Here is a 55,536-nt window from a genome sequence, read left to right on the forward strand (position 1 = left end):
ACCCGCTCCACCGCTGCCACCAGACGCCCCTCACGCACGAACGCGTCCGCGGCGGCCAGATCGGGCGCCAGGAACCGGTCCGGACCGGGGCCCTGCACCCCCGCCGCGCGTGCGGCCGTGATGGCGGCCTGCGAGGCGGGCGCCGGGGCCAGGCCCTCGCGGAGTTCGATGGCGCGGGTGGCGGCGTACAGCTCGATGGCGATCACCCGCGTGAGGTTGCCGACGGCGGTGCGCAGCTTGCGGGCGGCCGACCAGCCCATGGAGACGTGGTCCTCCTGCATGGCGGAGGAGGGGATCGAGTCCGCGGACGCCGGTACCGCCAGCCGCTTCATCTCGCTGACCAGCGCGGCCTGCGTGTACTGGGCGATCATCAGGCCCGAGTCGACACCCGCGTCGTCGGCCAGGAACGGCGGCAGGCCGTGGCTGCGGTTCTTGTCGAGCAGCCGGTCGGTGCGCCGCTCGGCGATCGAGGCGAGGTCGGCGGCGGCGATGGCGAGGAAGTCCAGGACGTACGCCACCGGGGCGCCGTGGAAGTTGCCGTTGGACTCGACGCGCCCGTCGGGCAGGACGACCGGGTTGTCCACGGCCGACGCCAGCTCGCGCTCGGCGACCAGCCTGGCGTGCGCCAAGGTGTCCCGTCCGGCGCCGGCGACCTGCGGGGCGCAGCGCACCGAGTAGGCGTCCTGGACGCGCGGCGCGTCGTCCTGGTGGTGCCCGGTGAGCTCCGAACCCTTCAGTACGGCCAGCATGTTGGCGGCGGAGGCGCCCTGCCCGGGGTGCGGGCGGATGGCGTGCAGCTCGGGGGCGAGCACCTTGTCCGTCCCGAGCAGCGCCTCGAGGGACAGGGCTGCCGTGATGTCGGCGGACTTGTAGAGGGCGTCCAGGTCGGCGAGGGCCATGACCAGCATGCCGAGCATGCCGTCGGTGCCGTTGAGAAGGGCGAGGCCCTCCTTCTCGCGCAGTTCGACGGGGGCGATCCCGTGCTCCGCAAGGAGCTCACCGGCAGGGCGCACGGCCCCGTCCGGTCCTTCCGCCTCCCCCTCGCCCATGAGCGTGAGGGCACAGTGGGACAGCGGCGCGAGGTCACCGGAGCAGCCGAGGGAGCCGTACTCGTGGACGACCGGGGTGATCCCGGCGTTGAGCACGTCGGCCATGGTCTGCGCGACCTCGGGCCGCACGCCCGTGTGCCCCGAGCAGACGGTCTTGAGCCGCAGGAACATCAGGGCCCGTACGACTTCCCGCTCCACCCGCGGCCCGAGGCCGGCGGCGTGCGAGCGGACGATGTTGCGCTGCAGCTGAGCGCGGAGTTCCGGGCTGATGTGCCGGGTCGCCAGGGCGCCGAAGCCGGTGCTGACGCCGTAGACGGGCTCGGGCTTGGCCGCCAGCGCATCCACGATCTCCCGGGCGGCGGCCAGGGCCGCCACCGCCTCCGCGGAGAGCTCGACCCGGGCACCGCCGCGCGCCACGGCAAGAACGTCGGACGCGGTCACCCCGGACGTCCCCACCACCACAGTGTGCATATCCATATTCAGGAGCGTACGCAGTGAAGACGAAGATGTCACTACTGGGTCGGCGGTACGCCCCTTACAGGAGGGTGCGCTTCGCCATGCCGGTCGGTACGTCTCGGCGCCGGTCCGGCATCTCAGCCCGTCATGGGGGTCCCCCCGCTCGAGCGAAGCCGAGAGCGGGGGAGTTTGCGGACGAGGCCGTTCAGGCCGACACGGGGGCCTGGGGGCGGAGCCCCCGGCACGTCACCCCGGCCGCCCCCGGAACCGCCGCCGCTCCGCGGCAACCTGCGGCGACGGCTCGTCGGCCAACCGCACCACCGGGTCGTCGGGCCCCGCCCGCCCAGCCACCACCGGGCTCGCCGCGCGGAGCGCCTTCGCCCGGTACTGGGCCGCGTCCGCCAGCCGGAACAGCCGCCGGGCCGACCGCACGGGCCCGATGGGATCCCCGGTGGAAGCGACCCCGCAGGCGACCCCGTCGCCGAGCTCCAACTCGGCGGCGCGGCGGCAGAGTTCGTCGGCCGCCTTGACGGCCTCCTCGGCGGACGGGCCGACGGAGAGCAGACAGAACTCGTCGCCGCCGAGGCGGGCGGCGAGCGTGCCGGGGAGCATCGCGCCGCACAGGGACAGGACGGAACCGAAGCGTTCCAGGAGGCGGTCGCCGACGGCGTGTCCCTGGGTGTCGTTGACGCGCTTGAGGCCGTTGAGGTCGCAGACCACGAGGCTGACCACCGTGCCGTCCGCGCGGTGCCGCTCGACGGCCTCGTCCAGCTTCGCATCGACGGCACGGCGGTTGGCGAGACCGGTGAGGGCGTCGGTGTAGGCGAGCCGCCTCACCTCCTCCAGCCGCTCCGCCTGGGCGATCCCGGCGGCGACGACGGCGGCCAGGACGGTCGCGAAGTCGGCGTCCTCCCGGTCGAAGACGGGCGCACCGGCGGGACGGGCCACGTAGAGCTCGCCCCACGCCCGCCCGTGCAGCACGATCGGGGCGACGACACAGCACCCGCGGCCCCGGCGGCGCAGCGCGGCGACCCGCTGGTGGAGGTACCCGGGGCGGCCGCCCGCCGCAGGCCCCTGCGCCGTCTCGACCCAGGCGTCGGGCTCGCCGCCGCCGGCCCACCGCTCGTGCAGGAACTCGGTGATCTCGGGGAACTGGTGCACGGGGTACGACTCGTCCTCCGGGAACTCCTCCTCGCCCTCGGCCCGCTCCCCCACGTTCGCGAGGACCCGCAGCCGGCCCAGCTCCCGCTCCCACACCGACAGGGCGGCGAAGCTCCCGCCGAGCGCACGGCACCCCCCGGCCGCCGCCGCCCGCCACGCCTCGCGCGAGCCGTGGGCCGCGGCCATGCCCTGCGCCAGCGAGACGACTGCTGCGAGACGTTTGTCCTCACCCATTACTCCAGGTTAGGGAGGTTTTGAGGGTTTCGGGACATTGGTGCGGCGGTGGGGTGACCTGCCGGGGCTCCGCCCCCAGGCCCCCGTATCGGCCTGAACGGCCTCGTCCTCAAACGCCGGACGGGCTCAAAGACAAGCCACTACTCCCCCGGCCACTCCGGCTTCCGCTTCTCGTTGAACGCCGCCACTCCTTCGGCCCGGTCCCCCGAGAACGCCACCGACCGCCATGCCGCGTCCTCGACCTCCAGACCGGCCCGCAGGTCGAGCCCGTGCCCCAGGCGCAGTGCGCGCTTGGCGGCCCGCAGGCCGACCGGGGAGTTCGCCGCGATGCGTGCGGCCAGCTCCAGCGCCGCCTCGCGGTCGCGTCCCTCCTCCACCAGCTCGTCCACGAGCCCCAACTCCCGTGCCTCCGCGGCCTGCAGACGCCGTGCGGTGAAGATGAGCTCGGCCGCCCGCGCCGCCCCCACCCGCCGCGGCAGCAGCTGCGTGCCGCCACCACCCGGGATGACTCCGACGGACACCTCCGGCAGCCCCACCACCGCCGTACGGTCGGCCACGATCAGGTCGCACGACAGTGCCAGCTCGAAGCCCCCGCCCAGGGCGAACCCGTGCACCGCTGCGATCGTCGGCACCGGCAGCTCCAGGACCCCGGTGTAGGCGGCCCGCGCGACGGGCCGCTGCCGGAGCAGCTCGGCGTCGGTGAAGGAGTTGCGCTCCTTGAGGTCGGCCCCGACACAGAACGCCCGCTCGTGCGTGGACGTCACCACGACCACGCGTACGTCACGGTCCGCGGCGAGTGCCGTGCAGGCCGCGGCGATCGACCGCGCCATCTCGCTCGACACCGCGTTCATGGCCTTGGGCCGGTCGAGGACGAGTTCCGCGACATGCCGGACGTCCCCGACACCCTCGTCGTCGTGTCGCCGCACCACGACGAACTCCCCGAACCGCTCCTCGCCCATGACACCCTCCGGTTAACGCGGGTTAACAACCGTCGGCCCGATCATTGCAGGGTTTCGTTCCGTTGTCCCCGTTCGGGTGACATCCCGCCCAACTCCCGCCACACCGCCCACGGGAGCGCATACGGTGCGTCCGCCACGGCGCACAGGGGAGCGCGGGCGCAAAGGGGGAGGGGACACGATGACGGTGACGGCGGAAACACCGATGAGGCGCGGACGCCATCGCAGGCCCCGCCCCCGCAAACTGCTGTTCGCCGTCAGCGGCCTGGCCCTGGCCGCGGGCGCGCTGAGCCTCGTACGGGTGGCACCGGATTCGGGAAGCGCGGGTCTCGGAACCACGGAGGCGGACCCCCGTCAGGACCCGGCCACCGACACCGACCAGTCGACCACCACCGTCGCCGCCGCGGAGACCGCACCCCGGGTGAGCCCATCGGCGACGTACGCAATGGGCGGGGCGAGCACGACACCGACTGCGCCTTCCACCCTCGTACAGCCCGAAAAGGCAGCCCCGTCACCGAGTGTGGCGCCCACTACGGGCACCACAACCATCCCGGTCACACCGAACACCCCGGCACCTACGACCCCTCACCAGCCGCCTGCGACACAGACTGCCGCCCCACGCCCGACACCCGACCGGACCACACCCCCGCCCGCCCCACAGCCGGGCGAGACGCACGAGCCGGGCCTGTGCGTACCGGTCATCGGCCTGTGCACGGACCCGCTGGACGCGCCCTGAAGGGGCGCGGGAACTGCGCGACCAGCCACGACCAAGCCGCAGACGAAAAACAGCCCCCGCGGCGAAGCCGCACATCAGGCTCACCCGGCGGGTTGCTCACCCCCGCCGGGTGAGCAACCAAGGCTCCACCACACCAAGCCCTCGCACCGGCCGCTGCCACATCGGCTGCAGCGCGAACCGGTACACCGGCGGCTCCTCGCCCTCCTTCTCCGCCGCGGCAGCCGCTTCGGCCGCCTCGGCCTCGGAGGCCGGTGCCTCCCCGGTGCGGATCAGCTCCTGGGCGAAGTCGGCGTCGACCAGCACGGCGTCCCGCGGGGCTATCGACGTCAGCCGGGAGGCGAGATTCACCGTCGTACCGAAGACATCGCCCATACGAGTGGTCACCGTGCCGAAGGCGATGCCGACGCGCAGCTCGGGCATCGTCTCGTCGTTCGCCATGGTCTCTATGAGACGCAGCGCGATCTCGGCGGCGATCCCGGCGTCGTCGGCCGCGTAGAGCACCTCGTCGCCCAGCGTCTTGACCAGTCGGCCACCGTGCGCGGCGACCAGGTCGGCCGCGGTGGTCTCGAAGGCCTCGACGAGTTCGCCGAGTTCCTCCTCCTCCATACGGCGGGTGAGGCGGGTGAAGCCCACCAGGTCCGCGAAGCCGACGGCCAGGCGCCGGTCGACCATCTCCTCGTCGTCGGCGGCCTGCACCACCCGCCCGGCGGAGGCGGCGAGCTGGCGCCGCCAGACGTAGACGAGGAACTCCTCCAGCTCGGGCAGGAGCAGTTCGACGATCGGGTACGTCACCTCGGTGCGCGTCATCCCCGGCTCCGGGGGCTCGGTGAGGCCCTCCAGGAAGGAGTCGATCTGCCACTCGGCGAGCCGGGCGGTGGTCTGCCCGGTGGAGCGGGCCACCTGCACCGCCATCGCCTCGCTCAGCAGCCCGGCCTCGACGAGGCCGGACAGGCGGCGCAGCGCGAGTACGTCGGCCTCGGTGAGCGCCTTGGCCTGCCCGATGTCGGCGAAGCCCATGGCCCGCCAGAAGCGGGTGGCCAGCTCCACCGAGACGCCTGCGCTGCGGGCCGCCTGAAAGGGGGTGTAGCGCCGCTCCGCGCCGAGGATCAGGTGCTCGAGACGCAGGGCGAGCGGGTCCTCGCCGGGATCGGCGGCGTGGGGGTCCACCCGGCCGTCCGCGCCCGTGCCGGAGCCCGTGTCGTCGACGGTCACGCCTGCTGCCCTTCCGATCTGCCACGGTCAGGTATCGACCGGCCTCAACTGTACGGCAGGTGTGCGGTAGCTCACTCCGTTCGGGGACCGGGAGGGGCGGTCACCCCTGAGCCGGCCGCAAGTGAACGACGTCTCCCGCACCCACTGGTTCCTGCACCCCGTCCGCCGTGGCGATCACCAGCCTTCCGTCGCCGTCCACCGCCACCGCCTCCCCGGTGATCGAACGGTCACCCGGCAGCTCCGCACGCACCGTCCTGCCCAGCGTCGCGCAGCCCGCCGCGTACGTCTCCTGCAAGCCGCTGACCGACGGATCGCCGCCCGCGTCGCGCCAGCGCCCGTACCACTCCTCCAGGGACCGCAGCATGGCCCTGAGCAGGGGGTCGCGGTCGGTGCTCACCGCTCCGGCGAGGAGCAGCGAGCCCGCCTGCGGCACCGGCAGCTCGTCCTCCCGCAGCGTGACGTTGATGCCGACCCCGATGACGACCCCGTCGTCCCCGGCCCGCTCGGCGAGGATGCCGCCGGCCTTGCGTTCCTCGCCGCCGATGGAAACAAGCAGGTCGTTGGGCCACTTGAGTGCCGTGTCGACGCCCGCGGAGCGGGACAGGCCGGTCGCCACGGCGACCCCGGTGAGCAGCGGCAGCCAGCCCCAGCGGGCGACCGGCACCTCGGCCGGTTTCAGCAGCACGGAGAAGAAGAGGCCCGAGCGGGCCGGTGCCGTCCACCGGCGGTCCAGGCGGCCCCGCCCGGAGGTCTGCTCCTCGGCGACCAGGACGTACCCCTCGCCCGCCTTGCCCGCGCCCGCCAGGGCCACCAGGTCGGAGTTGGTGGAGCCGGTGCTGCGCACCACCTCCACCTCGCGCCACAGCCCGCCCTCCTGCACGAGCCCGCGCCGCAGCGCGGTGGCGTTGAGCGGAGGCCGGTCCAGGTCGGACCAGCGGCTGTCGTCTGAAGCATCTCGCGGCGTCATGCAAGCCACCCTAGGTGTGTGAAACGCCGCACTGCTGATTCGTAGCGCCACCACTACTCTACGGATGAGTAACCGTCCCCCCTTTTGAGCAGGCAGGGAGCCGCGATCCCGATGTCCGAGCCGGAAGAGATCGATATCCACACCACCGCGGGCAAGCTCGCGGATCTCCAGCGTCGTATCGAGGAAGCGACGCACGCCGGCTCCGCACGCGCCGTCGAAAAACAGCACGCCAAGGGCAAGCTGACGGCCCGTGAGCGGATTGAGCTCCTCCTCGACGAGGGTTCCTTCGTCGAGCTGGACGAGTTCGCCCGGCACCGCTCGACGAACTTCGGCCTGGAGAACAACCGCCCGTACGGGGACGGCGTGGTGACCGGTTACGGCACCGTCGACGGCCGCCCGGTCGCGGTCTTCTCGCAGGACTTCACCGTGTTCGGCGGCGCCCTCGGCGAGGTCTACGGCCAGAAGATCGTCAAGGTCATGGACTTCGCGCTGAAGACCGGCTGTCCGGTCATCGGCATCAACGACTCCGGCGGCGCCCGCATCCAGGAGGGAGTCGCCTCCCTCGGCGCGTACGGCGAGATCTTCCGCCGCAACACGCACGCCAGCGGTGTCATCCCGCAGATCAGCCTGGTCGTCGGCCCCTGCGCGGGCGGCGCGGTCTACTCCCCCGCGATCACCGACTTCACGGTCATGGTCGACCAGACCTCGCACATGTTCATCACCGGGCCTGACGTCATCAAGACGGTCACCGGCGAGGACGTCGGCTTCGAGGAACTGGGCGGCGCCCGGACCCACAACTCCACCTCCGGCGTGGCCCACCACATGGCCGGCGACGAGAAGGACGCCATCGAGTACGTCAAGCAGCTGCTGTCGTACCTGCCGTCCAACAACCTCTCCGAGGCCCCGGTCTTCCCGGAGGAGGCGGACCTGGCGGTCACCGCCGAGGACCTCGAGCTGGACGCGATCGTGCCGGACAGCGCGAACCAGCCGTACGACATGCACACGGTGATCGAACACGTCCTGGACGACGCCGAGTTCTTCGAGACGCAGCCGCTGTTCGCGCCGAACATCCTCACCGGGTTCGGGCGGGTGGAGGGCCACCCGGTCGGCATCGTCGCCAACCAGCCGATGCAGTTCGCGGGTTGCCTCGACATCGACGCGAGCGAGAAGGCGGCGCGCTTCGTGCGCACCTGCGACGCCTTCAACATCCCGGTCATCACCTTCGTCGACGTGCCGGGCTTCCTCCCGGGCGTCGACCAGGAGCACACCGGCATCATCCGCCGCGGCGCCAAGCTGATCTACGCCTACGCCGAGGCGACCGTCCCGCTGATCACGGTCATCACCCGAAAGGCCTTCGGCGGCGCCTACGACGTCATGGGCTCCAAGCACCTCGGCGCGGACCTCAACCTCGCCTGGCCGACCGCCCAGATCGCCGTCATGGGCGCCCAGGGCGCGGTCAACATCCTGCACCGCCGCACCATCGCGGAGGCGGAGGCAGCCGGAGACGTGGAGGCGACCCGCGCCCGTCTGATCCAGGAGTACGAGGACGCCCTCCTCAACCCCTACATCGCGGCCGAGCGCGGCTACATCGACTCGGTGATCATGCCGTCCGACACCCGCCGGCACGTCGTACGCGGCCTGCGTCAGCTGCGCACCAAGCGGGAATCCCTGCCCCCGAAGAAGCACGGCAACATCCCCCTCTAGGAGCCGCCATGACGATCAAGGTCGTACGGGGCAACCCGACCCCGGAGGAGCTGGCCGCCGCCCTGGCGGTGGTCCGAGCCCGCGCCGCGGCGGAGGCATCGGTCCCGCCGGGCGCGACACGGGACAGGGACTCCTGGTCGGACCCGGCCCGGATCGCCTCCCACCGCCTGCCCCAGCCGGGCCCGGCGGCCTGGAGCCGTACTTACTGGCCGGCGTAACGGCTTTTTGCTTTTGGCTTTCAGGGGCGCGGGGAACTGCGCGTTCTCAGGGGCGCGGGGAACTGCGCATCTTTTGAGGGGCGCGGGGAACTGCGCGACCAGCCCCCACCGGCCCGCAGCCGGCAACAAGCCGACTGCGGGCCAAAAACTTGAGTACGCGTACTCAGGCACCGCCCCCCGCCCCAGCCCCACGCTGGTGGCATGCTGTGGTCCGACCCTGAGAACGAGCCCCCCAAAGAACTCCGCGACATGCAGGAGATGCTGCGGCGGCTCGGCCTCCTCATGGCGTTGGCCATGATCCTCGCGATGGTCGTGATCGGCCTGAGGTGACCCCACGGCCGCATCGATGTGCGGCTCCGCCGCGTGGCACCGCGCGGCTACGCTGACCGCATGACAGACGCGCCCCGCCGCCTCATCCTGGCCTCCCAGTCCCCCGCCCGGCTGAACCTCCTGCGCCAGGCAGGCCTCACACCGGAGGTGATCGTCAGCGGCGTGGACGAGGACGCCGTGACCGCCCCCACCCCCTCCGAGCTCGCCCTCGCCCTCGCGGAGGCCAAGGCTTCCGTCGTCGCCGCCCGGCCGGAGGCACACGGCGCCCTGGTGATCGGCTGCGACTCCGTGCTGGAGCTGGACGACCAGGCCCTGGGCAAGCCCGCGGACGCCGAGGAGGCCACGGCCCGCTGGAAGTCGATGCGCGGCCGGACGGGCATCCTGCAGACGGGGCACTGCGTCTGGGACACGACGAACAAGCGGTACGCGTCCGGCACCGCCTCCACCGTCGTCCGCTTCGGCGACCCCTCCGACGAGGAGATCGCCGCCTACGTCGCCTCCGGCGAACCCCTCCATGTCGCGGGGGCGTTCACGCTCGACGGCCGCAGCGCGCCGTTCATCGAGGGCATCGACGGCGACCACGGCAATGTGATCGGCATCAGCCTGCCCCTCGTCCGCCGGCTCCTCGCCCAGCTGGGCGTCGGCATCACGGAGCTGTGGGCGCCGGCGGAGAGCTGACGGGGGACTCCCCCTCGCCCTTGCTGCCACCGTCGCTCTCGGGGCCGGGGGCGGGGGGCGGGACCGCGTCGGTGGGTTCGGCCGGGCTGTCGTACGTCATCAGGAGCAGCACGATGAGGGCGAGCACGACCACCATGAACAGGAACGCGGTCCAGCCCACCAGCCCCCACACGAAGGCCCCCAGCAGCCCGTGCACGACCGCGGCGCTGATCAGCAGGATGCGCCCGAAGCCGGCCGGCGGGCGGTTGCGGATCGCCACGAGGAGCGCGACCAGGCCGCACAGGGCGAAGTAGAGACCGAAGACGACGCCGCCGACCTTCGAGGAAGCCGACATCACGTCGGGGTCGAGGCCGGCCAGTGACATGTCCTGCCGGTCGACGACGACCCCCAGGAACCAGTTCAGCGCCGCGATGCCGAACCCCTCCACGAAGAGCACGACCGCCACGACCCACGCCACCGGTCTGCGCACCACCGGGCCCCACCCACTTTCGACTGCCGCCCGAGGGGGTCGGCCGAGGCTGCTGCTACCTCGAGTACGTACGAGACATCGCGAACGCTACTAACGGGTAAACCTCGGGACAAGGGTTCTGCGGGCGGCAAAGATTCGTTGGGCCATTCGTAGGGACTCCACAAAGAAACGGAGTGGCCCGCAGCACGCTCTCACAGAGACCTTGACCACATGGGAGAGCTAGGGTTTCCGGGAGGAGTCCTGCGTACCGAGGTGCGACAAGGGATTTCGCGGGTCGAGCAAGCCTCGCATCACGCTCCGTGTGGGCAAGCTCACCACTGGGGACGGGTCGTAGTGCCGTGTAGCCAGTCCCTAAACTCGGCTTGTTTCAAGGAGGGAGCCTCAATCGTGCGCAAGGTGCTCATCGCCAACCGTGGCGAAATCGCTGTCCGCGTGGCCCGGGCCTGTCGGGACGCCGGGATCGCGAGCGTGGCCGTCTACGCGGACCCGGACCGCGACGCTCTGCATGTCCGCGCCGCGGACGAGGCGTTCGCCCTGGGCGGTGACACCCCGGCGACCAGTTACCTGGTGATCGACAAGATCCTGAACGCGGCGCGCGAGTCCGGCGCGGACGCCGTCCACCCCGGATACGGCTTCCTCTCCGAGAACGCCGACTTCGCGCAGGCCGTCCTGGACGCCGGGCTGATCTGGATCGGCCCGCCCCCGCAGGCCATCCGCGACCTCGGCGACAAGGTCGCCGCCCGGCACATCGCCCAGCGCGCCGGCGCCCCCCTGGTGGCCGGCACCCCCGACCCGGTCTCGGGTGCGGAGGAGGTCGTCGCCTTCGCCGAGGAGCACGGTCTGCCGATCGCCATCAAGGCCGCCTTCGGTGGTGGCGGGCGCGGTCTGAAGGTCGCCCGCACCCTCGAAGAGGTGCCCGAGCTCTACGATTCCGCGGTGCGCGAGGCCGTGGCCGCCTTCGGCCGCGGCGAGTGCTTCGTGGAGCGCTACCTGGACAAGCCGCGGCACGTGGAGACCCAGTGCCTGGCCGACCAGCACGGCAACGTGGTCGTCGTCTCCACCCGTGACTGCTCGCTGCAGCGCCGCCACCAGAAGCTGGTCGAGGAGGCCCCGGCGCCGTTCCTCTCCGACGAGCAGGTCGCCGAGCTGTACTCGTCCTCCAAGGCCATCCTCAAGGAGGCCGGCTACGTCGGCGCCGGCACCGTGGAGTTCCTCGTCGGCAACGACGGCACGATCTCGTTCCTCGAGGTCAACACCCGCCTCCAGGTCGAGCACCCGGTCACCGAGGAGGTCGCCGGCATCGACCTGGTCCGCGAGATGTTCCGCATCGCCGACGGCGAGGAACTCGGCTACGGCGACCCCGAGCTGCGCGGCCACTCCTTCGAGTTCCGCATCAACGGCGAGGACCCGGGCCGCAACTTCCTCCCGGCCCCCGGTACCGTCACCACCTTCGCCCCGCCGTCCGGCCCGGGCGTGCGCCTGGACGCGGGTGTCGAGTCCGGCAGCGTCATCGGCCCGGCCTGGGACTCCCTGCTCGCCAAGCTGATCGTCACGGGCGCCACCCGTGAGCAGGCCCTGCAGCGCGCGGCCCGCGCCCTGGAGGAGTTCCAGGTCGAGGGCATGGCGACGGCGATCCCCTTCCACCGTGCGGTGGTCAAGGACCCGGCGTTCGCCCCCGAACTCACCGGATCCGCCGAGCCGTTCACGGTCCACACCCGCTGGATCGAGACCGAGTTCGTCAACGAGATCCCCGCGTTCGCCGCCCCGGCCGAGGCCGAGGCCGAGGAGGACACGGACCGCGAGACGATCGTCGTCGAGGTCGGCGGCAAGCGGCTGGAGGTCTCCCTGCCGTCCTCGCTGGGCATGTCCCTGGCCCGCACCGGCCTCGCGGCCGGCGCCAAGCCGAAGCGCCGCGCCGCCAAGAAGTCCGGCCCGGTCGCCTCCGGCGACACCCTCGCCTCGCCGATGCAGGGCACGATCGTCAAGGTCGCCGTCGAGGAGGGCCAGGAGGTCAAGGAGGGCGACCTGGTCGTCGTCCTGGAGGCGATGAAGATGGAACAGCCGCTGAACGCACACAAGTCCGGCACCATCAAGGGCCTGTCCGCCGACGTCGGCGCGTCCGTCAGCTCCGGCGCCCCGATCTGCGAGATCAAGGACTGACCGGGCTCAGGCACTGACACAGCACGGTCGTCCGGTACGACATCCCGAGGCGCCCGGCGGACTGAAGCAGTCAGTCCGCCGGGCGCCTCGTCTTCGCCCGTTGCGATGGCATGCTGGAGGCGGGCCGGGGCTCGCGCGAGAGCAGGTGGGAGGCATCGTGGGCACGACGTCGGCGGGGACCGCGGCGAACGGCGGCACAGAGGTGACGCCGACGCCCCCGCGCGTCATGCGTGCCGACGCCCGCCGCAACTACGAGCGGCTGCTCACCGAGGCCCGCGCCGCCTTCGCCGCGCACGGCACGGACGCGTCCCTGGAGGACGTGGCCCGGCGCGCGGGCGTCGGCATCGGCACGCTGTACCGTCACTTCCCCAACCGTCACGCCCTGTTGAGCGCCGTCTTCGAGGAAGCGGTGAGCGACCTCCTGGACCGCTCCCACGAACTCCTGCACGCCTCCGAGCCGTGCACGGCCCTGGTGACCTGGCTGCGCGAGATCATCACCCATGCCGGCGAGTACCGCGGCCTGGCCCTGGCCCTCATGTCCGTGAGCTCCGACACCACCTCGGCCCTGGCCAGCTGCAGCACCCCGATGCACGAGGCGGGCGCCGCCCTGCTGAGGCGCGCGCAGCAAGCAGGCAAGGTCCGCGAGGACGTCACCATCACCGACCTCCTCCAGCTCACCAACGCCATCGCACTGGCGGCAGAAGAGTCCCCGGGAGACCCGAACTTGGCAGACCGCTTGCTGACCCTCACCCTGCGGGGGCTGAAAGCCACCGGTTGAGGTTTTCAGGGGCGCGGGGCTGTATCAATATGCGGCTCCGCCGCGTGGGCGCGACAAGCCACGTCCGACCCGCAGCCGCCCGGTGACACCAACCCCTACGGCGAATAGGCGAACAACCTAACGCCGCCGCAGATCCGCCACCCGAGCCCGCTCCCGCTCCCCCCCGGAGGGATCAAGCATCGCCGCCGTCCGGAGGCCGGAGGCCGGCTGCCCGCGCCGCGGCCCCGGCAGGGCCACGTCCCGGCGCGCCTGCCGTGGGGGGACGGAATCACCGCCCGAATTCCCCGAGGTCCCGGCCACAGCGATCTGCACGCCCTGGTCGGCGAGCGCCTGCAACTCCGTGCCGGCGCGATCGTCATGCACCGGCGGCTCATCGGTCACCAGCCGGGTGATCACATCCGTGGGCACGGTCTGGAACATCGTGTCCGTACCGAGCTTGGTGTGATCGGCGAGCACGACGACCTCCGCGGCCGCCTGCACCAGCGCCCGGTCCACGGACGCCGACAGCATGTTGGACGTGGACAGCCCGCGCTCGGCGGTGAGCCCGCTCCCGGACAGGAACGCACGGGACACCCTGAGCCCCTGCAGTGACTGCTCGGCGCCGCTGCCCACGAGGGCGTAGTTGGAGCCGCGCAGGGTGCCGCCGGTCATCACGACCTCCACGCGGTTGGCATGGGCCAACGCCTGGGCGACCAGCAGCGAGTTGGTGACGACCGTCAGCCCGGGGATCCGGGCGAGCCGGCGGGCCAGCTCCTGGGTGGTGGTACCCGCCCCGACCACGATGGCCTCGCCCTCTTCCACGAAGTTGGCGGCGAGGTCGGCGATGGCCGTCTTCTCGGCGGTCGCGAGATGTGACTTCTGCGGAAAGCCGGACTCCCGCGTGAACCCGCCCGGCAGTACCGCACCGCCGTGCCGGCGGTCGAGGAGTCCTTCTGCCTCCAGTGCGCGCACGTCCCGCCGTACGGTCACTTCGGAGGTCTGGACGACGCGGGCGAGCTCACGGAGCGACACGGCCCCGTTCGCTCGCACCATTTCGAGGATCAATTGGCGACGTTCTGCAGCGAACACGAAACTGACAGTAACCCCAACGACCGTCTGGTTTCAGCTGTTTGCGCCGAATAGCAGAAGTTGTTCGCACAGGAGGGCGGGAAGTGGTATAGGGCCTACCCGCCCCGCCTATGCCGTACGCATGCTCGACAACTCCCTGTGACCAGCGAGGAGTCGGTTTCGGCCGTCAGACCTCGCCGCCGGTCTTGCGGGTGTGGAGCTGCCGGGCGACCTCCGCGATCGACCCCGAAAGGGAGGGATACACGGTGAACGCGTTCGCGATCTGTTCGACCGTCAGATTGTTGTCGACGGCGATCGAGATCGGATGGATCAGTTCCGAGGCGCGCGGGGACACGACCACACCGCCGACCACGATGCCCGTGCCCGGACGGCAGAAAAGCTTCACGAAGCCGTCGCGGATGCCCTGCATCTTGGCGCGCGGGTTGCGCAGGAGCGGGAGTTTGACCACCCGGGCGTCGATCTTGCCCGCGTCGACGTCGGCCTGTGTGTAACCGACGGTCGCGATCTCCGGGTCGGTGAAGACGTTGGACGAGACGGTCTTCAGGTTCAGCGGGGCCACCGCGTCGCCGAGGAAGTGGTACATGGCGATACGGCCCTGCATGGCGGCCACGGAGGCGAGGGCGAAGACGCCCGTCACGTCTCCGGCGGCGTACACACCGGGAGCGGTCGTGCGGGAGACCTTGTCGGTCCAGATGTGCCCGGACTCGCGCAGCTTGACGCCGGCCTCCTCCAGGCCCATGCCCTCGCTGTTGGGGATGGCGCCGACCGCCATCAGGCAGTGGCTGCCGGTGATGACACGGCCGTCGGAGAGGGTGACCTCGACGCGGTCGCCGACCCGCTTGGCGGCGGCCGCGCGGGAACGGGCCATGACGTTCATGCCGCGGCGCCGGAAGACGTCCTCGAGGACGGCGGCGGCGTCCGGGTCCTCACCCGGCAGCACCCGGTCCCGGGAGGAGACCAGGGTGACCTTGGAGCCGAGGGCCTGGTAGGCACCGGCGAACTCGGCGCCGGTGACACCGGAGCCGACCACGATGAGCTCCTCGGGAAGCTCGTTCAGGTCGTACACCTGCGTCCAGTTGAGGATGCGCTCGCCGTCGGGCTGGGCGTCGGGCACCTCGCGCGGGTGGCCGCCGGTCGCGATGAGCACGGCGTCGGCGGTGAGGGTCTCCTCGGTGCCGTCGGCGGCGGAGACGATCACCTTGCGGGAGCCGTCGAGGGCCTGCATGCCCTCCAGGCGTCCGCGGCCGCGCATGACCCGGGCGCCGGCACGGGTGACGGAGGCGGTGATGTCGTGGGACTGAGCGAGGGCGAGCCGCTTCACCCGGCGGTTGACCTTGCCGAGGTCCACGCCGACCACCCGGGCCGCCTGCTCCAGCGGCGGGGTGTCGTCGGCGACGATGATGCCGAGTTCCTCGTACGACGAATCGAAGGTGGTCATCACCTCGGCCGTAGCGATAAGGGTCTTCGACGGCACGCAGTCGGTCAGCACCGACGCCCCGCCCAGACCGTCGCAGTCGACGACGGTCACCTCCGCGCCGAGCTGGGCGGCCACCAGGGCCGCCTCGTATCCGCCGGGTCCGCCACCGATGATCACGATCCGAGTCACGTACCCCATTGTCCCGCACCGTTCAAGGTGCTACTGCCCGGGGGGCGGGGCAATGGGTTGGCAAGGGGCCGCTGATACGTCAGGGGCCCGTGGGTCGGCTGCCGTACTCTCGACCCATGTCGCTCTACGCCGCGTACGCCGGCAACCTCGACGCGCGGCTGATGACCCGCCGCGCCCCGCACTCGCCGATGCGCGCCACGGGCTGGCTGAACGGCTGGCGGCTGACGTTCGGGGGCGAGCACATGGGCTGGGAGGGCGCCCTGGCGACGATCGTCGAGGACCCGCTCTCGCAGGTCTTCGTCGCGTTGTACGACATCGCGCCGCTGGACGAGGAGTCCATGGACCGCTGGGAGGGCGTCGGCCTCAATGTCTACCGCAGGATGCGGGTGCGGGTGCACACGCTGGACGGCGAGGAGCCGGCGTGGACGTACGTCCTCAACGGGTACGAGGGCGGTCTGCCCTCGGCACGGTACCTGGGCGAGATCGCCGATGCCGCCGAGTCCGCGGGGGCGCCGCACGATTACGTGATGGAGCTGCGGAAGCGTCCCTGCTGAGGGGGTCGGCTCCTAGACTTGGAGCATCGACGCACCAACGGGAGATCGCATGGCCCCCGCCACGTATGACGTCTACTACACGGTGCAGGCCGCCGAAGCCCGCGACCGGCTCGACGACCGGCAGCGCATCGCGTTCGACAAGGGCATCGCCCTGCTGGCCCGCGACCCGTTCCTTTCGGTGTCGCGCCCCATAAGCTCCACCGGAGACGACCGCACCATCCGGCTCACGCAGAACGTCCTCGTCGAATACACGGTCAGCCGTGGCCGACTGCTGATCTTCATCGTCGAGGTCTTCAACGACAAGGACGTTCTCATCACGGACGAGTAGTCGCCCGGCCACTGCACAGCTTGACCACAGCGGCCGCAAAGGTCCCGTTGTGTCACGGCCTTCGTTGGAAACGACAAGACAACGATCGCCATCCCGTGAGCTCTGCCATCTACGCGCGTAGGCGTGGAGCGGCTACTCTCGATGCGTGAACGCATCTCTTCTTCCGGACGACATCCAGGGCGACCCGCACGCCGCCGCCGACGCCGCCGCCGCGCGCCTGCGCGAACTGACGGGCGCCGAGACCCACGACGTCGCCCTCGTGATGGGCTCCGGCTGGGCACCGGCCGTGGACGCCCTCGGCGCACCCGAGGCCGAGCTCCTCGTCACCGACCTGCCCGGTTTCCCGCCGCCGGCGGTGGAGGGGCACGGCGGCAAGATCCGCTCGTACAGGATCGGTGAGAAGCGGGCCCTGGTCTTCCTGGGCCGTACGCACTACTACGAGGGCCGCGGGGTCGCCGCCGTCGCGCACGGCGTCCGTACCGCCGTCGCCGCCGGCTGCAAGACGATCGTGCTGACCAACGGCTGCGGAGGCCTCCGCGAGGGCATGCGCCCCGGCCAGCCCGTCCTGATCAGCGACCACATCAACCTGACGGCGACGTCGCCGATCGTCGGCGCGAACTTCGTCGACCTGACCGACCTGTACTCGCCGCGGCTGCGCGCCCTGTGCAAGGAGATCGACCCGAGCCTGGAGGAGGGCGTCTACGCCCAGTTCCCCGGCCCGCACTACGAGACGCCGGCCGAGATCCGGATGGCACGGGTGATCGGGGCGGACCTGGTGGGCATGTCGACGGTGCTGGAGGCCATCGCGGCGCGTGAGGCGGGTGCGGAGGTGCTGGGTATCTCTCTCGTCACCAACCTCGCCGCCGGTATGACCGGCGAGCCGTTGAACCACGAGGAGGTTCTGCAGGCGGGCCGCGACTCGGCGACGCGGATGGGCTCGCTGCTGGCACAGGTGCTTGGCCGGCTCTGAACGCCTCAGGGGGTGCCGCGGAACGTCGTAGTGCGACTGCGGACCCGCGCCCCCTGGGAAGGCTGCAGTCACCCACGGCGGACACGCGCCGCGTACGGCGAGAAGGGGACGTGGCGGGGGTGTCCGCCCGCAGCGGCGGGCGTCCGCCGCCGGGCGCAGCCCCGCCAGACGTCACCGGCCCGACCGAGGACGGACACCCCCGGCGCGGCCCCGACCCACAATCGAACCGCAGGCGCCACGCGCACCCCCACCGAACCCGCGGATGCGCCGCAGGCATCCCACACGAGAGGCTGGACCGACCGTGCACGACGACCTCATCGCCCGCGCCCACGCGTGGCTCGCCGAGGACCCCGACCCGGAGACCCGCGACGAGCTCGCCAAGCTCATCGAGGCCGGTGACGTCACAGAACTCACCGACCGCTTCAGCGGCACCCTCCAGTTCGGCACCGCCGGCCTGCGCGGTGAGCTCGGCGCGGGCCCCATGCGCATGAACCGTTCGGTCGTCATCCGGGCCGCCGCCGGACTCGCCGCGTACCTCAACGCCAAGGGGGAGCGCGGCGGGCTGGTCGTCATCGGCTACGACGCCCGGCACAAGTCCGCGGACTTCGCGCGCGACACGGCGGCCGTGATGACGGGCGCGGGCTTCCGGGCCGCGGTGCTCCCCCGCCCGCTGCCCACGCCCGTGCTCGCCTTCGCGATAAGGAACCTCGGCGCGGTCGCGGGCGTGGAGGTCACCGCCAGCCACAATCCGCCCCGGGACAACGGCTACAAGGTCTATCTGGGGGACGGTTCGCAGATCGTGCCGCCGGCCGACGCGGAGATCGCCGCCGAGATCGACGCGATCGTCTCCCTGGACGACGTGCCGCGTCCGGAAGCCGGCTGGGAGATTCTCGACGACAGCGTCCTGAACTCCTATCTGGCACGTACGGAGGCGGTGCTCGCCGCCGGTTCCGCGCGCACCGCCCGCACCGTCTACACGGCGATGCACGGCGTCGGCAAGGACGTCCTGCTCGCCGCGTTCGCCCGGGCCGGTTTCCCCGAGCCCGTCCTGGTCGCCGAACAGGCCGAGCCGGACCCGGACTTCCCGACCGTCGCCTTCCCCAACCCGGAAGAACCGGGCGCCATGGACCTCGCCTTCGCGCAGGCCCGCACGACCGACCCCGACCTGATCATCGCCAACGACCCCGACGCCGACCGCTGCGCCGTGGCCGTCAAGGACGGCGGCGACTGGCGGATGCTGCGCGGCGACGAGGTGGGCGCGCTGCTCGCCGCCCACCTGGTCAGGCGCGGCGCCCGGGGCACCTTCGCCGAGTCGATCGTCTCCTCCTCCCTGCTCGGCCGCATCGCCGAGAAGGCGGGTCTGCCGTACGAGGAGACCCTCACCGGCTTCAAGTGGATCGCCCGCGTCGAGGGGCTGCGCTACGGCTACGAGGAGGCCCTCGGCTACTGCGTGGACCCGGACGGGGTGCGCGACAAGGACGGCATCACCGCCGCGCTGCTGATCACCGAGCTGGCCTCCGAGCTCAAGGAGGAGGGGCGGACCCTGCCCGACCTCCTCGACGACCTCGCCGTGGAGCACGGGCTGCACGCCACCGACCAGCTCTCGGTCCGGGTGGAGGACCTGTCGGTCATCGCACGCGCCATGCAACGGCTGCGGGAGCAGCCGCCGACCGAGCTCGCGGGCCTCGCCATCACCAGGGCCGAGGACCTCACCCGGGGCACCGAGAAGCTGCCGCCCACCGACGGGCTGCGCTACACGCTCGAAGGCGCCCGCGTCATCGTCCGCCCGAGCGGCACGGAGCCCAAGCTGAAGTGCTACCTGGAGGTCGTCGTCCCGGCCCCCACCCACGCCGACCTCCCGGCGGCCCACGCCACCGCGAACGACCTCCTCGCGGCCATCAAGCGGGACCTGTCGGCGGCGGCCGGCATCTGAGCGGCACCGCTCGAACCGGCGTCACCTCGGAGGGGCGCCCCCGGCGATCGGCCCGGGGGCGCCCCTCCGAGGGCTTCACGCAAGACCGTCGCCCCGGGCGGCCACGCCCCGGGCGACGGCGGGCCGCAATCACACCGCCGCGCCGGCCCTGAAGCCACGGCCACGTCCACGACCACATGCCGCCCGCGCCCGGCGGCCGAGAGGCCGCAGTACCGTGACGTGCCGTCCTCGCGGCGCCGCGTCCCCCGCCCGCGCCGTACCGGCGCCCCCGGCCACCCGGCCGCCCCACCCGGCCCCAGCTCAGCCAGTAGCCGCCAGGATCACCAGCAGCACCGCCCCGGCCAGCGCGGGCCCCGCGATCTCGTATGCCCAGCGCACCGTCACCTCGCCCTGCGCCGTCCCCGTCCGCTCATGGGTTTCGAGCAGTTCGCGCAGCTCGTCCATGATCTTGTCGCTCTCGGCGCGGACGGGCCCCTCCGGGACGGCGGTGCCGCCCGGGAGTCCGCCGGGTCCGAAGACACCGCCCCCACGGCCCCGCCGGCCCCGGCCGCTCGCGTCCGCCGTGGCCCTGGCCTCCTGTCGCGCCGCCCTCTTCCGGGCGCGCAGCGAGACGGGGACGGCCCACAGCTGGTACTTGCTCCCGGACTTCACGACGACCTCGTTGGAGTAACCGGACCGCAGCAGTGCGACCTCGCTCCACGGCACCACGACGATGCGGAAGGGGTTGCGGATGCGCAGCCGCTCCGCGTTGGCCTGGACGGCGGGGCGCAGCGTGAAGGCCAGGATCAGCGGCACCACGAAGATCAGCGCGGCGAGCGCCAGCCACGGGGTGCGGCCGTGCCCGGAGACGATCGCGTCGATGCCCAGCCAGCCCGCGATGGCGAGCAGCAGGACGCCGCCGGCGAGACCACCGGACGACCGGTAGACCCGGTCCTTGTACTGGGAGGCCGGGGGCTGCGGTGCTGGTGACTCGTGGTCCGGGGTCGTCATACCGCCGATTCTGCCCGACGGCCACGACGATGCTCGTACGTGGTGCGTGCGCAGTTGATGAGCAGCCTGGGGTGTACAGCCGCTACGCGCGTAGATATGCTCGTCTGGTGACCATGCCCACCACTGCACCCAACGCAGCCCACGCACTCGAAGACGTCACCGCGTCCGACAGCACGCTGCGCCGCTTCCTTCACGGGCTGCCCGGCGTCGACGCGGTCGGTCTGGAGGCGCGCGCCGCCTCTCTCGGTACCCGTTCCATCAAGACGACCGCGAAGGCGTACGCCATCGACCTCGCCATCTCGATGGTCGACCTGACGACGCTGGAAGGCGCGGACACCCCGGGCAAGGTCCGGGCGCTCGGCGCCAAGGCCGTCCACCCCGACCCCACGGACCGTACGACCCCCGCGACCGCGGCCGTCTGCGTCTATCCCGACATGGTGCCCGCCGCGAAGGAGGCCGTCGCCGGCTCCTCCGTGAAGGTCGCCTCGGTCGCCACGGCCTTCCCGGCGGGCCGCGCCCCGATCGCCGTGAAGCTGGCCGACGTCCGCGAGGCCGTCGCCGCGGGCGCCGACGAGATCGACATGGTCATCGACCGCGGGGCGTTCCTCGCGGGCAACTACATGAAGGTGTACGACGAGATCGTCGCCGTACGGGAGGCCTGCGGCGCCTCGGCCCGCCTCAAGGTCATCTTCGAGACGGGCGAGCTGTCGACGTACGACAACATCCGCCGCGCGAGCTGGCTCGGCATGCTGGCGGGCGCGGACTTCATCAAGACGTCCACGGGCAAGGTCGCGGTCAACGCCACCCCCGCCAACACCCTGCTGATGCTGGAGGCCGTGCGCGACTTCCGCGCGCAGACCGGGGTACAGGTGGGCGTGAAGCCCGCCGGCGGCATCCGCACCTCCAAGGACGCCATCAAGTTCCTCGTGCTGGTCAACGAGACCGCGGGCGAGGACTGGCTGGACAACCACTGGTTCCGCTTCGGCGCCTCCTCGCTCCTGAACGACCTGCTGATGCAGCGTCAGAAGCTGGCCACCGGCCGCTACTCCGGCCCCGACTACGTGACGGTGGACTGATCACCATGGCATCCGCATTCGAATACGCCCCGGCACCCGAGTCCCGCTCGATCGTCGACATCGCGCCGTCCTACGGCCTGTTCATCGACGGCGAGTTCACGGACGCGGCCGACGGCAAGGTCTTCAAGACGGTCTCCCCGAGCACCGAGGAGGTGCTGTCGGAGGTCGCCCAGGCCGGTTCCGAGGACGTCGACCGCGCGGTGAAGGCCGCCCGCAGGGCGTTCGAGAAGTGGTCGGCGCTGCCCGGCTCGGAGCGCGCCAAGTACCTGTTCCGCATCGCGCGGATCATCCAGGAGCGCAGCCGTGAGCTCGCCGTCCTGGAGACCCTCGACAACGGCAAGCCGATCAAGGAGACCCGCGACGCCGACCTCCCCCTGGTCGCCGCGCACTTCTTCTACTACGCGGGCTGGGCCGACAAGCTGGAGCACGCCGGCTTCGGAGCGAACCCGAAGCCGCTGGGCGTCGCCGGCCAGGTCATCCCCTGGAACTTCCCCCTCCTGATGCTGGCGTGGAAGATCGCCCCGGCCCTCGCGACCGGAAACACGGTCGTGCTGAAGCCCGCCGAGACGACCCCCCTCTCCGCCCTCTTCTTCGCGGACATCTGCCGCCAGGCCGGTCTCCCCAAGGGCGTCGTCAACATCCTTCCCGGCTACGGCGACACAGGCGCCGCGCTCGTCGCGCACCCGGACGTCAACAAGGTGGCGTTCACGGGCTCGACGGCGGTCGGCAAGGAGATCGCCCGCACGGTGGCCGGCTCCCGCAAGAAGCTCACCCTCGAACTGGGCGGCAAGGGCGCCAACATCGTCTTCGACGACGCCCCCATCGACCAGGCCGTCGAGGGCATCGTCAACGGCATCTTCTTCAACCAGGGCCAGGTCTGCTGCGCGGGCAGCCGGCTCCTCGTCCAGGAGTCGATCCAGGACGAGCTGCTGGAGGCACTGAAGCGCCGTCTGTCGACGCTCCGTCTCGGTGACCCCCTGGACAAGAACACGGACATCGGGGCGATCAACTCCGAGGAACAGCTCTCCCGCATCACCACCCTCGTCGAGCAGGGCGAGGCGGAGGGCGCCGAGCGCTGGTCCCCGGCCTGCGAAATCCCGTCCTCCGGCTACTGGTTCGCCCCGACGCTCTTCACCAACGTCACCCAGGCGCACCGGATCGCCCGCGACGAGATCTTCGGCCCGGTGCTGTCCGTCCTCACCTTCCGCACCCCGGACGAGGCGGTCGCCAAGGCCAACAACACCCCGTACGGCCTGTCGGCGGGCATCTGGACGGAGAAGGGTTCGCGGATCCTCGCCGTCGCGAACAAGCTCCGTGCGGGCGTCGTCTGGTCCAACACGTTCAACAAGTTCGACCCGACCTCGCCGTTCGGCGGCTACAAGGAGTCGGGCTTCGGCCGCGAGGGCGGCCGCCACGGCCTGGAGGCGTACCTCGATGTCTGAGAAGACCGAGAAGACCGAGCGGTTCGACCGTCTGTCGGTCTTCAAGACCTACAAGCTGTACGTCGGCGGGAAGTTCCCGCGTTCCGAGAGCGGCCGGGTGTACGAGGTGACGGACACAAAGGGCAACTGGCTGGCGAACGTGCCCCTTTCGTCCCGCAAGGACGCCCGTGACGCGGTGGTCGCCGCCCGCAAGGCGTTCGGCGGCTGGTCGGGCGCGACGGCGTACAACCGCGGTCAGATCCTCTACCGCATCGCCGAGATGCTGGAGGGCCGCCGCGAGCAGTTCGTGCGCGAGGTGGCCGACTCGGAAGGCCTCTCGAAGTCCAAGGCGGCCGTGGTCGTGGACGCCGCGATCGACCGCTGGGTCTGGTACGCGGGCTGGACCGACAAGATCGCCCAGGTCGTGGGCGGCGGAAACCCGGTCGCGGGCCCGTACTTCAACCTGTCCTCGCCCGAGCCGACGGGCGTGGTCGCGGTCCTGGCCCCCCAGGAGTCGTCGTTCCTCGGCCTGGTCTCGGTGATCGCCCCGGTGATCGCCACGGGCAACACGGCGGTCGTGGTGGCCTCCGAGAAGTCCCCGCTCCCCGCCCTGTCCCTGGGCGAGGTCCTGGCCACCTCCGACCTGCCCGGCGGGGTCGTCAACGTCCTCTCCGGCCGTACGGCGGAGATCGCGGCACCGCTGGCCGCGCACCAGGACGTCAACGCGATCGACCTCGCCGGCGCCGACGACGGCCTGGCGAAGGAGCTGGAGATCGCGGCGGCGGACAACCTGAAGCGGGTTCTCCGTCCACAGCCTGTGGACGAAGTCGACTGGTCCGCGACCCCCGGCATCGACCGCATGACCGCGTTCCTGGAGACGAAGACGGTCTGGCACCCGACGGGGTCGCTGGGCGCGTCGGGCTCGGCGTACTGAGCCCTCTTCAACTGAGCCGCGCCTCCCCTCCGTCCGCGGGAGGCGCGGCTCTTCCGTTGAGGCAAGCCATGCAGCCATATAGTCACATGAATTGCACACTAGATTACTCTTATGCAACCATGTGCGCATGGTAGAGATCGCCATCAGCGCAGCCCGCTCCCAGCTCGGCGACCTGGTCCGCCGCGCCGCCCACGGCCGCGAGACCATCGCCCTCACCGACCACGGGCACGTGGCCGCTCTGCTCGTATCGCCACAGGTGATAGAGGACTTCGAAGACGCACTGGCAGTGGCGGACTACCAGCGGCGCAAGGCAGAGGGAACTCTCGGACCCGGTATCCCGATGGCTGAGGTTCGTCGGCGGCTGGGGCTCGAACAGCAGTGAAGTACGAGATCGTCTTCGAGCCGCACGCCCTCGACTCGGCAGCCCGGTTCCTGAAGGAAGATCCGAGCGGCCTGGCTCTGGTCCTCGACACCATCGACAAACTGGCCGACGACCCCCGGCCGGCGGCGTCAACTCCGTACGGGTCACCCGACATCCGACGCCTCCGCGTCGGCGACTACCGGATCCTGTACGTCATCGACAACGAGGTGATCCACATCATGGTCACCCATCTCGGCCGAACCACCTGAACACAAGCACACCGAAACCGGAGAGCCGCGTCTTCCCTGCCGTCAGGGAAGACGCGGCTCTCTCATACGCGGGGCCGGGCTCAGACCAGGCGAGGACCGCCCAGCAGCATGGCGGCCGTCGTCAGCGCAGCCGGAACCGTACCGACCGGGCTCGTCTCGGCGAGGTAGCTCAGCCCGGAGAGCGGGCCGGCGATGTGGTTGTCCGTCGGGTCGACCGTGTTGCGGGTGAGCGCGTTGCGCTTGAGGCCCTGCACGGAGCCGGTGACGGACCGCACCTGGCCGGTCGGCCCCTGCAGGCTCTTCTGCGGGTCGAGCTTGCTGAGCGCGTTGGCCGCGGTCGCCGGCGACAACGGCACCTTCACGGCGGCGGTGGAGTCGGCGGACGCCGTCGCCGCGCTCGCACCCAGGGCCGCCGAGACGGTCGCGAGGGCGATGAGGGCGCGCTGGGCGGTGGGCTTGGAGGGGGAAGCGTGTCGTGCCATTGCAGTAGTCACCTTGGATTCGCTGAGTAATCAGGTCGACACGAAGGGTAGTTGAGATGTGATGCGCACACCAAAGCCGACCCGCGGGGTCGGCAGGGCGTACGGAATACGTCAAACTGGTGTCCCGTGAGCATTCATCTCCCCTCCTCCGCCCGCGTCGTGCTGCTCTGCGGCCCCTCGGGCTCCGGCAAGTCCCTTGTCGCCGCCCGCTCCGGCCTCCCCGTGCTGCGCCTCGACGACTTCTACAAGGAGGGCGAGGACCCGACGCTGCCGCTGGTGGCGGGAAGCTCCGACATCGACTGGGACCACCCCGACTCCTGGGACACGGACACCGCCGTCGCCGCGATCGCGGAGCTGTGCCGCACCGGCCGTACGAAGGTTCCCGTCTACGACATATCCCTCTCGGCCCGCACCGGTGAGGAGACCGTCGACATAGGACGGACACCGCTGTTCATCGCGGAGGGCATCTTCGCGGCCGAGATCGTCGAGCGCTGCCGGGAGTTGGGGCTGCTGGCCGACGCCCTGTGTCTGAACCGCGGCGCGGTCCGCACCTTCCGCCGCCGCTTCCTGCGCGATCTCAAGGAGGGCCGCAAGTCGGTGCCGTTCCTGCTGCGCCGCGGCTGGCGCCTGATGCGTCAGGAACGCTCGATCATCGCCCGCCAGACCTCCCTCGGCGCCCACGCCTGCGACCGGGACGAGGCCCTGGGCCGGCTGGCCGCGGCCGCGGTGGGCCGGCGCCCCGCGGCGACCCACACGCGCTGACCGCACCCGTACACGCAAAAAAAGCGGGACTGGACGGACCCCCCGGCCCTCCAGTCCCGCTCTCCCCCGTTCCCCCCGTGGTGCCTCCCCCATGCACCCCCGTTGTCCCCCGTGGGTCCCCCGGTTACTGCTCCCCCGTACTTCCCCCGTACTTGCTTCCCCCCGACCCTCAGGCGACGAGCTCCCCGAAGGCGTCCTCCTCGTCACGGCCGAAGCTGAGGACCTCGTCCTCGCGCAGCCGGCGGAGCGACCGCCAGATGCTGGACTTCACCGTGCCGACACTGATGTCGAGGATCTCCGCGATCTCCGGGTCCGTGCGGCCCTCGTAGTAGCGCAGGACCAGCATGGTGCGCTGGAGTTCGGGGAGGCGGGCGAGCGCCTGCCACAGGACCGCGCGCAACTCCGTGCCGCGCATCGCGTCCGTGTCGCCGGGCGTCTCCGGCAGCTCCTCGGTCGGGTACTCGTTCAGCTTGCGGCGGCGCCACGCGCTGATGTGCAGGTTCGTCATGGTGCGGCGGAGGTAGCCCCCGACCGCGGCCTTGTCGCTGATCCGGTCCCAGGCCTTGTACGTCGAGAACAGCGCGCTCTGCAGCAGGTCCTCGGCCTCGAAGCGGTCACCGGTCAGGTGGTACGCGGTGGCGTACAGGGAGGCGCGGCGCTCCTGGACGTAGGCGGTGAACTCCGCCTCCGACAGCGACCGACGCTCCCCCGTGTCCTCCCTGTACGCGCTTCCCCCGTGCGTTTCCCCCGTGCAGGTGTCAACCACCGTCATGTACGCGGTGTGCTGACGCCCGGCGCCGCGAGCGCACCCCCGCCCGCTCACGGCACCGGACTTCTCGGAACCCCGGCCCCCGTTCACGTCGTGCAGGCGCGTGACCACTGCGCTGTTGCTCGTGCTGTGCAGCATGTTCATCTCGCGCCCCCCGTCGTGGACTTCCGGTGTTCGGCTTGCTCAGGCGGTGGATCTCCGCGGTGTCCCGGCGGTGCTTCCTTGCCTGTGCCGAAAAGCTTGCCCCCGCACCTTCATGGCCGTGTCCGCCGACTGTCACAGACCTGTCACAGGGGTCGGCCGCAGGGAAGACACAGCGCGGTCACAGAGCAGAGCGGTACGGGCACACAGGCGTACGGGTCCGCAGCAGAGTCGAAACCCCGACCCACCATGGGCCAGAATGAGCGCGTGCCTACCCTGTTGCTGATCGAGGATGACGACGCCATCCGTACGGCCCTGGAGCTGTCTCTTACGCGCCAGGGACACCGGGTTGCCACCGCTGCCACCGGTGAGGACGGTCTGAAGCTCCTGCGGGAGCAGCGGCCGGACCTGGTCGTGCTGGATGTGATGCTGCCCGGCATCGACGGGTTCGAGGTGTGCCGGCGCATCCGGCGCACGGACCAGTTGCCGATCATTCTGCTGACCGCGCGCAGCGACGACATCGACGTGGTCGTGGGCCTGGAGTCCGGCGCGGACGACTATGTGGTCAAGCCGATCCAGGGACGGGTGCTCGACGCCCGGATCCGGGCCGTGCTGCGGCGCGGGGACCGCGAGTCGACCGACGCGGCGAGCTTCGGCAGCCTGGTCATCGACCGCGCGGCGATGACGGTGACCAAGAACGGCGAGGACCTGCAGCTCACGCCGACCGAGCTCAGGCTGCTCCTGGAGCTGAGCCGGCGGCCCGGGCAGGCGCTGTCCCGGCAGCAGTTGCTGCGGCTGGTGTGGGAGCACGACTACCTCGGTGACTCCCGGCTGGTGGACGCGTGCGTCCAGCGGCTGCGTGCCAAGGTCGAGGACGTCCCGTCGTCCCCGACGCTGATCCGTACCGTGCGTGGCGTGGGCTACCGGCTGGACACGCCTCAGTGACCGAAGCGCAAGGGGGGGTTCGCGGCTGGGCCGCGACTCGCAGGGGACATCTTTCACGGCTGCGCTTCACCAGTCTGCGGTTGCGCCTGGTGGTCGTCTTCGGGCTCGTGGCGCTCACCGCCGCCGTGTCCGCGTCCGGGATCGCGTACTGGCTCAACCGCGAGGCCGTGCTCACCCGCACCCAGGACGCGGTGCTCGGCGACTTCCGGCAGGCGATGCAGACCCGGGCGGGCACCCTGAGCGCGCACCCCACACAGGACGAACTGCAGCGCACCGCGGGCCAGATGGCCAACAGCAGCCAGCGCTTCAACGTGCTGCTCGTCGCGCAGGACGCCGACGGCAGGACCGTCTACGGCAGTTCGAGCGGCCTGGACGGCTTCTCGCTGCAGGACGTGCCCCGGTCGCTGCGCGCCGCCGTGACCAAGAAGCAGCAGGTCGACTCCGGCAACAAGTACCCCTACCACCTGTACTGGCAGCGCGTCGTCAACCACGGCACGCCGTACCTGGTGGCGGGCACGAGGGTGATCAACGGCGGGGCGACCGGCTACATGCTCAAGTCGCTGGAGCCGGAGGCCAAGGACCTCAACTCCCTCGCCTGGTCGCTGGGGATCGCCACCGGCCTCGCACTGGTGGGCTCGGCGCTGCTCGCGCAGGCCGCCGCCTCGACCGTGCTCAAGCCGGTGCAGCGGCTCGGGGTGGCCGCGCGCAGGCTCGGCGAGGGCAAGCTGGACACCCGGCTCAGGGTGTCGGGGACCGACGAACTCGCCGATCTGTCACGCACGTTCAACGACGCGGCCGAGGCGCTGGAGAAGCGGGTCGAGGACATGGCCGCGCGGGACGAGGCGTCCCGGCGCTTCGTCGCCGACATGAGTCATGAACTCCGTACGCCGCTCACCGCGATCACCGCCGTGACGGAGATCCTGGAGGAGGAGCTGGAGGCGGACTCCGGGTCGATGGACCCGATGATCGAACCCGCCGTACGGCTGGTCGTCAGCGAGACCCGGCGGCTCAACGACCTGGTCGAGAACCTGATGGAGGTCACCCGCTTCGACGCCGGCACCGCACGGCTGGTCCTTGACGACGTCGACCTCGCCGACCAGATCACCGCCTGCATCGACGCCCGGGCCTGGCTGGACGCGGTCGAGCTGGACGCCGAGCGCGGCATCCACGCCCGCGTCGACCCCCGCCGCCTGGACGTGATCCTCGCCAACCTGATCGGCAACGCGCTCAAGCACGGCGGGTCGCCGGTGCGGGTGTCGGTGCGGCCGGAGGACGCAGGCGGGGAGGGTGACCAGATCGTCATCGCGGTGCGCGACCACGGGCCGGGCATCCCCGAGGACGTCCTGCCGCACGTCTTCGACCGCTTCTACAAGGCGAGCGCCTCCCGCCCGCGCTCCGAAGGCAGCGGCCTGGGCCTGTCCATCGCCCTGGAGAACGCGCACATCCACGGCGGCGAGATCACCGCCGCCAACTCCCCCGACGGCGGTGCGGTGTTCACACTGCGGCTGCCGCGGGACGCGTCCGCGCTGACGGAGGAGTCCGAGAAGGACACGGGGAAGAACGGGAACGCCTCATGACCGTACGACGTCTCCTGGCGCTCCCCCTCCTCGCCGCGGTGCTCGGCGGCTGCGGCATCCGGCCCACCGAGGTGCCCACGGACTTCGGGGCGGCGCCCTCCCAGGTGCAGTGCTCGCCGGCCGAGCCGGAGGTCTCGCCCCAGGCCTCGCGCGGGCTGCCCGTGCAGGTGTTCCTGCTGTGCGGGTCCTCGCTGGTCGCCGTGGACCGGACGGTACGGGTCCCGGACGGCTCCCCGGACTCGCAGCGTCGGGTGCTGGTGGCGCAGGGTCTGCTCGACCAGCTCGCGGCCACGCCCTCGGCCGCCGAGAAGGAGGCCGGGTACACCACGGACGTACGCGGTGGCATGACCGTGAGCGGCCCCCGCCCCGGCGACCCCGACGACACGCTCCGGCTCAGCACCCCGCCCGGCGATCTCACGTCCTTCGCGCTGGCCCAGCTCGTCTGCACCTTCTCCGACTCGACGGCGGCCGGGGGCGACGGCTCGGTCATCCTCGGCGGCCCCGGCAAGGAGCCGCTGCGCCGCTACGAGTGCACGGACGAGGTCCGCTCCCGCCCGGGCACCGAGCACCCGCCGTCCAGCCCGGTCACGGGCGGCTGACGTACGCGCATGGACCCGCGGGGGCGCCGCGGAGGTGAACGGGCCGTGAAACGGCCGTGTGGCGGAAGCCTCATCCAGGTACCTCCGGACAAGCCGGAACCGATCCTGCCGCACGCGGCGTCTAGGGGATCGTGCAGCGTCAAGGCTCCATCGGCGGCAACGCCGCGATCCGCATCCGTGTGACAGGGAGCGTCCTCCTTGTCGCACACCTCGCGTTCGTCGCCTGGCTCGCGCTGCGCCCACTGGACGTGCCCTGGGTGATGCCCCCCAACCTGCATCCGTTCGCCGGGATACGCGCCGACCTGGCCCTGGGCCGGCCGGAGGCGGTCCGCCGCATCGGCGAGGGCGTCGGCCTCCTCGCACCGCTCGGCGTACTGCTCCCGATGGCGCACGGCAGGCCGTGGGCCGTCCCGTTCGCCTCGTTCGTCCGTACGGTCGCCGCGGGCGCGCTGGTCTCCGCGGGCATCCTGCTGCTGCAGACCGGCGTGCCCGGCCGGGTCCCGGACGTCGACTCACTGCTGCTGAACACCGTGGGTGTGGCCCTCGCCCATCTCGCCGTCGTCCCCGCGGCCCGCTCCTGGCTCCGCCGCAGGTCCGAGCGGAACGAAGGGACGGCCGTCCGCCAGGAGGAAGCGGTTCAGGGTCGAACCCCGACGTTTCCCAGGGTCGGGATCGCACCGTAGAGCGACGCTTTGCCCCCTTCGTCTCCGTAGCGTTGAAGGCAGATGAGGAAGCCGCCAAGAGGCCGCCTCGACCGACGCTCACGAAGGAGCCGCACATGTCCGCCCTCGTCCGCCCCACCCACGGCCGCATGATCGGCGGCGTGTGCGCCGGTCTGGCGCGGCGCTTCGGCACCTCCGCGACCACCATGCGCGTGATCTTCCTGCTGTCCTGCCTGCTGCCGGGCCCGCAGTTCCTGCTCTACATAGCGCTGTGGATCCTGCTGCCCTCGGAGGAGAAGGCGGCCCGCACCGCCTGGTGAGCCCCTTTTCGCGGGTACGCCGATGGGGCGCACCCCCGTGCCCGGGGGTGCGCCCCGTCGGCGCGTTCGGGAGGCGGGTCAGCCGAGCGGCAGGCCGTTCACGGGCAGCCCGTGCGTGGGCAGGCTCGACTGCACCGGCATACCACCGAGCAGCCCGGCCACCGGCGCCGATCCGTCGGTGAGCGCACCGGCCGACGGCCGCACGGAGGACAGACCGCGTTCGAGGGCGGGCTTGCCCTGGGCCACCGCCGCCTGGGCACCCGGCAGCGCCTGGGAGACGTTCTGCGCCGGGAGCGCGCCGGTGACGGAGCCCAGCATGCCGGTGGCGTCCGGGACCGCCGGGGCCGCGTTCGCGGCGCCCGCGCCCGTGGCGGCGAAGGCGGCACCGAGAGCGGCGACACCGAGGGTCTTGGCAGCAGACTGCTTCATGAAATAAATCCTCGAAATGGGGTTGCGGAAATGTGAGCGGTGTCTCGACCGTAAACACGGGCACCCGTCCGCCGCAAACATCGAAATGCGAACGGGTTGTGAATACCCGTCCGCATTCCACACACCCCAATATCCCCGGCTACTCCTCCGAGGGCACAGAACCGCTGGTGGAAGCGGTTTGCTGGAACAGCCATTCGGACTTCAGCTCGGCATATCCAGGCTTGATCACGTCATTGATCATCGCCAGTCGTTCATCGAAAGGAATGAACGCTGATTTCATCGCATTGACGGAGAACCACTGCATGTCGTCGAGCGAATAACCGAAGGCGTCGACAAGGTGCTCGAATTCCCGACTCATACTCGTGCCGGACATGAGTCGATTGTCCGTATTCACGGTCGCACGGAAGTGCAGTCGGCGCAGCAGTCCGATCGGGTGTTCGGCATACGACTCCGCCGCCCCGGTCTGAAGGTTGGAGCTGGGGCACAGTTCGAGCGGGATGCGCTTGTCCCGTACGTACGAGGCGAGCCGTCCGAGCTTCACCGAGCCGTCGGCCTGCACCTGGATGTCGTCGATGATGCGCACACCGTGTCCGAGCCGGTCGGCGCCGCACCACTGCAGGGCCTGCCAGATGGACGGCAGCCCGAAGGCCTCGCCGGCGTGGATGGTGAAGTGGTTGTTCTCGCGCTTCAGATACTCGAAGGCGTCGAGGTGCCGGGTGGGCGGGTAACCGGCCTCGGCGCCGGCGATGTCGAAGCCCACCACCCCCAGGTCCCGGTACCGGTTCGCGAGTTCGGCGATCTCCAGGGCGCGGGCGGCGTGCCGCATGGCGGTGAGCAGGGCACCCACGCGGATCCGGTGACCGCTCTGCCGCGCGAGCCGCTCCCCTTCCCGGAAGCCCTCGTTGACGGCCTCGACGACCTCCTCGAGGGTCAGCCCGCCCTCCAGGTGCTGCTCGGGGGCGTACCGCACCTCGGCGTACACCACCCCGTCCTCGGCGAGGTCCTCGGCGCACTCGCGCGCGACCCGGACGAGCGCGTCCCGGGTCTGCATCACGCCGACGGTGTGGGAGAAGGTCTCCAAGTACCGCTCCAGCGAACCGGAGTCGGCGGCCTCCCGGAACCAGACGCCCAGCTTGCCGGGGTCGGTCTCGGGGAGGCGGTCATAGCCCGTGTCGCGGGCGAGTTCGACGATCGTCCCCGGGCGGAGGCCGCCGTCGAGGTGGTCGTGCAGCAGAACCTTCGGCGCCCGGCGGATCTGCTCCGGCGTCGGGGTGTTCGAGATGGTCTGGCTCGTCATTTCCGCACTCTACCTCCTACGCGCGTAGATCGCGGGTTGTACAACTCCGTCGATACGTAACGGTGACCGCATGGACGGGGCACGTACACCTGCGCTTCTGACACTGTTCTGTCATGGCACACCAAGCGACGCCGGTTCGACGGGCCCGGCTGGGGAGGGCGCTCGGCCCGGAACCGACGGCGGTGAGCGGAGTGGTTCTGCTGCTCCCCGGCGGCGACGAGGAGTCGGCCCGCAGACCGTCCCCCATGCTGGCGACCGCCTCCGTGCGCGCACTGGGCCGCCGCCTGGCCCGCGCCGGGCGGGAGGAGGGCCTCGCCACCCATGTCGTCCACTACCGCTACCGCGGCTGGAACGGCAGCGAGGCCCATCTGGCGGGGGACGCCTCCTGGGCCGCGGACGAAGCGGTACGGCGCTACGGCGACGTCCCCGTCTGCCTCGTCGGCTTCGGCATGGGCGGCCGGGCCGCACTGCGCGCGGGCGGGCACGACGCGGTCAACTCCGTGCTGGCGATGGCGCCTTGGCTGCCCGAGGAGGACGTCGCGGCTTCGCCCGAACCGGTGAAGCAGCTGGCCGGGCGGCGGGTGCTGATCGTTCACGGCACGCGGGACGAGGTCTGCGACCCCGAGCTTTCCTTCCGGCTGGCGGCGCGGGCGAAGAAGGCGAACCGGGACGTGTGCCGGTTCGAAGTGCACTCCGACGGTCATGGGTTGCATCAGTACCGGAGCGAAGTGCATGCGCTGGCGGAGGACTTCGTGATGGGGGCGTTGTTCGGGCGGTCGTTTTCACGGCCGGTGGAGGATGCGTTGGCGGCTCCGCCGCCGTTGGGGTTGCGGATGCCCTTGGCTGCCGGTTTTGGCAAGTCGCTGCGCCGGTGAGAGCTCGGGGTTCGTTGCGGGGTGCGGGTGCGTCGTGGTTGATCGCAGTTCCCCGCGCCCCTGACGGGGCGCTCCGGCTCAGGTGGGTAGCAAGTTGCCCCTTCTTGAGAGTAGGAACCGCTTGAAGGCTGCCACTGGGGGTGTGTCCGGGTGGCCGTCAAGCCAGGCAACGCCGATTTCGCGGGCCGCACGTGGGGCCGTGACCGTGAGTTCCACAACTCCTGGCCGCGGGAAGGCGGGTGGGGGCAGGAGGGCCACTCCGAGGCCTGCCGCCACCAGCCCTCGCAGGGTCTCCGCTTCCTCCCCCTCGAAGGCGATCCTCGGCCGGAAGCCGGCCTCCTTGCACAGGTCGTCCGTGATACGGCGCATGCCGTAGCCCGGTTCGAGGGTGACGAAGGTTTCGTCGGCCGCTTCGGCCAGGCGGATGCGGCGGCGGGACGCCAGGGGGTGGTCGGCGGGGACGACCAGGCGGAGTTTCTGCTCGTCGAGGCGGCGGGCCACCAGGTCGGGGGCGTCGGGGACCGGGGAGGTCAGACAGAGGTCGAGTTCGCCCGCGCGCAGCTTCTCCAGCATCGCCTCGCCGTAGTTCTGGACGAGGCTGAAGCGGACGCGGGGGTGGTCGGCCCGGAAGGCGTGGATGAGGCCGGGGACGGTTTCGGCGCCCATGGTGTGCAGGAAGCCGAAGGCGACCTTGCCGGTGGCCGGGTCGGCGTCGGCGCGGACCTCCTCGGCGGCGCGCTCGATCTCGGCGAGGGCACGTTCGACGGAGCCCAGAAAGGTGCGGCCGGCCGGGGTGAGGGAGACCGTGCGGCCGCGGCGGGCGAACAGGTCGACGCCCAGGTCCTGTTCGAGGCGGACCATGGCCCGGGAGAGGGTGGACTGCGGAACCTGCATCTCCTGGGCGGCGCGCGTGACGTGCTCGGTGCGGGCCACCCCGGCGAAGTGGGCGAGGCGCGGGGCGAGCAGCGAGACGATGTCCTCGGTGTCTTTTGTGTCACTGGACGGTGACAGGCGAGCTTGTGACCTCTGCTGATGCACCATGGGAACGATTATGGCGATTCCATGCATTGGACGGATGAGCGGGGTCGTACGTAGCTTCGAGGCATGTCTCCCGCCAGTACCGGGGCGTCCACCGTCGTGGGCGCCGCATCCGTTGTCCCCGTCGTCCCTGTCACCCCTGCCGCCGATTCCCGTATGGCGCCGGGAGGGCCCGGCTACCGCCGGATGAGCTTCGCGCTCTTCCTCGCGGGGGTCGCGACCTTCGCGCTGCTCTACTCCACGCAGGCGCTGCTGCCGCTGATCTCCGGCGAGTTCGGGGTGGCGGCGAGTGCGGCGAGCTGGACGGTGGCGGCGGCGACCGGAGGCCTCGCGGTGTTCGTCCTTCCGATGAGCGCGCTGTCGGAGCGGTTCGGACGTCGTACGGTGATGACGGGCTCGCTGGCGGTCGCGGTGACGGTCGGGCTCCTGGTGCCGTTCGCACCCTCGCTGACCGCGCTGGTGGTGCTGCGGGCGGTGCAGGGGGCTGCGCTGGCCGGGCTTCCGGCGTCGGCGACCGCGTATCTCGCCGAAGAGGTCCGGCCGAAGGCGCTGGTCACGGCGATCGGGCTGTTCGTCGCGGGCAACAGTGTCGGCGGGATGAGCGGCCGGGTCATCACCGGGTGGGTCGCGCAGGAGTGGGGCTGGCGGGTCGCGGTCGGTGTCATCGGTGCGATCGCGGTGGTCTGCGCCGTGGCCTTCCGGCTGCTGCTGCCCGCTCCGCGTCACTTCAAGGCCGGTTCGTTGCGGCCGCGGGTGCTGGCCCGTACGGTGCGCGATCACCTGTCGAACCCGCTACTGTGCCGGCTGTATGCGATCGGTGCGCTGTTCATGACGGTGTTCGGCGGTGTGTACACGGTGATCGGTTACCGCCTGACGGAGGCTCCGTTCTCGCTGCCGCAGGGCATCATCGGGTCGATCTTCCTGGTCTACCTGGTGGGTACGGCGTCCGCGTCCACCGCCGGGCGGCTGGTGGGGCGGCTGGGCCGCCGTGGGGCGCTGTACCTGGCGGGCGGTACGACGGCATCGGGCCTGGCCCTGACCCTCGCGGGGTCTCTGGTGCCGGTTCTGCTGGGGCTGGTGCTGATCACCGCCGGGTTCTTCGCCGGGCATGCGGTCGCGTCCTCGGCGGTGAGCAAGACGGCTACGACGGGGCGTGCGCAGGCCTCCGCCCTGTACCAGTCGGCGTACTACATCGGGTCGAGTGCGGGCAGCACGGTGGGGGCGATCGCGTTCCACGCGGGGGGCTGGACCGGGACGGTCGGCGTCGGGCTCCTGGCGGTGCTGGGGGTCGTGACGATCACGGTGTTCGGGACGCGAGCTGCTCGGGTTGCTGCGCGGAGGAGCCCGGTACCGGCGCACTGAGCTTCCTTCGCCCCCGCCGCCCCTACCCGTGCCGACCCTGGGGGCTCCGCCCCCAGACCCCCCTTTTCGGCCTGAACGGCCTCGTCCTCAAACGCCGGACGGGCTGAAAAGCAGCCCCTCCGGCGTTTGAGGAGCGGGGGTCCGGGGGCTGGCCCCCGGGTCGGGACGGGTAGGGGCGGCGGGGGCGATACCCCCCTGGCCTGCTCATTCCTCCGCTCGGCACGCCATTGTCAGTGCCCTGCGCTAGCTTCGGACGTGCTGGGCGCAAAGGCGCGACACAGAACGGCCACAGGGGTGGGTGGACCATGACGACAGACCTCGACGTCAGGCTCGAGAAACACCGCGTCGAGCTGACCGGCTACTGCTACCGCATGCTCGGCTCCTCCTTCGAGGCCGAGGACGCGGTACAGGACACGATGGTCCGCGCCTGGCGCAGCTACGAGAAGTTCGAGGGCCGCTCCAGCCTCCGCTCCTGGCTGTACCGCATCGCGACGAACGTCTGCCTGGACATGCTGACCGCCGGCAACAAGCGCGCCCGCCCGATGGACCTGAGCGAGTCGACGCCCCTCGCCCGGGCCGCCCTCTCCCCCCGCCCGGACAACACCTGGCTCGAGCCGATGCCGGACGCCCGTGTGCTGCCGACCGTCGAGGACCCGGCGGAGGCCGCCGTCGCCAAGGAGTCCGTGCGGCTCGCCTTCATGGCGGCCCTGCAGCAGCTGCCCGCGAAGCAGCGCGCGGTGCTGATCCTGCGCGAGGTGCTGGCCTGGAAGGCGAGCGAGGTCGCCGAGCTGCTGGACACCTCGGTGGCGTCGGTCAACAGCGCCCTGCAGCGGGCCCGGGCGACACTCGCCGAGCGCGAGCAGGGCGACAAGGCGGCAGCGGCGGCCGTCTCCGACCCTCTCGACGAGGAGCAGCGCAAGCTCCTGGACCGCTATGTGGCGGCCTTCGAGGGCTACGACATGACCGCGCTGACGGCGTTGCTGCACGAGGACGCCGTGATGACGATGCCGCCGTTCGACCTGTGGCTGACGGGCCACGACGACATCACGGGCTTCATGACGACCCTGGGCTCCGCCTGCGAGGGCTCGCGGCTGCTGCCGGTCCAGGTCAACGGCCTGCCGGGGTTCGCCCAGTACAAGCCGGACCCGGAGAAGGGCGGCTTCACCCCGTGGGCGGTGCAGGTGCTGGAGATATCAGACGGCGGGCTCTCCGGGTTCCACTTCTTCCTCGACACTCAGCGCTGGTTCCCGCTGTTCGGCCTGCCCCTCCACCTCGAAGCGGAGCCCGACCAGGTCGAGGAGGGCGTGTAGCGACGGGGCGGGATCGCGCAGCCGGATCCGGCCCCCGGCCCGCCGGGCGGCCAGCTCCAGCCGCGCGAGCAGATCCACGGCACCCAGCCCCGGCGGCCCGATCGCGGCGACGTCGACCACCACGACCCCGGCACCGTTGGCCTCCAACAGCGCCTGCACGTCCTCGCACAGCCCGCTCACCTCGTCACGGGTGACGGGGCCGGGCAGCACGAGTACGGCGGGTGTCATGGCATCCACGGGGGGTAGACCGGACGGGCGGGCGGAACTCATCGCGGCGCACCCGCCTGCCGGGCGGGTCCGTCGACCGGGATCACATTGACCTGCCGCCCTCCTCCCCCGGAGGGTTGGGTGTATGCCCCAAGCATCAGCACCGCCCCGGATACCCGACGGCCTCCTCCCCGCCGAGGGGGCAGCGTGCAGGGAGTGCTGACGGGCTTCGCGGTCATCGCGGTCGTCATCGGGGTGGGGTACGTCATCGGACGGCAGGGACATCTCGGCGAGCACGGGCGCGAGGTGCTGACCAAGCTGGCGTTCCATGTGGCGTCCCCGGCGCTGCTGTTCACCACGCTCGCGCGGGCCGACCTGTCGGTGATCTTCTCCAGCCGGCTGCTGGTGACGGCCATGAGCACGGCGGCTGCGGCCGGTGTCTTCGTCGCGGTCGGTGTCGTACGGGGCTGGAGTGTGGGCCGCACGACGATCGGCGCGCTGTGCTCCAGTTACGTCAACTCGGGCAACCTCGGCATCCCGATCGCCGTGTATGTGCTGGGCGACGCCTCGCTGGTGGCGCCGGTGCTGCTGTTCCAGATCATCGCGGTCACGCCGATCGCCCTGACGGTCCTGGACCTGTCAGGCAAGGGCGAGAAGGGCCCGCTGTGGCTCCGGCTGCTCACGCCGTTGCGCAACCCGATCGCGGTCGGCTCACTGGCCGGGGTGGCGGTGTCGGCGACCGGCTTGAAGGTCCCGGCTCCCGTCATGGACCCGCTGACCCTGATCGGCAACATGTCGGTTCCGGCGGTCCTGCTGGCCTTCGGCATCTCCCTGTGCGGCAGCACGATGCCGGGGCGGGGCGCCGACCGGTTCCCCGTGTTCCTGTCGGTCGCACTGAAGGCGGTGGGCCAGCCGGTGGCCGCATGGGCGCTGGCGGTGGGGGTGTTCGGGCTGCACGGCCACCAACTCCTCGACGTGGTGGTGACGTCGGCGCTTCCGGCGGCGCAGAACCTGTACACGTATGCGAGTCGGTATCGGGTGGCGGAGGGAGTGGCGCGGGACTCGATCCTGCTGTCGACGGTGTTGTCGGTGCCGGTTCTGGTGGTGGTGGCGGCGCTGTTGGGGTGACTCAGGTCTCGGGGAACTCGCTGGTGTCGATGACGAGGTCGAAGGGCGCGGGGAGAGTGAGCAGCTCGCCGAACTTGGCGACGGCGAGCGGGCGGTAGACGTCTCCGTGCGGCTCTCCGTAGAGCGTCGCGGTGGGGCCCTCGGGTGCCCAGCGGTCGACCAGGAGGTAGAGCGGGATGCCCGCGGAGGCGTAGGCGGCCGGCTTGCTCACACGGTCGTGGCGTGCGTTCTTCCTGGAGGTGACCTCCACGACGAGTTCGGCCACGGCGCCCGGCAGATAGGTGTCCGCCTCGGTGCACTCCTGGACCGGGGCGACCAGGATGTCCGGGATGAACATGCCCAGCCGCGAGGGGACGGCGATGGCCTGCGTCTGGAAGATCTCCCAGTCCTCGGGGATCACGGAGTACAGGCGACGCTGGATGCGGGCCGCGATCACGTTGTGACGGGGTGCGGGAGCAGGTGACACGGTGATGATCCCCTCGATGATCTCCACCTTGCTGCCCTCGGGCCAGTCCATCTCCTCCCAGAACCGGACGAGGTCGTCCCAGCCCTGCTCGGGGTCGTGGCCCACGGTGAGTGCGCCCATGGCGGTCTCCTTCGGTTGCGTCACCGATCCCAGCATGCCGAACGGGACCGGTGGGGGTCCACCGATCCCGTTCACTCGAAAGGGAAACTCCCCTGGTCAGGCGATACGTTCCAGCACCACCGGCGACGCCGAGAACTCCGTTCCCGCCGCCCCGATGTCGTAAGACCCCTCCACCGCCTGCAGCGCGTACTCGAAGCGCTCGGGGGTGTCGGTGTGCAGGGTCAGCAGGGGCTGGCCCTCGGTCACCGTGTCGCCCGGCTTGGCGTGCATCTCGACGCCCGCGCCCGCCTGCACCGGGTCCTCCTTGCGGGCGCGGCCCGCGCCGAGGCGCCAGGCGGCGACACCGATGCCGTAGGCGTCGAGGCGGGTCAGTACGCCCGAGGACGGCGCCTTGATGACGTGCTGCTCCCGCGCCACCGGCAGCTGCGCGTCCGGGTCGCCGCCCTGGGCCGCGATCATGCGGCGCCAGACGTCCATCGCGGAGCCGTCGGCCAGGGCCTTCGCCGGGTCGGCGTCCTTCACTCCGGCCGCGTCCAGCATTTCGCGGGCCAGGGCGACGGTCAGCTCCACCACGTCCGCCGGGCCGCCGCCCGCGAGGACCTCCACCGACTCGCGGACTTCGAGGGCGTTGCCCGCCGTCAGGCCCAGCGGGGTCGACATGTCCGTCAGCAGCGCGACCGTCTTCACGCCGTGGTCCGTGCCCAGGCCCACCATCGTGGAGGCGAGTTCCCGTGCGTCCTCGATCGTCTTCATGAAGGCGCCCGTGCCCACCTTGACGTCCAGGACCAGGGAGCCGGTGCCCTCGGCGATCTTCTTGGACATGATCGAGGAGGCGATCAGCGGGATCGCCTCGACCGTGCCGGTGACGTCACGCAGGGCGTAGAGCTTCTTGTCCGCGGGGGCCAGGCCGTCGCCCGCCGCGCAGATCACCGCGCCGGTGGTGTCGAGGACGTTCAACATCTCCTCGTTGGACAGCAGCGCGCGCCAGCCGGGGATGGACTCCAGCTTGTCCAGGGTGCCGCCGGTGTGGCCGAGGCCGCGGCCCGACAGCTGGGGGACGGCCGCTCCGCAGGCCGCGACCAGGGGCGCCAGCGGAAGGGTGATCTTGTCGCCGACGCCGCCCGTGGAGTGCTTGTCGGCCGTGGGGCGGGACAGGGACGAGAAGTCCATGCGCTCGCCGGAGGCGATCATCGCGGCGGTCCAGCGGGCGATCTCACGGCGGTTCATGCCGTTGAGGAGGATGGCCATGGCGAGCGCGGACATCTGCTCGTCGGCGACCTCCCCGCGGGTGTACGCGTCGATGACCCAGTCGATCTGCTCGTCGCTGAGCTCACCGCGGTCCCGCTTGGTACGGATGACGGAGATGGCGTCCATGGCCATGGGGTGCGTTCCTTCCGAGGTTCATGGAAGTGTGCGGCCCCTCCGCTCGAAGGGTTCAAGCCGGAGGGGCCGTACGGGAGTTACTTGGTGAGATGGTCCGGGCCGAAAGCCTGGGGAAGCATCTCCGACAGGGGCAGGATTCCCGCCGGTGTCTCCACCAGCAGGTCGGGGCCGCCGAACTCGTACAACAGCTGACGGCAGCGGCCGCACGGGACGAGGATCTCGCCGCGGCCGTCCACGCAGGTGAAGTGCGTCAGGCGGCCCCCGCCGGTCCGCTGCAGCTCCGAGACCAGCCCGCACTCGGCGCACAGGCCGAGGCCGTAGGAGGCGTTCTCGACGTTGCAGCCGGAGACCGTGCGGCCGTCGTCGACCAGGGCGGCGACCCCGACCGGGAAGCCCGAGTAGGGGGCGTACGCGTGGGACATGGCCTCGCGGGCCAGCTCCCGCAGCGCCTCCCAGTCGACGGCGGCCGGCGGGGTCACTTGCCCTGGCCCTTCCGGTAGCGCATGCCGTCCGCCTTCGGCATCCGCAGCCGCTGCGCGGACAGCGACAGCACCAGCAGGGTGACGACGTACGGGGTGGCGCCCACGAAGTCGCTCGGGACCTCGTCGGTGACCAGGTACCAGACCAGGACGCCCGCGCCCACCATGAGGCTGATGCCGCCCTGCCAGAGCGCCTTCTTGTACAGCTTCCAGCCGGCCAGGCCCGCGAGGAGCACGACCAGCAGGAGCAGCAGCGCGTGGACGGTCGCACCGCCGTTGCGCAGCTGCAGCGCGTCGGAGTAGCCGAACAGGCCCGCGCCCATGGCGAGGCCGCCGACCCGCCAGTTGCCGAAGATCATGGCCGCGAGACCGATGAAGCCGCGCCCGCCGGTCTGGGCCTCCAGGTAGGTGTGCGAGGTGACCAGCGCGAGGAAGGCGCCGCCGAGGCCGGCGAGGCCGCCGGAGACGGCGACGGCCGCGTACTTGTACTTGTAGACGTTGACGCCGAGGGACTCCGCGGCGATCGGGTTCTCGCCGCAGGAGCGCAACCGCAGACCGAACGGAGTGCGCCACAGCAGCCACCAGCTGCCGACGAACAGCAGGATGGCGAAGACCGTCACGACGGACAGGTTGGTGACCAGGCCGCCGATGATGCCGGCGAGGTCGGAGATCAGGAACCAGTGGTGGTTCTCGATGGAGTGCAGCGCGCTGGACAGGCCCGGTACGTCGAAGTTGGGCAGCGAGTCGACCGGCGGGGACTGCTTGGGGTTGCCGCCCGCGTCGGCCGCCTTGCCGTTCGTGAAGAAGAGCTTGGCGAGGTACTGGGTGGCGCCCAGCGCGAGCAGGTTGACGGCGACACCGGAGACGATGTGGTCGACGCCGAAGGTGATGGTCGCGACCGCGTGCACCAGGCCGCCGAGGATGCCGAAGCCGATGCCGCACAGCAGGCCGAGCCACGGGTTGGACTGCCAGCCGATCCAGCCGGCGCCGAAGGTGCCGAGGATCATCATGCCCTCGAGGCCGATGTTGACCACACCGGAGCGCTCGGACCACAGGCCGGCGAGACCCGCGAGACCGATGGGTACGGCGAGGCTGAGGGCGGCGGAGACCTGGCCGTCGGAGGTGAGCTGGTCCGAGCCGGAGATGACGCGGACCGCGGCGACGAGCAGCAGCGCACCGGCGACGATCATCAGGATCTGGCCGATCGAGCGGCCCGAGCGGCCGCGTTCCGTGTCCGCCTTGGGAGCCGCGGGGGGCGGCGTGTCGGTCATCGTGGCAGTCATCACGCCACCTCCTGCTTCTGGGTCGGGGCGGCGGCCTGGGCGGCGAGCTCGGCGCCGACCCGCTGCTGCTGGCGCCTGAGGCCGTAGCGGCGTACGAGTTCGTAGGCGATGACGACGCACAGGACGATGACGCCCTGGATGACGCCGAGGATCTCCTTGTCGTACCCCTCGAACTCGAGGTGGTTGGTGGTGCGCTCCAGGAAGCCCCACAGCAGGGCGCCGAGCGCGATGCCGACCGGGTTGTTGCGGCCGAGCAGCGCGATGGCGATGCCGGTGAAGCCGATGCCGGTCGGGAAGTCGTTGCTGAACTGGTGGCTGTCGTTGAGCAGGGTCGGCATGCCGATCAGACCGGCCACCGCACCCGAGATGACCATGCTGGTGGCGATCATCTTCTTGACGGAGACACCGCTGGCTGCGGCCGCGCTCTCGGACTGGCCGACGGTGCGCAGGTCGAAGCCGAAGCGGGTGCGGCCGAGCACGAACCAGTACGCGACGCCGACGACCACGGCGATGACGATGAAGCCCCACAGCTCGCCCGCGGCGCCGGTGTCGATCTGGAAGAAGTACGAGGACTGCGGCAGCGGCTTGGTGGAGATCACCGTGCCGCCGCTCTGCAGCTCGGCGAGCTTCCCCGGCTGCAGGAGGTAGGCGATGATCGCGGTGGCGATCGAGTTCAGCATGATCGTCGAGATGACCTCGCTGACCCCTCGGGTCACCTTGAGGACGCCCGCGATGGCAGCCCAGAGGGCACCGGTCGCCATGGCGCACAGGATGATCAGCGGGATGGAGATCCAGCCGGGCGTGGTCAGCGCGCCGCCGAGGACCGCGGCGAAGAACGCGGCGATCCGGTACTGGCCGTCGACGCCGATGTTGAACAGGTTCATCCGGAAGCCGATGGCCACCGAGACACCCGCCAGGTAGTACGTCGTCGCCTTGTTCAGGATGTAGACCTGGCTGTCGCTGGCGGTGCCGTAGCTCACCATGTCGCTGAAGGCGGAGCCCGGGTTCTTGCCGGTGGCGAGGATGACCAGGGCGGTGACGACGAGCGCGGCGACGATCGCCAGCAGCGGCGCCGCGATGCCGAGGAGCAGCCGCTCCTTGTCGATGCGTTGGGTCAGCTTGTTCATCGGGCGTCGTCCTCGTGGTCCTCGGCGGAGTCCTCTGTGTGCTCCAGGTGGCCGGTGGCCGCACCCGTCATGGCGGAGCCCAGCTCCTCGGGGGTGATCGTGGCGGGATCGGCGTCGGCGACCAGGCGGCCGCGGTACATCACCCGCAGGGTGTCGGACAGGCCGATGAGCTCGTCCAGGTCGGCGGAGATCAGCAGCACGGCCAGGCCCTCGCGGCGGGCCTCGCGGATGTGGTCCCAGATCGCGGCCTGGGCGCCGACGTCCACACCGCGGGTGGGGTGGGCGGCGATCAGCAGCTTGGGCGCGTGGCTCATCTCGCGGCCGACGATCAGCTTCTGCTGGTTGCCGCCGGAGAGGGAGGCGGCGGTGACGTCGATGCCGGGGGTGCGGACGTCGTACGCCTGGATGATGCGCTCGGTGTCGGTGCGGGCGGCCTTGATGTCGAGCAGCTGACCGCGGGAGTTGGGCTTCTCGGTGACATGGCCGAGGATGCGGTTCTCCCACAGCGGCGCCTCGAGGAGCAGGCCGTGACGGTGGCGGTCCTCGGGGATGTAGCCGACGCCGGCCTCGCGGCGGCCCCGGGTGGGGGCGTGCGAGATGTCGGTGCCGTCGAGGGTGATGGCACCGGCGTCCGGGTCGCGGATGCCCATGATCGCCTCGACCAGCTCGGACTGGCCGTTGCCCTCCACGCCGGCGATGCCGAGGACCTCGCCCTTGTGGATGGTGAAGGAGATCGCGTCGAGGATGACGCGCTCGACGCCGTCGAGGTCGGTCTGGCTCAGGTGCAGGCCGTCCACCTTGAGCAGCGGCACGTCCGTGACCGTGGACTCCTGGGTCTCCGGGGTGGGCAGTTCGCTGCCGACCATCAGCTCGGCGAGCTGCTTGGGGGTGGTGCCGGCCGGCTCGACCGTGCCGACGGTGGTGCCGCGGCGGATGACGGTGATCTCGTCGGCCACGGAGAGGACCTCGCCCAGCTTGTGGGAGATGAAGATGACCGTGAGGCCCTCGGCCTTCAGCTCGCGCAGGTTGTCGAAGAGGGCGTCGACCTCCTGCGGCACCAGGACGGCGGTGGGCTCGTCGAGGATGAGGGTCTTGGCGCCGCGGTAGAGGACCTTGAGGATCTCCACGCGCTGGCGGTCGGCGACGCCGAGTTCCTCGAGGAGGACGTCGGGGCGGACGTTCAGGCCGTAGGCGTCGGAGATCTCCTTGATCTTGGCACGGGCCTTGGCGCCGATGCCGTGGAGCTTCTCCGCGCCCAGGACGACGTTCTCCAGGACGGTGAGGTTGTCGGCGAGCATGAAGTGCTGGTGCACCATGCCGATGCCGCGGGCGATGGCGTCGGCGGGGTTGTGGAAGACGACCGTCTCGCCGTTCACCGTGATGGTGCCCTCGTCCGGCTGCTGCATGCCGTAGAGGATCTTCATCAGGGTGGACTTGCCGGCGCCGTTCTCACCGCACAGGGCATGGACCGTGCCTGTACGGACGGTGATGTCGATGTCCTTGTTGGCGACGACGCCTGGGAATCGCTTGGTGATGCCGCGCAGTTCGACGGCAGCGGGAGGGCTGGACGCGTTGATGGCGCACTCTCCTCGGGGACAAAGGGGGGCTGAGGGGGAGGGCAGGCGTCGGCGACGCTAGCGCGGCAACTCCATGCTACACGCGTAGAGTTGACACATTGTTATGGCTCGGCGAGGGGCTGTGGGAACGCGCCCTCGCCGAGCCGGGGTTCGGCGGGAACCGCCAGGTCAGCTGGTCTTGACCTTGACGGTGCCGTCGACGATCTTCTTCTTCGCGGCGTCCAGCTGGGCCTTGATGTCGTCGATGAAGCCACCGCTGGTGGCCAGGCCGACACCGTTCTTGGCGAGCGAGTAGACCTGGTTGCCGGTCAGCGGCTTGCCGTCGTGCACGGACTTGATGAAGTCGTAGACACCGACGTCCACGTTCTTGACCATCGAGGTCAGGATCGAGTTCTTGTACTTGGCCAGACCCGGGATGTTGTACTGGTCCGAGTCCACGCCGATGGCCCAGGCGCCCTTGACGCCGTTGACGGCCTCGATCGAGCCGTTGCCGGAGGAGCCGGCCGCGGTGTAGATCACGTCGGCGCCGTTGTCGAGCATGCCGGACGCTGCCTCCTTGCCCTTGTCGGGGCTGGAGAAGCCGGACAGGTCGGAGCCGTGGGTCAGGTACTGGACGTCGACCTTGACACTCGACTTGGTGTCCTTGACGCCCTGGACGTAGCCCGCCTCGAACTTCTTGATCAGCGGGGTGTCGACACCGCCGATGAAGCCGACGTGGTTCTTCTTGGTCTTCAGCGCCGCGGCGACACCGGCCAGGTAGGAGCCCTGCTCCTCGGTGAACGTGATGCTGTCGACGTTCTTGGCGGTCGCGACCGAGTCGATGAGGCCGAAGTTGACCTTCGGGTACTTCGCGGCGACCTTGTCGACCGAGGTGGCGTAGGAGAAGCCGACGGCGACGATCGGGTTGTAGCCCGCGTCCGCCAGGTCGGTCAGACGCTGCTCGCGGTCGGCCTCGGTGTCGGAGTTCTTGGCGGTCAGCTCCTTGATGGAACCGCCGAACTCCTTCTGGGCCTGGTCGGCACCGCGCGCGGCGGAGTCGTTGAAGGAACGGTCACCGCGGCCGCCGACGTCGTAGGCGAGACCGATCTTGAGGCCCTTGCCGCCGCCGGAGGAGGAGGCGGAGGACGAGTTGTCCTTCTCGGACGAGGTGCTGCCACAGGCAGTGGCAGTCAGTGCAAGAGCTGCGGTGGCGATACACGCAGCGGAAAGCTTGGCTACCCGGCGCACGGGAGGCTCCTTCACCTGACCTGAGCGCCGATTCGGCGCTTCATGTGAGCACCTTGCCAGTGCTCGGGCCCGGACGCCCCTGCGGCGTCGGCTTCGCGGCATCGTAACGCGCGTAGATGTCAGAAAAACACCCCTCTCGAAGCCGTTATCGATTCGAGGCAAACGCTGTCTGAACTCAGACTCTTACGCTGTCGCACACCCTGATTTCGATGCGTGCACGATTGGCTTACGAGCATGTTGCGCCGGTCGGCGGAACGGCCCCCGAGGGGGCCGTCTCGCGCGCTCGGCTCACTCAGCCGCGTCCAGCAGGGCCGCCGCCGTGAACAGCTCGACACCCACCGTGATCGCCGACTCGTCGGCGTCGAAGTCGCCCTGGTGCAGATCGCGCACCGTGCGCTCGCCCGGGGTGCGGACGCCGAGGCGGGCCATGGAGCCGGGAACGTGCTCCAGGTACCAGGAGAAGTCCTCGCCGCCGAGGCTCTGCTCGGTGTTCTCGACGGACTGGGCGCCGCGGCGGGCGGTCATGGCCTCGCGCAGCAGGTCGGTCACGCCCGCGTCGTTGACCACGGGCGGGACGCCGCGCACGTAGTTGATCTCCGACTTGGCGCCGTGCAGGTTGGCGACCTCGTCGATGGCGGCGACCACCAGGTCCGGGGCCTGCCGCCAGGCCTCGATGTCGAGGCAGCGGACGGTGCCGGAGAGCTCGGCGTGCTGCGGGATGACGTTCGGGGCGTGCCCCGACTCGATGCGGCCCCAGGTCACGGCGAGACCGGAGCGGGTGTCCATCCGCCGGCCGACGAGCGCGGGCACGTCGACCGCGACGCGGGCGGCGGCGGTGACCAGGTCGGTGGTCAGGTGCGGGCGGGCGGTGTGCCCGCCGGGCCCGTCCAGGGCGACCTCGAGCCGGTCGCAGGCCGAGGTGATGGCCCCTTGCCGCAGGCCGATCCGGCCCGCGTCCACCCGGGGGTCGCAGTGCACGGCGATCATCCGGCCGACGCCGTCCAGCACACCGCAGTCGATCGCGTCCGCGGCGCCGCCGGGCAGCACCTCCTCGGCCGGCTGGAAGATCAGGCGCACGGGCCGCGGGAGCTTCCCCTGCTTGTGCAGCTCGGCGAGGACCAGGCCGGCGCCGAGCACCACGGTCGTGTGCACGTCGTGGCCGCAGGCGTGTGCGCGGTCCGGAACGGTCGAGCGGTACGGGCATTCAGTCTTCGTGTCCGGGATGGGCAGGCCGTCGATGTCGGCGCGCATGCCGAGCATGGGCCGCCCGCCGTCCCACTCCCCGATGTCACAGACGAGCCCGGTACCGGTGGCGAGGACACGGGGCCGCAGGCCTGCCGCCTCGAGCCGCTCCTTGATCGCCGCAGTGGTACGGAACTCCTGGTTGCCGAGCTCGGGGTGCATGTGCAGGTCACGACGGAAGGCGACGAGTTCGGCATACAGCGCCTCGGGCAGCGTGCCGTCGAGCACCGCTTCCCCGGCGAGGTCGACCTCGGACTCTGGTGACATCAGTTGCTTCACCCTCTTAAGCGTAGGACGCCGGGGTGGCCAACTGATCCTGGATCAACAAAAGTTCAACCCCCTGAGGGGAAGAAAATCTGGCCGCTCGACGCATGGGCAAGGGTTGAGATGGGTATACCTTGCCTTTCTCTACGCATACCACGCCCCGCCCCTGTCCGGGGGTTCCGTTCCACCTGTCGGGACCACACTGTGGGACGTACGGGCCCGGATCCCGGAATCATCACCACCGCGCGACATTTCCGCCACGCAGCGCACACGGCGGGTGGATCGTGGGCAACCTGCCCTCCATGGAGGCGTGCGGCTGCGGTGAGGAACACATCCCCTGGATGCTGGCGAAATTCGGCCTGCTCGGCACGGCCGGCCTCTTCCTGGGCCTGCTGGTCGCGATGACCCTTGCGGGCTGGCTGATGGTGGCGGCGGTCTCGCTGTACCTGCGGTGGCGGCACCCGCCGTGGTCGGACGAGGTCGGCGAGACATCCGGGGAGGGCCTCCGGGACAGGTCCGGGGAAAGGTTCGAGCAGTCGTCGCAGGACTCTCTCGGCGGTTTCACCTGGACGACGGACGACCGCTAGTAGGGTGCGGGCCCGTGAGCTCCGAGATACCGGGCAGCCCGGATTTCCTGCATGCCACCCGAACCTCCTACGACGCGATCGCCCGCCCGTACAGCGAGCAGTTCGCCGACCATCTGAGCGGCAGACCGCTGGACCTGGCCCTGGTCGCCGCCTTCGCGGAACTCGTCCGAGCGGTCGGTACGGCCCCTGTCGCCGATGTCGGCAGCGGGCCCGGCCATGTCACCGCCCGGCTCGACGCGCTCGGGGTGCCGGCCTTCGGGGTCGACGTGTCGCCCGGCATGGTGGCGCTGGCCCGGCAGGCGCATCCCGGGCTGCGGTTCCACGTGGGGTCCATGACCGCGCTGGACCTGCCGGACGAGACGCTGGGCGGTGTACTCGCCCTCTACTCGATCATCCACGTCCCGGACGATCACCTGCCGGGGGTCTTCGACGAGTTCCGGCGCGTGCTGGTGCCCGGCGGACACGTCCTGCTGGCCTTCCAGAGCGGTGCGGAGGACGGGCGGCTGCATCTGGAGGAGCGGTTCGGTCGCGAGATCTCGCTGGACTACTACTGGCGTACGCCGGATGCCGTGGCCGAGCAGTTGGTCAAGGCGGGGTTGCGGGTGGAGGCGCGGGTGCTGCGCGAGCCGACGGAGGACGAGGCGCGGCCGCGGGCGTTTCTGCTGGCCCGCAAGGGTGACTGAGCGCTCCGCGGGTTGTGCGCCTGTGGGTCGTCTGTCGTCTGCGGCGACGTCGTGGCTGGTCGCTCCCCCACTCTCGGCTTCGCTCGAGCGGGGGGACCCCCATCGCGGCGGAGCCGCAGGTCGACACGGTCTCGCGCCCCTGTGGGGCGCTGCCGAGACCCGGCCTGCTCACGCCGCCGTGACCGCCGACAGGCGTGTCACGTCCCGTGCCGTTCCCGTCACGCCCGACAGGAAGCCCTGTGCGCGGGGTGAGGCGTTCCGGGTGAGCCACTCGGGGTCGATGTCGCACACCGCGACGCGCACCTCCGTGCCTGTCAGGGCCAGTGGGAGGGTGTGGACGACCGTGGAGGGGAAGCTGAGGACCGTGCGGCCGATGGGGCCGCGGCGGGCGATCAGTTCCAGGGGGAGGTCGGGGCGGACGATCTCCAGGCCCGTCTCGGCGGCCAGGCGGTGGAGTTTGTCCGTGCTCTCGCGGCGGTGGGCGAAGTAGCGGGTGGCGCCGTGGGTCTTCGCCAGGGTGCGGACGGCCTCCAGATAGCGGTCGCCGTCCACCACGCCGGTCTCCACCAGCGAGGTGCCCACCATGTCGGCGCCCTTGGTGATGCGGGGCGGGCCGAAGCGGAAGCGGGTCCAGGCGAAGTCGTTGGTGTGGACCGTCACGCCGGGCGGGATCTCGTCCATGGGCATGGAGGAGAAGACCGCCACCCGGCGCCTGGCGCTCGGGGTGAGGCGGCGGCGGGCCTTGGAGGACACCGGCGCGAAGATCAGGTCGCGGGCGCTCGGGCGGCCGCCCTTGCGGTGCCAGCGGACGAGGCGTTCACCGCGGGCCAGCTGGGCGACGAACTCCATCGTGGCCGTGCCGTCGTCGACGACGACCAGGTCGCGGGCCTTGGTGATGGTCAGCAGGAGTTGTACGTAGCGGGAGAAGGGGTCGCCCAGGACGATGCGGTCGGCCCTGCGGAGCGTGCCCGTCAGGCCGCCGATGGTCTGGAAGGGGGCCGCGGGGCCGCCCCGGGCCTCCTCCCAGCGGACCGTGTGGCCCTCGTCGCGGGCGAGTTCGGCCATGCGGCGCAGCTGGCCGCGGGTCATGGGGTCGGTCGGGGACAGGACGACGAGGGTGAGCCCCGCGCCGGGCGCCTGGGCATGCGCCCACTCCAGCACGTTCAGGAGCTGTACCGGGCTCTCGACGAACGCGAGAGTGGAGGTGCTGCCGGCGGATCCGGCGCGGCGGCTCATCGACGTATGACCGTCCCGTAAGTGGTGGTGGCTCAGACCGTGACCGGCTCGCCCGCGGCCGCGGCGATCTCCGCCTCGGCGACGATGCCCGTGACGCGGCGCAGCTTCTTCATCGGGCCGAGCTCGGACTCGTAGACCTTCTTGACGCCGTCGCCGAGGGAGGCCTCGATGGTGCGGATGTCGCGGACGAGGCGCGTGAGGCCCTGCGGCTCGACGGAGGCGGCCTGGTCGGAGCCCCACATCGCGCGGTCCAGGGTGATGTGGCGCTCGACGAAGGTGGCACCGAGGGCGACCGCGGCGAGGGTGGTCTGCAGGCCGGTCTCGTGGCCGGAGTAGCCGATCGGGACGTTCGGGTACTCGGCCTGCAGGGTGTTGATCACGCGGAGGTTGAGCTCCTCGGCCTTCGCCGGGTACGTCGACGTGGCGTGGCAGAGCAGGATGTTCTCCGAGCCGAGGACCTCGACGGCGTGGCGGATCTGCTTCGGGGTGGACATGCCGGTGGAGAGGATGATCGTGCGGCCGGTGGCGCGCAGGGCACGCAGCAGCTCGTCGTCGGTGAGGGAGGCGGAGGCCACCTTGTGGGCGGGGACGTCGAACTTCTCCAGGAAGGCGACGGCCTCGGTGTCCCACGGGGAGGCGAACCAGGCGATCCCCTTCTCCTTGCAGTACGCGTCGATCTGGCGGTACTCGTCCTCACCGAACTCCACGCGGTGGCGGTAGTCGATGTAGGTCATCCGGCCCCAGGGGGTGTCGCGCTCGATGTCCCACTGGTCGCGCGGGGTGCAGATCTCCGGGGTGCGCTTCTGGAACTTCACGGCGTCGCAGCCGGCCTCGGCGGCCACGTCGATGAGCTTGAAGGCGTTCTCCAGCTCGCCGTTGTGGTTGATGCCGATCTCACCGCAGATGTAGACGGGCTGACCGGGGCCGGCGATGCGCTCGGTACCGAAGGTGCGCAGGCGGGAGTTGGTGCTCATGGCAGTGAACTGTCCTTACTTGGTTAGGGAGTCGAGAGAGGGGCCGAGGATCCAGCTGGCGATCTCTCGGATCGCGCCGTCGCCACCGGGGACGGTGGTGACCGCACGGGCGGCGCCGCGTACCACGTCGTGGGCGCTCGCGACCGCCACGGGCCAGCCCACGAGGGCGAAGCACGGGAGGTCGTTGACGTCGTTGCCGACGTAGAGCACGCGCTCGGGCGCGATGCCCTGCTCCTCGCACCACTGCTTCAGTGCGAGGTCCTTGCGGTCGATGCCGTGCAGCACGGGGATCTGCAGCTTTCGTGCGCGCGCGGCGACGACCGGGTTCTGCTCCGTGGAGAGGACCAGCATCTTGAGCCCGCTCTTGCGCAGGGCGGCGATGCCGAGCCCGTCCCCGCGGTGCACGGAGACGAACTCCTTTCCATCGGCGTCGATCAGCACCCTGTCGTCGGTCTGGGTGCCGTCGAAGTCCAGTACGACCGCGTCGATGTCGTCGGCGGTCGGGAGGGCGCCGGGCCGGTCGGCGTCGAAGAGGGGTGCCAGGGCCCGGGCCCGCGCGAGGTCGTGCGGGTCGTCGATCTCCAGCACCCGTGCCGGGTCGGTCCGGACGAGTTCGGTACGGCCGAAGAAGCGGTGCTGGTGCTTGCGGAAGCCCGCCGCGTCCATCGCGTAGGCGGCGCCGGTCTCCAGGAGGTCCTGGGGGCGGTCCTGGCGGCGGGGGCGGTACGACTTGTCGTGGTTGACGCCGTAGCCGCCGCCGGTGGCCGCGTCGGCCTCGGCGACGGTGCCCGCGGTGGCCTCGTCGTCGGCGTCCCGCCAGATGAACCCGTGGAAGGGGGCCACGGTCACCGCGGTGTCCGCACCGTTCTCGACGACCGCGGCGGCCACCCCGTCGATGTCCTCGCGGATGATGAACGGGCTGGTGCACTGCACGAACACCACCACGTCGACGGCCGCGCCGTGCAGGGCCTCGTGGGCGTCCATGGCGTGCAGGACGGCGGCCTCGGAGGTCGCCGTGTCCCCGGCGATGGCCGCGGGCCGCAGCACGACCTCGGCGCCCGCCTCACGGGCCGCCGCGGCGATGGCCTGGTCGTCGGTGGACACGACGACGTCCGTCACCAGCCGGGTGGCGAGACACTCCCGCACGGCACGGGCCACCAGCGGCACACCGCCGACGGGGGCGAGGTTCTTCGCGGGCACGCCCTTGGAGCCGCCGCGCGCGGGAATCACCGCGAGCACCCGGCGCACGGAAGCGCCTCGGCCCGCTTGCGGATTGGACATGGGGACTACTCCTTGGGCTCCTTGCGGAGTCATCGGGGCGAACGCGGCTCGCGCTCCGGTCGGTTCTGGGGCTGCAGTGCCGGGCAGGCCGGTGGGGGCCGGTTCACCGGCGGCCTGCGGGGCGGCGGATGGTGCGGGGCCCGGGGCCGGCGCCCCGGTCGAGGCCGCGGCGGGCACGGCCCGCGCTCCGGTCGTCTTCCGGGCGACAGCACCCCGGTCGCCGCGTGTCTCCGAAGCGCCCGCAGCCGGGGCACCCTCGGCGTCCGAGACCCGAGCGGCTGACACCGGGACGACAAGCCCCCCGGCCCCTGCGCCGGAGACGCCCGCAGCCCGGACGTCCTGGACGCCGGAGACCCGCGCACCCGCCGTCGGTGCCTGGCCACCCGTCAGCGCGGCGCCCGTCGGCCCGGCTGCATCGCCCGGCAGCAGCCCAGCCACCTCCCCGGTGGACAGACCCGAACCGCCCGGAACCCGGGCGGCCGCAGCGCCGGAGACCCGCGCACCCGTCGGCGCCGGGTTGCCCGTCGCCCCGGGCGCATCGCCCGGCTGTCGCGCAGCTGCCTGGGACACGGCTCGCGCCACGGCCGCCTCGGCTGCGTCTGCGGTCGGGGTGGGTGCGTTCGCCCTTGTGGCGCTCACAGCTCCCCCATCCGCCGGATCACCGGAGCCACCCGCTGCACCCCGTGCCGATACGCACCGCGTGCCGCGCGGCGGACTATCTGGCGGACCGGTCCCGGCTCCTTGTCGTGGGCGGGGGCTCCGGGCAGTGGGCTGCCGTCGGGGCCGAGGTGGTGGCGGGCGAGGATGCCGGGGAGGTAGCCGGGCGCGGTCGCCGGCGTGTAGTACGGGGCGAGCGGGGGCAACTCGGACGCGGCGAGCAGCTTGGCGATGCGTTCCCTCGCCACGTCGAAGGCGCTCTCGTACGAGCCGTCCGTCGCGACGCCCTGCCGGGCCACCCACTCCTCGTCAGCCACCGGCCGGTGCCCGGCGTCCAACTGGTCCCAGGAGGCGAGGCATCCCGAGCCGACGAAGTGGTGGTTGCCCAGGACCTCACGGACGCCGAGGTCGGTCAGGACGACCGTCGGGATACGGCGGTGCAGGGACTCCAGCGCGGCCGTCGAGCTGATGGTGACCAGCAGGTCGGTGCGGTCGAGGACCTCGCCCATGTTCCCGTACACCAGGCGGAAGTTGGCCGGCGGATCGAGCCGCTGGACCAGCTTCTGGTAGGGCTGCTCCTCGATGTGCGTGGTGTGCTCGCCCGGCTTGGAGCGCAGCTTCAGCAGCACCTCGCGCTCGGGGTGCAGCCGGGCGTGCCGGATCAGCCGGTCGAGCAGGTAGGTGCGGTCCCTGCGGCTGTCCGGGACGGACGGCTGCACGGCGAACACCACGGTGTAGGGCCTGCGCCCTTGCTTCGCAGACGGGTCGTGTTCACCTTCGTAGGCCGCCCCACCGAGGAACGGAAGTGCCACCTCGGTCACCGACGAGGCGTCGGCGCCCACCCCCTCGTACACCGCCCGGAAACGCTCCGCGTCCTGGCGGGAGTTGGCGAGGACGAGGTCCGCGCCGTGCCGCAGCAGAAGGCCGTCGGCGAGCTTCTCGTAGACGACGCCGACATAGCCGGTGACGACCACGGGGCGCCGCTCGCGGCCCTCCCACACGCGCCGCAGGCCGTGCAGCATCGCCTGTACGCCACCGCCGACGAGGGCGAGGACGAGGACGTCGTACTCCTCCTCGGCCATCGTGCGCAGGAACTCGACCGCCGTGACCTCCCGCAGGGAGTCGGCGCGCACACCGACCTCTGCCAGCTGGCGGGCGGTGGGCGTCGCCCGCCCGCGCAGCAGGAAGCCGCTCAGCTCGGGACCGACTTGCGCGGCCTCGCCGGGTGCGGCTTCCATGGACGGGCCCGGGGCGATACGAGCCGCGGTCAGCGCACCCCATTTCCAGCGGGTGTCGGAGTCCGCGAGCACGGCGATTCGCGTGGGCTTCGAGGTACTTGGTGGCACGCCGAAGACGGTAAGAAGCAATTCCGAGGCGCGGCCCAACCGCACCTCAACAAAAAGTTAACAACACCCCGCCGAGAGCCGAACTGGCCCGCGAAATCGCCTGAGCTACAGGTGGTGCACCGTTCCGACACATTGAGTTCACCCCCTGTACGGACACCGGAAAGTTACGCCGCCGACCTGCCTCTTACTCTTCTCGTGTGCCAAAGCTTTCCGTGATCGTGCCGTTCTACAACGTGCAGCAATACGCCCCGGACACCCTCAAAAGCCTTCGCTTGAACGCACAGCGGGATTTCGAGTTCGTACTGGTCGACGACCATTCGAAGGACGAAACTCCGGCGATTCTCGAACGCGCGGCCGAGGAACTCTCCGACGTGGCGCAGGTGCGGTATATCCGCCATGAGAAGAACGGGGGACTCGCCACCGCCCGCAACACCGGCCTGGACGCGGCGCAGGGCGAGTACCTGACGTTCCTGGACGGCGACGACTGGCTGGCTCCCGGCTACTTCGCCGAACTGGTCGCGGCCATCGAGGGGTTGGGCGTCGACTTCGTGCGCACCGACCATGTGCAGGCCACCGCCCGCGCGCGCAGCATCAACAGGGTGCCCATCGGGCGCCGCTGGGAGGCGCTGAACCCGCGCGAGGCGATCCTGCCCGCCGACCGTTCCACCTCCGTGGACTACGCCTTCGCCTGGGCCGGCGCCTACCACCGCCGGCTCCTCGACCGGGGCCTGCTGCACTTCACCGACGGGCTGCGCACGGCCGAGGACCGGCCGTGGATCTGGAAGCTGCACCGCGAGGCGGAGTCGTTCGCCGTGGTGAGCCTGCTCGGCGTCTTCTACCGGCGCGGGGTGGCATCCTCCCTGACGCAGATCGGCGACGTCCGCCAGCTCGACTTCATCCGCGCCTTCGACCAGGTCATCGAGGAGACGGCGAAGGACCCGGACGCGGACCGGCTGCTGCCGAAGGCGGTGCGCACCTACTGCGCGATCATCGCCCACCACGTCTCGGACGAGGACAAGTGGGAGCCGTCGGTGTACCGGCAGCTGCGGGCGCGGAGCGCGGCCGCAATCCAGCGTCTGCCGC

At 71.0% G+C, this 55,536-nt stretch carries 56 protein-coding genes (1 of these 56 running past the window's edge); 29 read left to right on the forward strand and 27 right to left on the reverse strand.

Annotation, left to right across the window (positions count from 1 at the left end):
* The 3 genes from hutH to ACFY1E_RS17260 all read right to left on the reverse strand — a co-directional run.
* Positions 1-1,520: histidine ammonia-lyase (hutH, locus tag ACFY1E_RS17250; protein WP_389076957.1), on the reverse strand; the 1,520-nt coding region annotated here is incomplete at its 3' end.
* Positions 1,521-1,751: 231 nt separating this feature from the next.
* Entirely contained in the window at positions 1,752-2,900 is a 1,149-nt protein-coding gene (locus ACFY1E_RS17255; RefSeq protein WP_389076509.1) for a diguanylate cyclase domain-containing protein, read from the reverse strand.
* A 140-nt stretch (positions 2,901-3,040) separates the two neighbouring features.
* Positions 3,041-3,859, reverse strand: a complete 819-nt coding sequence (locus ACFY1E_RS17260) for an enoyl-CoA hydratase/isomerase family protein (RefSeq protein WP_389076511.1) — start codon at positions 3,857-3,859, stop codon at positions 3,041-3,043.
* 202 nt (positions 3,860-4,061) lie between these two features.
* Between ACFY1E_RS17260 and ACFY1E_RS17265 the strand changes: the two genes are divergently transcribed.
* Positions 4,062-4,592 carry a hypothetical protein gene (locus ACFY1E_RS17265; RefSeq protein WP_389076512.1) on the forward strand — a complete coding sequence of 177 codons (531 nt, stop codon included), beginning with the start codon at positions 4,062-4,064 and terminating at the stop codon, positions 4,590-4,592.
* Positions 4,593-4,688: 96 nt separating this feature from the next.
* Here ACFY1E_RS17265 and ACFY1E_RS17270 read toward each other — a convergent pair whose 3' ends face one another.
* Together ACFY1E_RS17270 and ACFY1E_RS17275 are read right to left on the reverse strand one after the other, a co-directional pair.
* Positions 4,689-5,804, reverse strand: a complete 1,116-nt coding sequence (locus tag ACFY1E_RS17270; protein ID WP_115906251.1) for an adenylate/guanylate cyclase domain-containing protein — start codon at positions 5,802-5,804, stop codon at positions 4,689-4,691.
* Between the two features lie 100 nt (positions 5,805-5,904).
* A complete protein-coding gene (locus ACFY1E_RS17275; protein WP_389076514.1) occupies positions 5,905-6,771 on the reverse strand; it encodes a biotin--[acetyl-CoA-carboxylase] ligase in 867 nt (288 codons plus the stop codon).
* A gap of 111 nt (positions 6,772-6,882) precedes the next feature.
* Here ACFY1E_RS17275 and ACFY1E_RS17280 point away from each other — a divergent pair, with 111 nt between their 5' ends.
* From ACFY1E_RS17280 to ACFY1E_RS17295, 4 genes are all read left to right on the forward strand, one after another.
* Complete coding sequence (locus tag ACFY1E_RS17280) at positions 6,883-8,475, forward strand: acyl-CoA carboxylase subunit beta (RefSeq protein WP_389076516.1); 1,593 nt, start codon at positions 6,883-6,885, stop codon at positions 8,473-8,475.
* 8 nt (positions 8,476-8,483) lie between these two features.
* On the forward strand, positions 8,484-8,693 hold the full coding sequence (locus ACFY1E_RS17285) for an acyl-CoA carboxylase epsilon subunit (RefSeq protein ID WP_389076517.1): 210 nt from the start codon (positions 8,484-8,486) through the stop codon (positions 8,691-8,693).
* Between the two features lie 201 nt (positions 8,694-8,894).
* Positions 8,895-9,023: a morphogenic membrane protein MmpB gene (gene mmpB / locus ACFY1E_RS17290; RefSeq protein ID WP_344404440.1), complete on the forward strand. Its 129-nt coding sequence runs from the start codon at positions 8,895-8,897 to the stop codon at positions 9,021-9,023.
* Between the two features lie 60 nt (positions 9,024-9,083).
* The gene (locus ACFY1E_RS17295) at positions 9,084-9,701 is read left to right on the forward strand and encodes a Maf family protein (protein WP_389076519.1); all 618 of its coding nucleotides are present in this window, start codon (positions 9,084-9,086) and stop codon (positions 9,699-9,701) included.
* On the opposite strand, the gene ACFY1E_RS17300 is transcribed toward ACFY1E_RS17295, so the two are convergent.
* The gene (locus ACFY1E_RS17300) at positions 9,670-10,173 is read right to left on the reverse strand and encodes a hypothetical protein (RefSeq protein ID WP_389076521.1); all 504 of its coding nucleotides are present in this window, start codon (positions 10,171-10,173) and stop codon (positions 9,670-9,672) included. The genes ACFY1E_RS17295 and ACFY1E_RS17300 overlap by 32 nt on opposite strands.
* 384 nt (positions 10,174-10,557) lie before the next feature.
* Here ACFY1E_RS17300 and ACFY1E_RS17305 point away from each other — a divergent pair, with 384 nt between their 5' ends.
* Both ACFY1E_RS17305 and ACFY1E_RS17310 read left to right on the forward strand, forming a co-directional pair.
* Positions 10,558-12,330: an acetyl/propionyl/methylcrotonyl-CoA carboxylase subunit alpha gene (locus ACFY1E_RS17305; RefSeq protein ID WP_389076523.1), complete on the forward strand. Its 1,773-nt coding sequence runs from the start codon at positions 10,558-10,560 to the stop codon at positions 12,328-12,330.
* 226 nt (positions 12,331-12,556) lie between these two features.
* Positions 12,557-13,108, forward strand: coding sequence for a TetR/AcrR family transcriptional regulator (locus ACFY1E_RS17310; protein ID WP_389076958.1), 552 nt, complete (start codon positions 12,557-12,559; stop codon positions 13,106-13,108).
* Between the two features lie 117 nt (positions 13,109-13,225).
* Here ACFY1E_RS17310 and ACFY1E_RS17315 read toward each other — a convergent pair whose 3' ends face one another.
* Both ACFY1E_RS17315 and ACFY1E_RS17320 read right to left on the reverse strand, forming a co-directional pair.
* Positions 13,226-14,176, reverse strand: coding sequence for a DeoR/GlpR family DNA-binding transcription regulator (locus ACFY1E_RS17315; RefSeq protein WP_389076525.1), 951 nt, complete (start codon positions 14,174-14,176; stop codon positions 13,226-13,228).
* A gap of 166 nt (positions 14,177-14,342) precedes the next feature.
* Positions 14,343-15,791 (reverse strand): NAD(P)H-quinone dehydrogenase, encoded by a 1,449-nt coding sequence (locus tag ACFY1E_RS17320; RefSeq protein ID WP_115906258.1) that lies wholly within the window; start codon positions 15,789-15,791, stop codon positions 14,343-14,345.
* Between the two features lie 107 nt (positions 15,792-15,898).
* On the opposite strand from ACFY1E_RS17320, the gene ACFY1E_RS17325 reads away from it, so the two are divergent.
* The 4 genes from ACFY1E_RS17325 (at position 15,899) to ACFY1E_RS17340 (ending at position 19,567) form a co-directional block, all read left to right on the forward strand.
* On the forward strand, positions 15,899-16,336 hold the full coding sequence (locus tag ACFY1E_RS17325; protein ID WP_389076527.1) for a gamma-glutamylcyclotransferase: 438 nt from the start codon (positions 15,899-15,901) through the stop codon (positions 16,334-16,336).
* Between the two features lie 49 nt (positions 16,337-16,385).
* Positions 16,386-16,664 carry a type II toxin-antitoxin system RelE/ParE family toxin gene (locus tag ACFY1E_RS17330; protein ID WP_389076530.1) on the forward strand — a complete coding sequence of 93 codons (279 nt, stop codon included), beginning with the start codon at positions 16,386-16,388 and terminating at the stop codon, positions 16,662-16,664.
* 145 nt (positions 16,665-16,809) lie between these two features.
* Positions 16,810-17,634, forward strand: a complete 825-nt coding sequence (locus ACFY1E_RS17335; protein ID WP_389076532.1) for a purine-nucleoside phosphorylase — start codon at positions 16,810-16,812, stop codon at positions 17,632-17,634.
* A gap of 301 nt (positions 17,635-17,935) precedes the next feature.
* Positions 17,936-19,567, forward strand: coding sequence for a phospho-sugar mutase (locus ACFY1E_RS17340; protein ID WP_389076534.1), 1,632 nt, complete (start codon positions 17,936-17,938; stop codon positions 19,565-19,567).
* Positions 19,568-19,867: 300 nt separating this feature from the next.
* Here ACFY1E_RS17340 and ACFY1E_RS17345 read toward each other — a convergent pair whose 3' ends face one another.
* Complete coding sequence (locus tag ACFY1E_RS17345; RefSeq protein WP_389076535.1) at positions 19,868-20,557, reverse strand: PH domain-containing protein; 690 nt, start codon at positions 20,555-20,557, stop codon at positions 19,868-19,870.
* A 113-nt stretch (positions 20,558-20,670) separates the two neighbouring features.
* On the opposite strand from ACFY1E_RS17345, the gene deoC reads away from it, so the two are divergent.
* From deoC to ACFY1E_RS17370, 5 genes are all read left to right on the forward strand, one after another.
* A complete protein-coding gene (gene deoC, locus ACFY1E_RS17350; RefSeq protein ID WP_115913309.1) occupies positions 20,671-21,633 on the forward strand; it encodes a deoxyribose-phosphate aldolase in 963 nt (320 codons plus the stop codon).
* 5 nt (positions 21,634-21,638) lie between these two features.
* The gene (locus ACFY1E_RS17355) at positions 21,639-23,075 is read left to right on the forward strand and encodes an aldehyde dehydrogenase family protein (RefSeq protein ID WP_389076537.1); all 1,437 of its coding nucleotides are present in this window, start codon (positions 21,639-21,641) and stop codon (positions 23,073-23,075) included.
* Entirely contained in the window at positions 23,068-23,988 is a 921-nt protein-coding gene (locus tag ACFY1E_RS17360; protein WP_389076539.1) for an aldehyde dehydrogenase family protein, read from the forward strand. The genes ACFY1E_RS17355 and ACFY1E_RS17360 overlap by 8 nt, the downstream gene beginning before the upstream one ends.
* Before the next feature lie 127 nt (positions 23,989-24,115).
* Positions 24,116-24,370: a type II toxin-antitoxin system Phd/YefM family antitoxin gene (locus ACFY1E_RS17365; RefSeq protein WP_133049980.1), complete on the forward strand. Its 255-nt coding sequence runs from the start codon at positions 24,116-24,118 to the stop codon at positions 24,368-24,370.
* On the forward strand, positions 24,367-24,618 hold the full coding sequence (locus tag ACFY1E_RS17370; protein ID WP_389076541.1) for a type II toxin-antitoxin system RelE/ParE family toxin: 252 nt from the start codon (positions 24,367-24,369) through the stop codon (positions 24,616-24,618). Before ACFY1E_RS17365 ends, ACFY1E_RS17370 begins: the two co-directional genes overlap by 4 nt.
* An 80-nt stretch (positions 24,619-24,698) precedes the next feature.
* Here the strand turns inward: ACFY1E_RS17370 and ACFY1E_RS17375 are convergent, their stop codons facing one another.
* Entirely contained in the window at positions 24,699-25,100 is a 402-nt protein-coding gene (locus tag ACFY1E_RS17375) for a hypothetical protein (RefSeq protein ID WP_389076544.1), read from the reverse strand.
* Between the two features lie 126 nt (positions 25,101-25,226).
* On the opposite strand from ACFY1E_RS17375, the gene ACFY1E_RS17380 reads away from it, so the two are divergent.
* Entirely contained in the window at positions 25,227-25,862 is a 636-nt protein-coding gene (locus tag ACFY1E_RS17380; protein ID WP_389076546.1) for a uridine kinase, read from the forward strand.
* A gap of 169 nt (positions 25,863-26,031) precedes the next feature.
* On the opposite strand, the gene ACFY1E_RS17385 is transcribed toward ACFY1E_RS17380, so the two are convergent.
* A complete protein-coding gene (locus ACFY1E_RS17385; RefSeq protein ID WP_389076549.1) occupies positions 26,032-26,775 on the reverse strand; it encodes a SigE family RNA polymerase sigma factor in 744 nt (247 codons plus the stop codon).
* A 264-nt stretch (positions 26,776-27,039) separates the two neighbouring features.
* Between ACFY1E_RS17385 and afsQ1 the strand changes: the two genes are divergently transcribed.
* From afsQ1 to ACFY1E_RS17410, 5 genes are all read left to right on the forward strand, one after another.
* Positions 27,040-27,717, forward strand: coding sequence for a two-component system response regulator AfsQ1 (gene afsQ1 / locus ACFY1E_RS17390; RefSeq protein ID WP_344404458.1), 678 nt, complete (start codon positions 27,040-27,042; stop codon positions 27,715-27,717).
* On the forward strand, positions 27,714-29,294 hold the full coding sequence (locus ACFY1E_RS17395; protein ID WP_389076551.1) for an ATP-binding protein: 1,581 nt from the start codon (positions 27,714-27,716) through the stop codon (positions 29,292-29,294). The genes afsQ1 and ACFY1E_RS17395 overlap by 4 nt, the downstream gene beginning before the upstream one ends.
* A complete protein-coding gene (locus ACFY1E_RS17400; RefSeq protein ID WP_389076553.1) occupies positions 29,291-29,893 on the forward strand; it encodes a hypothetical protein in 603 nt (200 codons plus the stop codon). The genes ACFY1E_RS17395 and ACFY1E_RS17400 overlap by 4 nt, the downstream gene beginning before the upstream one ends.
* Before the next feature lie 131 nt (positions 29,894-30,024).
* Positions 30,025-30,576: a VanZ family protein gene (locus ACFY1E_RS17405; protein WP_389076556.1), complete on the forward strand. Its 552-nt coding sequence runs from the start codon at positions 30,025-30,027 to the stop codon at positions 30,574-30,576.
* Between the two features lie 95 nt (positions 30,577-30,671).
* Positions 30,672-30,875: a PspC domain-containing protein gene (locus ACFY1E_RS17410; RefSeq protein WP_030929945.1), complete on the forward strand. Its 204-nt coding sequence runs from the start codon at positions 30,672-30,674 to the stop codon at positions 30,873-30,875.
* Between the two features lie 78 nt (positions 30,876-30,953).
* Here the strand turns inward: ACFY1E_RS17410 and ACFY1E_RS17415 are convergent, their stop codons facing one another.
* Positions 30,954-31,304, reverse strand: a complete 351-nt coding sequence (locus tag ACFY1E_RS17415; protein WP_389076558.1) for an ATP-binding protein — start codon at positions 31,302-31,304, stop codon at positions 30,954-30,956.
* 139 nt (positions 31,305-31,443) lie between these two features.
* Positions 31,444-32,601 carry an adenosine deaminase gene (locus ACFY1E_RS17420; protein WP_389076561.1) on the reverse strand — a complete coding sequence of 386 codons (1,158 nt, stop codon included), beginning with the start codon at positions 32,599-32,601 and terminating at the stop codon, positions 31,444-31,446.
* A gap of 113 nt (positions 32,602-32,714) precedes the next feature.
* On the opposite strand from ACFY1E_RS17420, the gene ACFY1E_RS17425 reads away from it, so the two are divergent.
* Positions 32,715-33,476, forward strand: coding sequence for an alpha/beta hydrolase (locus ACFY1E_RS17425; protein WP_389076562.1), 762 nt, complete (start codon positions 32,715-32,717; stop codon positions 33,474-33,476).
* A gap of 78 nt (positions 33,477-33,554) precedes the next feature.
* Here the strand turns inward: ACFY1E_RS17425 and ACFY1E_RS17430 are convergent, their stop codons facing one another.
* Positions 33,555-34,517 (reverse strand): LysR substrate-binding domain-containing protein, encoded by a 963-nt coding sequence (locus tag ACFY1E_RS17430; RefSeq protein WP_389076564.1) that lies wholly within the window; start codon positions 34,515-34,517, stop codon positions 33,555-33,557.
* Positions 34,518-34,580: 63 nt separating this feature from the next.
* On the opposite strand from ACFY1E_RS17430, the gene ACFY1E_RS17435 reads away from it, so the two are divergent.
* Together ACFY1E_RS17435 and ACFY1E_RS17440 are read left to right on the forward strand one after the other, a co-directional pair.
* Positions 34,581-35,876 carry an MFS transporter gene (locus ACFY1E_RS17435; protein WP_389076567.1) on the forward strand — a complete coding sequence of 432 codons (1,296 nt, stop codon included), beginning with the start codon at positions 34,581-34,583 and terminating at the stop codon, positions 35,874-35,876.
* Between the two features lie 305 nt (positions 35,877-36,181).
* Positions 36,182-37,186 (forward strand): sigma-70 family RNA polymerase sigma factor, encoded by a 1,005-nt coding sequence (locus tag ACFY1E_RS17440; protein ID WP_344404469.1) that lies wholly within the window; start codon positions 36,182-36,184, stop codon positions 37,184-37,186.
* Here ACFY1E_RS17440 and ACFY1E_RS17445 read toward each other — a convergent pair.
* Entirely contained in the window at positions 37,070-37,456 is a 387-nt protein-coding gene (locus tag ACFY1E_RS17445; RefSeq protein ID WP_389076569.1) for an STAS domain-containing protein, read from the reverse strand. The two genes, ACFY1E_RS17440 and ACFY1E_RS17445, sit on opposite strands and share 117 nt — an antisense overlap.
* 144 nt (positions 37,457-37,600) lie before the next feature.
* Here ACFY1E_RS17445 and ACFY1E_RS17450 point away from each other — a divergent pair, with 144 nt between their 5' ends.
* Positions 37,601-38,521, forward strand: coding sequence for an AEC family transporter (locus tag ACFY1E_RS17450; RefSeq protein WP_389076570.1), 921 nt, complete (start codon positions 37,601-37,603; stop codon positions 38,519-38,521).
* A 1-nt stretch (position 38,522) separates the two neighbouring features.
* Here the strand turns inward: ACFY1E_RS17450 and ACFY1E_RS17455 are convergent, their stop codons facing one another.
* The 8 genes from ACFY1E_RS17455 to ACFY1E_RS17490 form a co-directional block, all read right to left on the reverse strand.
* Complete coding sequence (locus ACFY1E_RS17455) at positions 38,523-39,107, reverse strand: Uma2 family endonuclease (RefSeq protein WP_389076572.1); 585 nt, start codon at positions 39,105-39,107, stop codon at positions 38,523-38,525.
* Between the two features lie 96 nt (positions 39,108-39,203).
* Positions 39,204-40,481: a thymidine phosphorylase gene (locus tag ACFY1E_RS17460; protein ID WP_389076961.1), complete on the reverse strand. Its 1,278-nt coding sequence runs from the start codon at positions 40,479-40,481 to the stop codon at positions 39,204-39,206.
* Positions 40,482-40,567: 86 nt separating this feature from the next.
* The gene (locus ACFY1E_RS17465) at positions 40,568-40,969 is read right to left on the reverse strand and encodes a cytidine deaminase (protein WP_389076574.1); all 402 of its coding nucleotides are present in this window, start codon (positions 40,967-40,969) and stop codon (positions 40,568-40,570) included.
* Positions 40,966-42,252: an ABC transporter permease gene (locus tag ACFY1E_RS17470; RefSeq protein WP_389076576.1), complete on the reverse strand. Its 1,287-nt coding sequence runs from the start codon at positions 42,250-42,252 to the stop codon at positions 40,966-40,968. The genes ACFY1E_RS17465 and ACFY1E_RS17470 overlap by 4 nt, the downstream gene beginning before the upstream one ends.
* Complete coding sequence (locus ACFY1E_RS17475) at positions 42,252-43,379, reverse strand: ABC transporter permease (RefSeq protein WP_351462310.1); 1,128 nt, start codon at positions 43,377-43,379, stop codon at positions 42,252-42,254. The genes ACFY1E_RS17470 and ACFY1E_RS17475 overlap by 1 nt, the downstream gene beginning before the upstream one ends.
* The gene (locus tag ACFY1E_RS17480) at positions 43,376-45,001 is read right to left on the reverse strand and encodes an ABC transporter ATP-binding protein (protein WP_389076963.1); all 1,626 of its coding nucleotides are present in this window, start codon (positions 44,999-45,001) and stop codon (positions 43,376-43,378) included. The genes ACFY1E_RS17475 and ACFY1E_RS17480 overlap by 4 nt, the downstream gene beginning before the upstream one ends.
* 123 nt (positions 45,002-45,124) lie before the next feature.
* Positions 45,125-46,183: a BMP family protein gene (locus ACFY1E_RS17485; RefSeq protein WP_389076578.1), complete on the reverse strand. Its 1,059-nt coding sequence runs from the start codon at positions 46,181-46,183 to the stop codon at positions 45,125-45,127.
* Between the two features lie 288 nt (positions 46,184-46,471).
* On the reverse strand, positions 46,472-47,692 hold the full coding sequence (locus ACFY1E_RS17490; protein WP_389076965.1) for a M20 family metallopeptidase: 1,221 nt from the start codon (positions 47,690-47,692) through the stop codon (positions 46,472-46,474).
* 281 nt (positions 47,693-47,973) lie between these two features.
* Between ACFY1E_RS17490 and ACFY1E_RS17495 the strand changes: the two genes are divergently transcribed.
* Positions 47,974-48,276: a hypothetical protein gene (locus ACFY1E_RS17495; protein ID WP_389076580.1), complete on the forward strand. Its 303-nt coding sequence runs from the start codon at positions 47,974-47,976 to the stop codon at positions 48,274-48,276.
* Between the two features lie 14 nt (positions 48,277-48,290).
* Positions 48,291-48,959 (forward strand): class I SAM-dependent DNA methyltransferase, encoded by a 669-nt coding sequence (locus ACFY1E_RS17500; RefSeq protein WP_389076582.1) that lies wholly within the window; start codon positions 48,291-48,293, stop codon positions 48,957-48,959.
* A 168-nt stretch (positions 48,960-49,127) separates the two neighbouring features.
* On the opposite strand, the gene ACFY1E_RS17505 is transcribed toward ACFY1E_RS17500, so the two are convergent.
* From ACFY1E_RS17505 to ACFY1E_RS17520, 4 genes are all read right to left on the reverse strand, one after another.
* Complete coding sequence (locus ACFY1E_RS17505; RefSeq protein WP_389076584.1) at positions 49,128-50,195, reverse strand: hypothetical protein; 1,068 nt, start codon at positions 50,193-50,195, stop codon at positions 49,128-49,130.
* 32 nt (positions 50,196-50,227) lie between these two features.
* Positions 50,228-51,169 (reverse strand): N-acetylneuraminate synthase family protein, encoded by a 942-nt coding sequence (locus tag ACFY1E_RS17510; protein ID WP_389076586.1) that lies wholly within the window; start codon positions 51,167-51,169, stop codon positions 50,228-50,230.
* A 15-nt stretch (positions 51,170-51,184) separates the two neighbouring features.
* Positions 51,185-52,450, reverse strand: a complete 1,266-nt coding sequence (locus ACFY1E_RS17515) for a cytidylyltransferase domain-containing protein (protein ID WP_389076588.1) — start codon at positions 52,448-52,450, stop codon at positions 51,185-51,187.
* Between the two features lie 635 nt (positions 52,451-53,085).
* Positions 53,086-54,453, reverse strand: coding sequence for a DUF6716 putative glycosyltransferase (locus ACFY1E_RS17520; protein WP_389076591.1), 1,368 nt, complete (start codon positions 54,451-54,453; stop codon positions 53,086-53,088).
* 197 nt (positions 54,454-54,650) lie between these two features.
* On the opposite strand from ACFY1E_RS17520, the gene ACFY1E_RS17525 reads away from it, so the two are divergent.
* Positions 54,651-55,536: the 5' portion of a glycosyltransferase family 2 protein gene (locus ACFY1E_RS17525; protein WP_389076593.1), read on the forward strand. It continues 101 nt past the right edge of the window; the window shows 886 of its 987 coding nt (coding positions 1-886); the start codon lies at positions 54,651-54,653; its stop codon lies beyond the right edge, outside the window.

This window comes from Streptomyces sp. NPDC001604 (genome assembly GCF_042893475.1).
Taxonomy (GTDB): domain Bacteria; phylum Actinomycetota; class Actinomycetes; order Streptomycetales; family Streptomycetaceae; genus Streptomyces.

Bases quoted from the DNA above. Each gene is read 5' to 3' on its own strand.
- ACFY1E_RS17255 (WP_389076509.1), bottom strand. From the start codon at position 2,900: ATGGGTGAGGACAAACGTCTCGCAGCAGTCGTCTCGCTGGCGCAGGGC.
- ACFY1E_RS17260 (WP_389076511.1), bottom strand. From the start codon at position 3,859: ATGGGCGAGGAGCGGTTCGGGGAGTTCGTCGTGGTGCGGCGACACGAC.
- ACFY1E_RS17265 (WP_389076512.1), top strand. From the start codon at position 4,062: ATGAGGCGCGGACGCCATCGCAGGCCCCGCCCCCGCAAACTGCTGTTC.
- ACFY1E_RS17275 (WP_389076514.1), bottom strand. From the start codon at position 6,771: ATGACGCCGCGAGATGCTTCAGACGACAGCCGCTGGTCCGACCTGGAC.
- ACFY1E_RS17280 (WP_389076516.1), top strand. From the start codon at position 6,883: ATGTCCGAGCCGGAAGAGATCGATATCCACACCACCGCGGGCAAGCTC.
- ACFY1E_RS17285 (WP_389076517.1), top strand. From the start codon at position 8,484: ATGACGATCAAGGTCGTACGGGGCAACCCGACCCCGGAGGAGCTGGCC.
- mmpB (WP_344404440.1), top strand. From the start codon at position 8,895: ATGCTGTGGTCCGACCCTGAGAACGAGCCCCCCAAAGAACTCCGCGAC.
- ACFY1E_RS17295 (WP_389076519.1), top strand. From the start codon at position 9,084: ATGACAGACGCGCCCCGCCGCCTCATCCTGGCCTCCCAGTCCCCCGCC.
- ACFY1E_RS17310 (WP_389076958.1), top strand. From the start codon at position 12,557: ATGCGTGCCGACGCCCGCCGCAACTACGAGCGGCTGCTCACCGAGGCC.
- ACFY1E_RS17320 (WP_115906258.1), bottom strand. From the start codon at position 15,791: ATGGGGTACGTGACTCGGATCGTGATCATCGGTGGCGGACCCGGCGGA.
- ACFY1E_RS17325 (WP_389076527.1), top strand. From the start codon at position 15,899: ATGTCGCTCTACGCCGCGTACGCCGGCAACCTCGACGCGCGGCTGATG.
- ACFY1E_RS17330 (WP_389076530.1), top strand. From the start codon at position 16,386: ATGGCCCCCGCCACGTATGACGTCTACTACACGGTGCAGGCCGCCGAA.
- ACFY1E_RS17345 (WP_389076535.1), bottom strand. From the start codon at position 20,557: ATGACGACCCCGGACCACGAGTCACCAGCACCGCAGCCCCCGGCCTCC.
- deoC (WP_115913309.1), top strand. From the start codon at position 20,671: ATGCCCACCACTGCACCCAACGCAGCCCACGCACTCGAAGACGTCACC.
- ACFY1E_RS17355 (WP_389076537.1), top strand. From the start codon at position 21,639: ATGGCATCCGCATTCGAATACGCCCCGGCACCCGAGTCCCGCTCGATC.
- ACFY1E_RS17360 (WP_389076539.1), top strand. From the start codon at position 23,068: ATGTCTGAGAAGACCGAGAAGACCGAGCGGTTCGACCGTCTGTCGGTC.
- ACFY1E_RS17365 (WP_133049980.1), top strand. From the start codon at position 24,116: ATGGTAGAGATCGCCATCAGCGCAGCCCGCTCCCAGCTCGGCGACCTG.
- ACFY1E_RS17375 (WP_389076544.1), bottom strand. From the start codon at position 25,100: ATGGCACGACACGCTTCCCCCTCCAAGCCCACCGCCCAGCGCGCCCTC.
- ACFY1E_RS17385 (WP_389076549.1), bottom strand. From the start codon at position 26,775: ATGAACATGCTGCACAGCACGAGCAACAGCGCAGTGGTCACGCGCCTG.
- ACFY1E_RS17400 (WP_389076553.1), top strand. From the start codon at position 29,291: ATGACCGTACGACGTCTCCTGGCGCTCCCCCTCCTCGCCGCGGTGCTC.
- ACFY1E_RS17410 (WP_030929945.1), top strand. From the start codon at position 30,672: ATGTCCGCCCTCGTCCGCCCCACCCACGGCCGCATGATCGGCGGCGTG.
- ACFY1E_RS17415 (WP_389076558.1), bottom strand. From the start codon at position 31,304: ATGAAGCAGTCTGCTGCCAAGACCCTCGGTGTCGCCGCTCTCGGTGCC.
- ACFY1E_RS17420 (WP_389076561.1), bottom strand. From the start codon at position 32,601: ATGACGAGCCAGACCATCTCGAACACCCCGACGCCGGAGCAGATCCGC.
- ACFY1E_RS17425 (WP_389076562.1), top strand. From the start codon at position 32,715: ATGGCACACCAAGCGACGCCGGTTCGACGGGCCCGGCTGGGGAGGGCG.
- ACFY1E_RS17430 (WP_389076564.1), bottom strand. From the start codon at position 34,517: ATGGTGCATCAGCAGAGGTCACAAGCTCGCCTGTCACCGTCCAGTGAC.
- ACFY1E_RS17435 (WP_389076567.1), top strand. From the start codon at position 34,581: ATGTCTCCCGCCAGTACCGGGGCGTCCACCGTCGTGGGCGCCGCATCC.
- ACFY1E_RS17440 (WP_344404469.1), top strand. From the start codon at position 36,182: ATGACGACAGACCTCGACGTCAGGCTCGAGAAACACCGCGTCGAGCTG.
- ACFY1E_RS17445 (WP_389076569.1), bottom strand. From the start codon at position 37,456: ATGAGTTCCGCCCGCCCGTCCGGTCTACCCCCCGTGGATGCCATGACA.
- ACFY1E_RS17455 (WP_389076572.1), bottom strand. From the start codon at position 39,107: ATGGGCGCACTCACCGTGGGCCACGACCCCGAGCAGGGCTGGGACGAC.
- ACFY1E_RS17460 (WP_389076961.1), bottom strand. From the start codon at position 40,481: ATGGACGCCATCTCCGTCATCCGTACCAAGCGGGACCGCGGTGAGCTC.
- ACFY1E_RS17470 (WP_389076576.1), bottom strand. From the start codon at position 42,252: ATGACTGCCACGATGACCGACACGCCGCCCCCCGCGGCTCCCAAGGCG.
- ACFY1E_RS17475 (WP_351462310.1), bottom strand. From the start codon at position 43,379: ATGAACAAGCTGACCCAACGCATCGACAAGGAGCGGCTGCTCCTCGGC.
- ACFY1E_RS17490 (WP_389076965.1), bottom strand. From the start codon at position 47,692: ATGTCACCAGAGTCCGAGGTCGACCTCGCCGGGGAAGCGGTGCTCGAC.
- ACFY1E_RS17505 (WP_389076584.1), bottom strand. From the start codon at position 50,195: ATGAGCCGCCGCGCCGGATCCGCCGGCAGCACCTCCACTCTCGCGTTC.
- ACFY1E_RS17510 (WP_389076586.1), bottom strand. From the start codon at position 51,169: ATGAGCACCAACTCCCGCCTGCGCACCTTCGGTACCGAGCGCATCGCC.
- ACFY1E_RS17515 (WP_389076588.1), bottom strand. From the start codon at position 52,450: ATGTCCAATCCGCAAGCGGGCCGAGGCGCTTCCGTGCGCCGGGTGCTC.